The sequence below is a fragment of the Streptacidiphilus sp. ASG 303 genome, from assembly GCF_020991365.1.
GTDB lineage: Bacteria > Actinomycetota > Actinomycetes > Streptomycetales > Streptomycetaceae > Peterkaempfera.
Map to the genome: position 1 here is coordinate 1 of NZ_JAJLRA010000035.1, position 54,228 is coordinate 54,228.

The following is a 54,228-nucleotide window of genomic DNA, read 5'->3' on the forward strand; positions in this document are numbered from 1 at the left end:
CGTCCTGCGAGGGCACCGCCACCCGCACGATCTGGCACCCCGCCGCGGTCAGCTGCGCGATCTGCTGCAGCGTGGCGTTGACGTCGGCCGTCACCGTCGTCGTCATCGACTGCACCGACACCGGCGCATCCCCGCCCACCGGCACACCCCCCACCATGATCTGCCGCGACCGGCGGCGGGTGGCGAGCGGCTGGAGCGGCACGGACGGCATACCGAGCGAGATCGCGGTCATCGGGTCCACCCTCACTGTGGCAGCGGGTCTGGGGCTCAGGACTGGGGCTCAGGACTGGAGGTCGGGGAGCGGGGTCCGGGGACGGGACGGCGGGCCCGGCGTGACGGGCCCGGGGCGGGGGCCGCCGCGAAGGGCGCCGGCCGGGCGGCGGGCGGCGGGTGCGGGGATCCGGTCCCCGCACCCGCGCCGCCGGGTGGGCGCCTCAGTGGCCGCGGTTGGCCATCACGGTCTCCTTGGCCGCCCGGATCGACTCCTTGAGCGACTCCATGGTGGCCAGGACGGCCGTGGGCTCGTAGCCGCAGTGCGCCATGCAGTTCTCGCACCGCGGGTCCCGGCCTCGGCCGTACTTGGACCAGTCGGTCTTCTCCACCAGTTCGCGGTAGGTGGGCACGTACCCGTCGGACATCAGGTAGCAGGGCCGCTGCCACCCGAAGAGCGAGTAGTTGGGGATGCCCCAGGCGGTGCACTCGAAGTCGACCTTGCCCTCCAGGAAGTCCAGGAAGAGCGGGCTCTGGTTGAGCCGCCAGCGGCGGCGGTTGCCGCCGGCGAACGCCTTCCGGAAGAGCTCCCGGGTCTGCTGGACACCGAGGAAGTGCTCCTGGACGGGCGCCTTCTCGTAGGCGTACCCCGGCGAGATCATCATCTCGTCGACCTGGAGCTCGTCGTTGAGGTAGTCCAGCACCTCGATGACGGTCTGCGGGGTGTCGGTGTTGAAGAAGGTGCTGTTGGTGGTGACGCGGAAGCCGCGGGCCTTGGCCTCCTTGATCGCCGCCACCGCCTCGTCGAAGGTGCCCTCCTTCGCGACCGAGGCGTCGTGGCGCTCGCGCAGGCCGTCGATGTGGACGGTGAAGGCGAAGTAGGGCGAGGGCGTGAACCGGTCCAGCTTCTTGCGCATCAGCAGGGCGTTGGTGCAGAGGAAGACGTACTTCCGCTTCTCCACCAGCTGGCGCACGATCTCGTCGATCTGCGGGTGCATCAGCGGCTCGCCGCCGGCGATGGAGACCATCGGCGCACCGGACTCCAGCACCGCGCCGACGGCCTGGGCGACCGGCATCCGCTGCTTGAGGACGCCCGCCGGGTGCTGGATCTTCCCGCACCCCTCGCAGGCGAGGTTGCAGGCGAACAGGGGTTCCAGCTCCACGAGGAGCGGGAACTTCTCGCGGCGCTTGAGGAGTTTCTGCTGGAGGAGGTACGTGCTGATCCGCGCGGTCTGGCGCAGCGGCATGGCCATGGCTAGCTCGCCTCCTGAGGGAGCGTCCGGAGAGGTGGGGTGTCGGTCGGTGCGGTGCGGTGCCAGGCGGTGAGGGCGGGCACGGCGGAGCGGAGCGCCCGCCAGGCGCGGAGGCCCCCGGTGAGCGTGCCCGGCCGCAGGAGCTCGTGCCGGGGCGTGTCGACGACGATGCGGACCGTCGCGTACGGCAGACCCGGCGCCGCCCGGCGGACGGCGTCCAGGACGGCTGCGGTCTCCATGTCGACGGCGGCGGCGCCGGCCTCGTGCAGGGCGCGGCGGGCGGCCGCGCCGTGCACCACGCCGTCGGCGGAGTGCAGCACGCCGGTGCGGACGGTCAGGCCGCGGGCGCGCAGGGCGTCGGCGAGGAGCGCGGAGGACGGGACCTCGATCGCGGTGCCCTCCCCGTCGCGCACCTCCTCCGCGACGAAGGCGTCGCCGGGCCGTGTCCCCGGGGCGGCCGCGGCGCAGAAGCCGGTGGCCACGACGGCGCCGTAGGCCCCGCCGGCCTCCAGCAGGGCGGTGACGACCCGCCGGGCGCGGTCCGGCCCCATGCCGGTGGCGGCGACCACGGCGCCGGGGGCCGGGACGCCGTCCCCGGCAGGGCGGCCGGCGGTCCAGTCCCCGCCGCGCAGCGCCCACCGCTCGGCGCCCAGGGCGCAGACGACGAGCAGCGGGGCGGCCGCGGCGGGACGGGGCACGGCGGGGGGTGCGGCTGCGGCCACGCCGTCGGGGCGGGTGCCGGAGGGGTCGGGTCTCACCGCTCGGTCACCGTCCCCGGGCCGCCCGCCGGCGCGTCGGCGGGCACCCGCGCCGGGCCTCCGGCTCCGCGGAGGGCGTGCCGCGCCGCGTCCGGGAGGGGGACGCCGTGCAGGTAGCGGCCGAGCGCGGTGACCGGGAAGACCAGCCGGTAGAGGTGGTAGTTGATGGAGAAGTCCCACGGGAAGCCGGTGCCCGTGAAGTGCGGCTCGTCCCAGGTGCCGGAGGGGAGCTGGGTGGCGGCCAGCCAGGCGGCGCCGCGGTCGACCGCCTCGCCGCGCTCCCCCGCCGAGAGCAGCGCCATCATCGCCCAGGCGGTCTGGGAGGCGGTGGACTCGCCGCGCCCGGACCAGTTCTCCGGGTCGTGGTAGGAGCGCATGTCCTCGCCCCATCCGCCGTCGGCGTTCTGGTGCTCCGTCAGCCAGCGCACGGCGCGCCGGATCGACGGGTGGGCGGTGGGGATGCCCGCGGCGACCAGCGCGGGGACGACCGATCCGGTCCCGTACACGTAGTTGGTGCCCCAGCGGCCGAACCAGGAGCCGTCGGTCTCCTGCTCGCGCAGCAGCCACTCCACGCCGCGCCGGGTGCGCGGGTCGCGGGCCCGGCCGACGTCGGCCAGCATCTCCACCATGTGGGCGGTGACGTCGGCGGACGGCGGGTCGACGACCTCGCCGAAGTCGCAGAACGGCAGCTTGTTGGGCAGGGTGCTGGTGTTGTCGACGTCGAAGGCGCCCCAGGCGCCGTTCTTCGACTGCATGCCGAGGCTCCAGGCGACGCCCCGGTCGACGGCGGCCCGGACCCGCTCCGGGTCGGGGTGGTCGACGCGGCCCAGCGCGAGCACCACCTCGGCGGTGTCGTCGACGTCGGGGTAGGTGTCGTTGTCGAACTCGAAGGCCCAGCCGCCGGGGGCGAGGCCGGGGCGCTGCACCGCCCAGTCGCCGCGCCGCCGGACCTCCTCGCCGAGCATCCAGTCGGCGGCCCGGACCAGCGCGGGGTGGTCGGCGGGCAGTCCCGCGTCGGCGAGGGCGATGGTGGCCAGGCAGGTGTCCCAGACCGGGGACTGGCATGCCTCCAGCCACCGCATGCCGTCCTCGGTGTGGACGGTGAAGCGGTCGAAGGCGGCGAGGCCGGCCCGCATCACCGGGTGGCCGAGGTCGTAGCCCTCCAGGTGGAGGGCGATCAGCGAGTACACGGCGGGCGGCTGGATGCCTCCCCAGCAGCCGTCGGCCTCCTGGCGCTCCACGATCCAGCGGGCGGCCTGGCCGAGGGCGAGCCGGCGGACCGGGCGGACCGGGCGGCGGTGGTAGGCGTGCAGGAGGCGGTCGAGGCGCTGGAAGAGGCCGTCCCAGGTGGTGGGGGCGGCGAACCGGGACCGGGGGTACGGGTCGCGCGGGTCGGTGTGCAGCTCGTCCAGGGCGAAGGGCGCGGGGCGGACCGGCCGGTGGGCGGAGACCACGGTGAGCGGCACGATGGTCTGCCGCGCCCAGCAGCCGAAGGAGTAGATGTTGAGCGGGACCCACCGGGGCAGGAACATGATCTCGGGGGGCAGCTCGGGCAGCAGGTCCCAGGGCCACCAGCCGAAGAGGGCCAGCCAGATGCGGGTGAAGACCCGGGTGGCGGCGATGCCGCCGTGGTCGCGGACCCAGGCCGAGGCCGCGGCCATGTGGGGGGCGTCGGGGGCGTCCCCGGCCAGGCGCAGGGCGACGTACGCCTCGACGGTGGTGGAGAGCTCGGGCGGTCCGTCGTGGAAGGTCGCCCAGGTGCCGTCCTCGCGCTGGCGGGAGCGGATCCAGGCGGCGGTGGCCCGGGTCTGCTCCTCGGTGCGGATGCCGAGGAACTGCCGGAGCAGCAGGTCCTCGGCGTCCATGGTGACGTTGGTCTCCAGGTCGCCCTTCCACCAGCCCTCCTCGCTCTGGAGTGCGAGGAGGTGGGCGGTGGCGCGCTCCAGCGCGGCGGCGGCCGCGGCGCGGGGGTCCGGGGGCTCCCCGTCCGGGGAATCGCCGTCCGGGGGGTCCCCGTCCGGCTGCTCCGCGCCCGCGCGCCCCCCGGGCCGCCCCTCCTCGGGAAGCGGCCCGTCGGGCCGCTTCCCGTGCCGCCTGCCGGGATCCGGCGGGGCGGTCCTCACCGCGGCCGGCTCGGGATCGTACTCGGGGTCGAGCCGGCCGTCCGCGGTTGTTGTCACCTTGGGTTCACCTCTCCCGTACGACGACGAATTCGGCGAGCGCGACGAAGTGCCCGCGCACCCCGTCCGGCATGGGGACCTCGTCCAGGGCGGCGAGGGCGGCCGCGTGCTGGCGGCGGGCCTCGTCCCGGGTCCAGGCGCGGCCGCCGGCCTCCTCGACCAGGGCGGCGCGGGCGGCGAGCTGCTCCTCGTCCTCGTGGCCGCGGCCCTCGGGGTCGGCGAGCAGCTCGGCGAGGCGGCGGGAGGCGCTGCCGCCCTCCGCGAGGGCCGCCGAGACCGGCAGCGACTTCTTGCGCTGGCGCAGGTCGCCCCAGTGCGGCTTGCCGGTGACCTCGGTGGCGCCCCAGATGCCGAGCAGGTCGTCCACCGCCTGGAAGGCGAGGCCGAGGTGGTGCCCGTACCGCTCCAGGGCGTCGGCGGTGCGGTCGTCGGCCCCGGCGAGGACGGCGCCGACGGAGGAGGCGCAGGCCAGCAGGGCGCCGGTCTTGTTGCCCTCCATCTCCAGGCACTCCTCGACGGTGACCCGGTCGCGGTGCTCGAAGGAGAGGTCCTGGGCCTGCCCGTCGATCAGCCGGCGGGTGGCGGCGGTGATCCGGCGCACCGCGCGGGCCGCGTCGGCGGCCTGCACGGCGGGGACGCCGTCGGCGGCGGGCCGCAGGGGGGCGTCCAGCAGGACCTCGGTGGCGAGGGCGAAGAGGGCGTCGCCCGCCAGGATGGCCTGGGCGGGTCCGAAGACGGTCCAGGCGGTGGCGCGGTGGCGGCGCGTCTCGTCACCGTCCATCAGGTCGTCGTGGAGCAGTGAGAAGTTGTGGACGAGCTCGACGGCGGCGCCGCCCGCGGCGCCGGTGGCGGGGTCGGCGCCGACGGCCTGGGCGGACAGCACGGCGAGCGCGGGCCGCACCGCCTTGCCGCCGTCCCCGGCGGCGGGCCTGCCGTCCCGGTCGATCCAGCCGAAGTGGTAGGCGGCGACGGTGTCCATGGGGGCGGCCAGCCGTGCGACGGCATCGCGCAGCAGCGGGGTGCACAGGGTGCGGCCGCGTTCCAGGAGGTCCGGTACCGACACCGCCGCCTCCGCTGCAGGCGTGTCGAGGCGTGTATCCACGCGCATTCCCTCTCCCTCGGGTGTGTGGTGCGCTGCGTTCGGGGGCGCCGCCTGGGGCGGCGCGGGGGCGGCGGTGCGTGACCGCCCCGGGTGGGGGGCCGGGACCGGCCCGGCCGGGGGCGCGGCGGGCCCGGTCACCGGGGCCACCCCCCTGGGGTGCGGGCCCCCGCGGGGGCGGGACGGGCGCCGAGCGCGGCCAGGGCCCCGTCGGCGGCGGTGTGGCCGCTGCGGACGGCGCCCTCCATGGTCGCGGGCCAGCCGGTGGCGGTCCACGCGCCGGCGAGCAGCAGGCCGGGGGTGCGGGTGCGGGCCTGCGGCCGCAGCCGCCCGCTCCCCGGGGCCGGGTCGAAGGTGGCGGCGCGCTCGCGGGTGACGAAGAAGTCCAGCACCTTCGCGCCGCGGGCCGCGGGCAGCAGCCGCTCCAGCTCGGGCAGGTAGCGGCGGCGCAGCTCGGCGACGGGCAGGTCGATCTCGTCGTGGGCGGCGGACTGCGAGAGCGCGACGTACTGGGCGCGCGGGTCCCGCTCGGCGAGCCCGGAGTGCCGGGTCCGGTCGAACACCCACTGGACGGGGGTCCCGAGCCCGGCGAGGAAGGGCGTCCGCAGCACCCGGCGGTCGTAGACGGCGTGCACGTTGAGGATCGGCGAGGTGCCCAGGCGCCGCAGGCGGTCCTGGTCCTCGACGGTGCCGGGCGGGAGGAGGCCGGCGGCGGCGTCCTGGGGGACGGCGAGGACGACGGCGTCCGCGTGCAGCAGCTCGCCGCCCGCGGGCAGGCCGTGGCCCTCGACCCGGACGGCGTGGCGGTCGTGACCGCGTTCCGTCAAACCGTGCGTGTCCGAACCATGGGGCGCAGGGTGCCCGCCGGCCGCCGCAGCCGCCCGCGGGCGGACCCCCTCCCCGCCGCCGGGCGCCGCGTGCGGCGCGGGACCCTCCGGGGCGGGACCGTCCGCCCCGGGGGCGGAGGACTTGAGGGCCGTCGCCCTGGCGCGGAGCAGGACCCGCACACCGCAGCGCCGCAGCGCGGCGAGGGCCGCGTCGTGGTGGATCTCGCCGAGCGGGACGTCCGCCCAGCCGATGTCGGAGGCGCCGGGCGCGGAGAGCAGGCCGGTTCTGAGGACCATGGCGGCGAGCGCCAGCGAGACCTGGTCGGCGCGGGCGTTGAGGGTCGCGACGCCGATGAGGTCCCAGAGCGCCTCCACGGCGCGCGGGGACTGCCCCTGCCGCCGCAGCCAGTCGCCGAAGGAGTGGGCGTCCAGCGCCGGGTCGGCGGGGTCGAGGCGGGCGAGGGCGAGGGTGGCGCGGACCACCCGCAGCCGCTCGGCGGCACCCAGGTGCGGGTACCGGGCCAGGCTGCCCGCGAGGTGCAGCGGCACCGGCAGCGCCGCCCGGCGGATCCGGCCCGGGCGGAGCGTTTCGCCGCCGCCGTCGCCGCCGCAGTCGAGGACCGGCACGTCCAGCCGCCGCTGGAGGGTGGTCAGGGAGGTCGCGCCGAGGCGGTCGAGCAGGCCGCGGTAGGCCGTGCAGCAGCGCAGGAAGACGTGCTGGCCGTTGTCGACGGTGAGGTCGCCGCGACGGAAGGAGAAGGCGAGGCCGCCGAGGCGCGGCCGCCCCTCGACGAGGGTGACCTCCGCCCCGGCCTCGGCCAGCCGGAGGGCGGCAGTGATGCCGGCCAGGCCGCCGCCGACGACCACCGCGGACGCCCGCCCGGGACGCACGGCTGTGCTCATCGCCCCTCCCCCCGGGTGCGGTCGCGGCCCGGGAGCCCCCGCACCGGTGCTGCTGTGGACGCGCCCGCCCGCCGGTGCGGTTCCGCGGCGGCGGCGGACTGCGTGGTTGCGGTCAAGAGCGGCCTCCGGCCAGGCCGGAGAGCGCCACGTACGCCTTCTCCCAGCCGGGGAGCGACACCCGGCCGCGGAGCACCGACGCCGGGTCCTCGGCGATGCGCCGGAGCAGGCGGTGGTAGATGCCGGCCATGGCGGCCGTGCAGGCGCGGCTGCGGCGGTCGAGCATCGGCAGCAACAGCAGGCCCTCCTCGAAGTACTGCTGGGCGCGGGCGGCCTGGAAGGCGACCAGCCCGGTGAAGTCCGCGCCCGGCGGGGGCTGCTCCGTGCCGAAGCCGTCCTCGCAGCCGAACCGGGCGAGGTCCTCGGCGGGCAGGTAGCTGCGGCCGTCCCCGGCGTCCTCGCGCAGGTCGCGCAGGATGTTGGTGAGCTGGAGGGCCAGGCCCAGGGTGTCGGCGTACTCGGCGCCGAGCTTGGGGTCGGTGCAGCCGAAGACGCCGAGGGACAGGCGCCCGATGGAGCCGGCGACGCAGCGGCAGTAGGTGCGCAGCTCGTCGAAGGTCGCGTAGTGCGTCCCGGCGAGGTCCATCTCCACGCCGTCGATCAGCTCGTCGAAGGCGTCGACCGGGACCGGGAAGCGGTCGGCGGCGTCCGCCAGCGCGACCTTGACCGGGTCGGTGTCGTCCTCGCGGACCTCGCCGGCCCGCACCTCGTCGAGGAGGGCGCGGGTGCGGCCGAGCAGCTCGGTCTTGCGCTCGGACGGGAGGTCGCCGTCGCCGATGTCGTCGACCCGGCGGGCGAGGGCGTAGATCGCGGACATGGCGAGCCGCTTGGGCTCCGGCAGCAGCCGGATGCCGTAGCCGAAGTTGCGCGCCTGCATGCCGGTGACTGCTTCGCAGTACCGGTAGGCCGCCATGACCTGCGCGGACGCCAGTGGTGATGCCGCCACCCGGGGGCTCACCTTCCCTTCACGTATGTGGCCGCCGCTTCCCTGAGGAGGCGGCCCTTGGCGGGTACGGGCGGCTCGGACAGGACGTCGTGCCCGGCGGCGGCGATGGCCCCCAGAGCGGCCCGGCCCCCGGCGGTGAAGCCGGCGAGCAGCAGCCTGAGCCGTCCCCGCACCGTACCTACCAGCGGTGATCCCCGGTCGAGCAGGGTCCCGGCCCGCTCGGCCTCGAAGGCGACCAGGGCGCGCACCCGGCCGCCCGCGGCGGTGGCGGCGAGGTCCTCCTCGGTCACGCCGAACCGGTCCAGGTCCTCCGCGGGCAGGTAGATCCTCCCCCTCGCACGGTCCTCCGCAACGTCCTGCAGGTGCTCGACCACCTGCAGTGCGCTGCAGACCGCGTCCGAGCGCTCCACCCGTTCGGGTGTGGAGACGCCGGCGATGGCCAGCACCAGCCGCCCGACCGGGTTGGCGGACAGCTCGCAGTAGCCCAGCAGGTCCTCGTAGGTGGCGTACCGCGTGGTGTGCTGGTCCACCCGGTTCGCCTGGATCAGGTTACGGAAGGGCTCGGCGCTGAGCCCGTGTTTTTCCACGGTCGGTACGAGCGCGCGCAGCAGCGGGTGGCGGGGCGGCTCCGCCCCGGGGCCGCCGGGCGCGGTGCCGGGGGCTCCGGGGCCGGGGGCCCCGGAGTGGCCGAAGACACGGTCGAGGTCGCGCTCCAGGCCGTCCAGCAGGGCGAGCCGGAAGGCGGTCTCCTCCTCGGTGGGCAGGCCGGAGCCGTCGGGGCGGAACCGGTCCGCGGGCGGCGGCGTGCCGACGCCGAGCACCTCCGCGTGGTGGCCGGGGCGCTCCAGGTCGCCGTCGCCGGCGTCGTCGACCAGCCGGGCGAACCCGTAGACCGCCATCAGGTCGTCCCGCCAGGCGGCGGGCAGGAAGAAGGGGGCGACGGGGAAGTTCTCCCGCGCCGCCTTGCCCAGCACCTCGCCGTCGGCGGGGGCGCCGGAGCCGGGGATGCGTGCGTCCGCGGTCACCGGCGACCGCCCGGTGGGCTCCCGGCACGTCGCGGCACCGGGCCGCGCGCCCTCTCGGAATGGGCCGAAGCCGCCACTGGCGTCACCCCCCCGTTCTACACCGATCTTGACGGCGTGCACACAGCGGACACGCCCTGACCCGGGGAGAGCACCCCCTCCGCCGCTCTTCTCCGGACCCCTCACTCTAGGACGAGGGACGGACAGCGGCACGGTGAGGGGGTGGCGCCGCGCCGGAGGCGGGCGGCCGCGGGGCGCGGGCGGGGAGGCGGGACGGGGGCGCGGACGGCGGCGGGGCCGGTGCCGCACACGCGGCGGGGGCCGGCGCCCGGGAGTGCGTCCCGGGCGCCGGCCCCCGTCGGCGGAAGGCCGTCAGGCGCCCGCGGTCAGCGCTTGTTCTCCTTCTCGTAGGCCTTGATCACCTCGTCGGTGGGCCCGTCCATGATGAGCTCGCCCTTCTCCAGCCAGATCACGCGGTTGCAGGTGTCGCGGATCGACTTGTTGTTGTGGCTCACCAGGAAGACCGTGCCGGCCTCCTTGCGCAGCTCGCGGATGCGCTCCTCGCTGCGGCGCTGGAACCGGGCGTCGCCGGTGGCCAGCGCCTCGTCGATCATCAGCACGTCGTGGCTCTTCGCCGCCGCGATGGAGAACCGCAGGCGGGCGGCCATGCCGGAGGAGTACGTGCGCATCGGCAGCGAGATGAAGTCGCCCTTCTCGTTGATGCCCGAGAAGTCGACGATGCTCTGGTAGCGCTCCCTGATCTCGTCCTGGGACATGCCCATGGCCAGACCGCCCAGGATGACGTTGCGCTCACCCGTGAGGTCGTTCATGAGGGCGGCGTTGACGCCCAGCAGCGAGGGCTGGCCGTGGGTGAAGACGGAGCCGCGCTCGGCGGGCAGCAGGCCGGCGACCGCCTTGAGCAGGGTCGACTTGCCGGAGCCGTTGGAGCCGATCAGGCCGATCGACTCGCCCTTGTAGGCGATGAACGACACGCCGCGCACGGCGTGCACCTCGCGGATCGAGGGCGCGCGGCGCTTGGAGACGATGCGGCTGAGCGCGGAGGTCGCGCTGCCCTTGCCGCTGCCGGCGCCGTGCACGCGGTAGACCACGTGCAGTCCGTCGACCACGACGGTGGGGATGTGCTGCTCGACCAGTCGGTCGGCGTCCGCGGTCCGCGCACCGGCGGTACCGGTCGTTGCCTCAGCCACGGCCGTACTCCTCCTCAGCCTTCCAGAAGTACACGAACCCGCCGAGGCCCACGACGACGGCCCAGCCGACGGCCCAGGCCCAGACGTGGGGCGGCAGGACGTCGCTGTGCACCGAGCCCAGGAGGGCGAAGCGCATCAGGTCGATGTAGACGGCGATGGGGTTGACGTCCAGCAGCGTCTTGGACCAGGCCGGCACGTGGATGTTGGCGATGTTGAACATGACGCCGGAGGCGTACATCCAGGTCCGCAGGATGAACGGCATCAGCTGCGCGGTGTCGGTGACCTTGGCCCCGACCCGGGCGAGCGCCAGCGCCAGGCCCGCGTTGAAGACGAACTGCAGGATCAGGATCGGCAGCACCAGCGCCCAGGAGGCCATCGGCAGGTTCGCGAAGAGCACGATGCCGAGCAGCACGATCATCGAGAAGAGCAGCTGCTGGAGCTGGATGATCGTGAAGGAGATGGGCAGGCAGGCCCGCGGGAAGTGCAGCGCCCGCACCAGGCCGAGGTTGTCCGCGATCGACCGGGTGCCCGCCATCACCGCGTTCTGGGTGAAGGTGAAGATGAACACACCGATGCAGAGGAACTGCACGAAGTGCGGGGTGTGCTTGCCCGTCTGCAGCAGGATGCCGAAGATCAGGTAGTAGACCGCGCAGTTGAGCAGCGGGGTCATCACCTGCCACAGCTGTCCCAGCTTCGCCTTGGTGTACATCGCGGTCAGCCGCGCCGTGGCGTACGCCACGATGAAGTGGCGCCGCGACCAGAGCTGCCGGACGTAGGCCGGCAGGCTCGGACGGGCGCCGCTCACCGAGAGGCCGTACTTGGCGGCGAGCTGCGCAGGGCTCAGCCCCTGGTCGGGGCCTCCCGCCACCGCTGCGGGGCGGATGTGCTCACTCACTGTTGACACTTTCGTCCTATGCGAGATCGGCAGGTCCGGCTTCCGTTCAACGGGCGCTCCCCTGCAGTCGTGCCGTTGCTGCTGCAACGGGGATCTTCGCGGGCCCCGGTCCGCAGGTCAAATGAGGACCGGACGATCAGATCACCGGCGGCCGGCCCAGCCGGGTCAGCCGCCACACCGTACGCCAGCGCATGGGCCTGCGGGGGCCGCAGGGTGTCCGCCACCCCTCCCGGAATCCTCCCACCCACGCCCGCAGCGCCGCGCGGGAGGGGCGGCGCGCCAGGGTGAGCAGGATCCAGGTGCCGAGGTACGCCGGGACCAGCAGGGCGGGGAGGTTCCGGCGGGCCAGCCACACCCGGTTGCGGGCCACCATACGGTGGTACACCGCGTGCCTGCTGGGCAGGGTGAGCGGGTGGTTCAGGACGATGTCCGCCCGGTAGTCGATCGACCAGCCCGCGTCCAGCGCCCGCCAGGCCAGGTCGGTCTCCTCGTGGGCGTAGAAGAACTCGCCGGGGAGCTGCCCCGCCTGCGCGAAGACGGTGCTGCGGACCGCGCAGGCACCGCCCAGGAAGGTGGTGACCCGGGAGGAGCGCAGCGGGTCGGAGGCCCGCAGCCGCGGCACGTGGCGGCGCTGGGTGGTGCCGGTCTCCGGGTCGGCGATCCGGAAGGAGACGATGCCGAGGCCCGGGTCGGCGGTGAACGCCTCGCGGAGCTTCTCGGCGGCGTCGTCGCCGGGCAGCAGGCCGTCGTCGTCGAGGAAGAGCACCGCGTCGACGTCGCGGCCGTCCTTCCCGAACGCCTCGATGCCGACGTTGCGGCCCGCCGGGATGCCGAGGTTCTCGTCCAGCTCGATGCCGCGGACGCCCTGCGGCAGCGGGGGCAGCGGGGCGCCGTTGCCGACGACGACGAGCTCGACGGCGGGGCCGCGCTGCTTGGCCACCGACTCCAGCAGGGCGTTGAGCTCCGCCGGGCGGTTGCCCATGGTGAGCACCACGGCGCCCAGCCGGAAGGAGTCGGGGTCCGCGCCGGACGCGGCCGGCCGGGCGGCGCTCACCGGAGCCTGCTCGACAGGACGATGCTGGCCAGGTGCAGGAGCGTCTGGACCAGGGCGATCGCGGCGAGCACGCCGACCGCGACCCGGGTGAGCAGCAGGTCGCCGTGGACGGCGTCGGCGATCCCGGCGGCCAGGACGACCAGGGACGCCTCCACGCCGCCCACCAGGCGGTGGAACTTCAGCGCGGCGGCCGCCCGGCGGGCCCTGGCCACGCCGGAGGAGCGCGGCACCGAGGCGGCGTCCTGCACGGCGGGCAGGCCGCTGCGGATGCGGGCGACGTCCACCAGGTCCGTCTCGGCCTTGATCAGGATGGCGCCGAGCGCGGCGACGGTCCCGACGAACGCCCACTCCCAGTGGGCGGCGCTCCCGTCCCGGTGGAACAGGTCCGCGGCGCGCAGGCCGGCGCCGGTGAGCAGCGCAGCCTCGGCCAGGTAGTGGCCGACCCGGTCGAGGTAGACGCCGGTGACGGAGGTCTGCCGCCGCCAGCGGGCGACCTCGCCGTCCACGCAGTCCAGGAGCAGGTAGACCTGGATCAGCAGGGCGCCGAGGACCGCGCCGGCGAGGCCGGGGACGACCAGCGCCGCACCGGCGAGGACGCCGGTGAGCATCATCAGGTAGGTCAGGCCGTTCGGGGTGACCCGGCGGACGTTCACCAGCAGGCGGGTGATCCGCAGGGAGATCGACCGCATGTAGATGCGGCCGGCCCAGTGCTCGCCGCTGCGGCGGTCGAGGAGGCCCTCGGGGTGGACGGCCGCGCGGAGCTCCTCGACCGACGGGCGGCCGGCGGGGCGGGCGGGGGCGGGCGTCGGCTCAGCTGTTGACGGCTTGGACATAGTCGGAGTACGCGTCCCGGATGGCAGAAGGGTCGAGGTCGAGGTGCTCGAGGATGGTGAAGCGGCCCGGGCGGGTCTGCGGTGCGTAGTGGACCGCCTCGGTGAACTCCTCCTCGGAGAAGCCGATCTGAGCGGCGGTCACGGGGAGTCCGTGGCGCGCCAGGCTCGCGGCGATCAGTCCGGCGCCCTCGCGGTCGCCGCGCAGGAAGGTCGCGAAGGCCGCGCCGAGGCCGACCTGCTCGCCGTGCTGGGCCGACCGCTTGGGGTACAGGATGTCCAGCGCGTGCGAGATCTCGTGGCAGGCGCCGGAGGACGGCCGGGTGGAGCCCGCGATGTTCATCGCGATGCCGGAGAGCACGAGGGCCTCGGCGAGCGCGGTGAGCAGCGCGTCCTGGTCGAGCGTGCCGGGGTGGCGCAGCAGCGTCTCCCCGGCGGTGCGGGCCATGGCGACGGCCAGGCCGTCCACCGGCTCCCCGGTGACGCGCTGGGACAGCTCCCAGTCGGCGCAGGCGGAGATGTTGGACACCACGTCGCCGATGCCGGCGGCGACGAACCGGCGGGGCGCGTCGCGGACGACGTCGAGGTCGACGACGATGCCGATGGGGTTCGGAACGCCGTACGAGCCGCGGCCGGCGTCGTTGTCGAGGATCGACACCGGCGAGCAGATGCCGTCGTGGGCGAGGTTGGTGGCGACGGCCACCACCGGCAGGCCCACCCGGGCGGCGGCATACTTGGCGGCGTCGATGATCTTCCCGCCGCCGAGGCCGACCACCGCGTCGTAGTGGCCGGACCGCATCGCGTCGGCGAGCAGCACCGCGGAGTCCAGGGTGCCGTCGGCGACGGAGTACCAGTCGGCCCCCGGGAGCTGCGGCTCCAGGCGCTCGCGCAGCGCCGCGCCGGAGCCGCCGCTGACCGCCACCGCTATCCGGCCGGAGGTCGACAGCCGCTGGTCGGCCAGGACGCCCGCGAGGTCGTCCAGGGCGCCCGGGCGGATGTCGACGACGACCGGCGAGGGGATGAGGCGGGTCAGTACCGGCACGCGATCCCCCGGGCCTTGGCGAGGTCGTCGTGGTTGTCGATCTCGACCCAGGAGACCTCGCCGATGGGCTGCACGTCGATGCGCAGGCCGCGGTCGACCATCTCCTGGTAGCCGTCCTCGTAGTAGAGCTGCGGGTCGCGCTCGAAGGTGGCCTGGAGGGCGGAGGCCAGGTCGTCGGCGGCGGAGGGGTTGATCAGGGTGACGCCGATGTACTCGCCGGTGGCGTCGGCGGGGTCCATGAGCTTGGTGATCCGCCGGACGCCCTTCTCGGGGTCGACGACGACCTTCATCTCCTCGTCGGCGAGGTTCTTCACCGTGTCGAGGGCGAGCAGGATGCCGGGGGCGCGGCCCTCGGCGGTGAGGCGCTCGTTGGCCTCCAGCATCGTGCGCTCGACGGAGACGGGGTGCACGGTGTCACCGTTGGCGAGCACGAGGCCCTCGCGGAAGAGGTCGCGGGCGCACCACAGGGAGTAGGCGTTGTTCCACTCCTCGGCCTTGTCGTTGTCGACGAGGGTGAGGCGGACGCCGTACTTCTTCTCCAGGGCGGCCCTGCGGTCGTACACGGCCTCCTTGCGGTAGCCGACGACGACGGCGACGTCCCGCAGGCCCACCTCGGCGAAGTTGCCGAGCGTGAGGTCGAGGACGGTCGTCTCGCCGTCCACCGGCACCAGGGCCTTGGGCAGGGTGTCGGTGTACGGGCGCAGGCGGCGGCCGGCGCCGGCGGCCAGAACGAGGCCGATCATGCGGTGTCTCCTGTTTCGTCGTGGACTGCCGGCGCTTCGCCGCCGAAGACCCAGAAGCGGATGCTCTCGGCCAGGACGACGAGCGCCAGGACGGCGGCCAGTGCCGCCAGGGTGAGCTGCAGGGCGTGGGCTCCGGGGAGCCGGTCGCCCACCGGCCCGTGCGGGCTGCCGCCGTACGCGAACGCGGCGGCTGCGGTGAGCAGCAGGACACGGCCCTCGTGGCCGCCCGCCGCACGCACCAGCCATCGCGGCGGCGCCCCGGTGCCGCCGCGGATGCGGTACACCGTGTCGTAGTGATGGTAGGCGACGGCCGCGACCAGCCCGAAGGCGGCGGGGAGCGCGGCCCCGGACAGGCGGGCGGCCAGGCCGAGGACGGTGAGGTACTCGGCGGCCCGGAAGACGGGCGGGACCAGCCAGTCGAGCGGGCCGCGCAGCGGGCGGGCGACGGCCAGCGAGGAGGTCGCCAGGTAGCCGGCCGCGGCGGCCGCGGCCCACCAGGTTCCGGCGCCGCCGAGCACGCCCGCGAGGAGCAGCGCGGCGCCGAGGACGGCGACGGCGGGGGTCGCGTAGGCGGGCAGGGGGCGTGCGAGCGGACGCAGCAGGCGCGCGCCGACCTCCGCGAGCGGGCCGGAGTCGGCCAGCTCGGCCAGGGCGTCGGCGGCCCGGTCGGTGCGGGCCCGCAGGCGGGTCACCGAGCGCAGCACCCGGCCGGCGGTGGTGTAGCAGGCCGCGAAGGCGCAGCCGACGAGCAGCACGGTGAAGGTGGTCCGCGGGGTCGTGACGGCGGTGAGGACCGCGATCAGCGCCCAGCGCTCGCCGATGGGCAGGACGACGATGCGGCGCGCCCACACGGTCCAGCCGACCCGGTCCAGGCGGGTGGAGAGCTGCGCGGTGGGGCTGGTGTTGGCCGCGGCGTCGTGGTTGGCCTCGGTGAAGGAGAAGTCCACGACGTGGCGGCAGGTCTGCAGGACCATCGCGCCCAGGGCCAGCGCCCACACGTCGTCGCCGCCCACGGTGGCGCCGACGGCGAGGCCCACGTAGTAGGCGTACTCCTTGACCCGGTCGAAGGTGGCGTCCAGCCAGGCGCCCAGCGTGGAGTACTGCAGCGAGTAGCGGGCCAGCTGGCCGTCGGTGCAGTCCAGCACGAAGGAGGCGACCAGCAGCACGCCCGCGGCCGCGAAGCCGGGGCGGGTGCCGGTGGCGGCGCAGGCCGCGGCGAGCAGGGCCACCAGCAGCGAACCGGTGGTGACCTGGTTCGGGGTGAGGCCGCGTCGGGCGCACCAGCGGGCCAGGTACCGGGAGTACGGGCTGACGCAGAAGGTGGTGAAGAAGCCGTCGCGGGACTTCACCGCGCGCTTCAGCCGCACCGCCTCGTCGTCGACGGCCGCGACGGCGCGCTCGGCGTGGTGCAGGTCCAGGTCGTCGGCGGGCACGGTCGCGACCAGCTCGCCCAGCTCCGGGCGGTGGACCTCCGTCCCGGCGGCCTGCAGGGCGGCGGCGAGGGCGTCGGGCAGCACGGCGCCGGCGGTGCGGGCGGCCCGGTCGGCGGCGGCGCTGTCCACCATGACCGTGCGGCCGGGGTCGGCCTCCGGGCCGTCCAGCGCGACGGCGACGGTGGCCGCGGCCGGGTCGGCGCCCGGCTCGCCGCCCAGGTGCAGCATCCGGGTGGCGTCCTCGGCGCCCGAGGCGCGGGCGGCCAGCCGCTCGGCGGCGGCGGCGAGCGCGGCGCGGGCCTGGGGCCCGTCGGCGGTCAGCGCGCCGGGGACGGCGGCCGCGGGGAAGCGCGGGTCCGTGAGGCCGAGCCGCAGGGAGTGCCGGTGGCCGACGAAGCGGCGGTCCACCACGGCGACCCGCTCCCCGGCGGGGGCCTCGGCCAGCAGCCGGGCCAGCTCGGCCGGTCCGGCGGCGTCCAGGACCCGGCGGTAGCCCAGCGCGGCGAGGTCCGCGGACAGCGCCGGCCGCGCCCCGCTCGGGCCACCGCCCGCGGCGGGCGCGCCGCCCGGGGCGGGGCCGGTGAGGATGGCGGTGGACAGCGGAACTCACTCCCTAGGGGGGTGCGGGGGAAGCCGCCTGCCGGACGGACCGCGGGCAGGGCGGGGGCCGGGACGGTCGGCCCGGTGGTCGGTGTGTCGGCAGAGGCTACCGGATGGCCTGGAGGGAAACGGAAGGGGAGCCCTCCGGGTCCGGACGGTGCCGGCCGACCCGTGTCGATCATCTTCGCCGACCGCGGGGGCCGCGGACAAGCCGCAGGACAGGCCGCAGGACAGGACCGGGACGGGGCCGGGCCGGACGGCCCGGCGGAGCCCGCGGGACACGCCCGCCCGGCGCCTCCCGTCCCCCCGCCCCCACGCCCCCACGGGCGCCCGGCGGCCCGGCGGCTGCCGCGGCCCCGCCCGGCGGACCCGCCCCGGGGGCGCGCGGACCGCCCGTACCCCCCTCCCACCGGCGCGGACCGCGTGCGTCGGGCGGACCCCGGCCTCCCCGTACGGCAGACTGGGGCACCGGTGCCGTGGTGCACCCGCCGGGCACCGGCGGGTGCACCACGGCACCGGCCGAACCGCCGGACCGGGCGGCCGGGCCCGGGCACACGGCACGGGCGGCGTCCCGGCCCATGCGCCGAAAGGGGCCACATGCCGACCAGCGGAACGACGAGCCCGGCGACCGTCGACGGGGCTCCGCGCGACGCCCGCGAGGCGCCGGAGATCCTGCTCGAACTCGTCGACGACGAGGGACGCACCACCGGTACCGCGGAGAAGCTCTCCGCCCACCGGCAGCCGGGGCGGCTGCACCGGGCGTTCTCCGTCTTCCTCTTCGACACCGCGGGCCGGATGCTGCTCCAGCGCCGCGCCCTCGGGAAGTACCACTCCCCCGGGGTCTGGTCGAACACCTGCTGCGGCCACCCCTACCCGGGCGAGCAGCCGTTCACGGCCGCCGCCCGCCGCGTCTCCGAGGAGCTGGGAGCCGCCCCGGCCCTGCTCCGCGAGGCGGGGACGGTCCGCTACGACCTGCCCGACGAGGCGTCCGGCCTGATCGAGCGCGAGTGGAACCACCTCTTCGTGGGGCTGGTCACCGCGCCGCTGCGGCCGGACCCGGAGGAGGTCGGGGAGACCGCGTTCGTCACGCCCCAGGAGCTGGCGGCGCTCCGCGCCGAGCGGCCCTTCTCGGTGTGGTTCGGCACCGTCCTCGACGCGGCCCGCCCGGCCGTGCGGGAGGCGACCGGCGTCGACTGGTAGCGCGGGTGGCGGTGCGGGCCGGACGGCCGGGGGCGGAACGCGCCCGACCGTCCGCCCGGCCCGGCCCGCCCGGCCGCCCCGGTCAGCCGCCCTGCGGGGCCTGCCGTCCCGGGAGGCCGGGAAACCCGGGGAAGCCGTGGGGGGAGGACGGGCGGTCCGGCGCGCCCGGACCGGGGACGCCCGGCCGCACCGACGACAGCGGCTGCACGGACGGGGACGGGACGTGCCGGGCGGGGGGCGGGTCCTGCACGGGCCGGTCCGCCGGGATCGGCAGCGACGCCCAGACGACCTTGCCGCCGTTGGCGGTGCGCTCGACGTCGCAGGCGCCGCCCGCCTCCAGCGCGACCGCCTTGACCAGCAGCAGGCCCCGGCCCCCGGTGCGGCCGTGGTCGCTCTGCAGCGCCGTGGGTCGGTACGGGTGGCCGTCCTCCACGGCGATCCGCACCCAGCCGCCGCCGATGACCACCTCCACCACGACGCGGGGGGACAGGACGGCGGCGTGCTTCACGGCATTGGTGACCAGCTCGGAGACGATCAGCAGGAGCCCCTGGACCAGGTCCTCGCAGTGGGGCCGGCCGGCGATGCCCTGCGCCGCGAGCAGGTCCCGGACCGCGTGCCGCGCCTGCGGCACCGAGGAGTCCCGGGACGGGGCGGCGAACCGCCAGACCCCCTCGACCGGCCCGGGTCCGGTGCCGCCGGGGGCGGCCGGTGCGCCCCCGCTGATCTGCATCACGTCAAGCCGCCCTTCACGCCGCGGGCACGCGGTGCCCGGAGACCGCCGTCCGCCGCGGGTGCGACACCCGCGGCGGGCGGCCTCGTCATCCGAGGCTAGAGGGCGGCGGTCGGCGGCGGGCCGGTGACCGGAACTCGACGGATCGGGCCCGGCGGCGGCCCGATGCGACCGTTTCGGCACCTCATCGCAGAGCTTTCCGACCGGCGTGCGGACAGGAGCGGTCAGATGCCCATCGGCGGGGTGGAGGGCCGGTCCGGGCCCCCCGGCTCCGCCCCGGCGGCGTCCCCGCCGCGCCCCCGGTGCCGTCCGGGTGCCTCGGCGGCGCCGACCTCGCCGACGCCGGCCTCCCTGGCGTGCTCCCGCCCGGCCAGGTAGGCGTCCGCCTCGTCGCGGCGCCGCTCCTCGTCGACCCGGGAGAGCACCCGGCGGCCGCCGAGCCCGGTACTGATCAGGCTGAGGCCGTCGAAGAGCAGGGCCAGCGAGAAGAACAGGCCCAGGGTGTAGAGCGAGCTGCTCGGCCACGAGGCCAGGACCAGCGCGCCCAGCAGCAGGTCCAGGACGCCCAGGAAGACCGTCCAGCCCATCTGCGCGCCGCGCACCGCCATGCCGCCGACCACCCGGAAGACGCCGGCGGTGAGGAAGAGCAGGGCCGCGAAGAGCGTGAGGGCCGCGGCGGCGGCCTTCGGGTGGAGCACCATCACCAGGCCCGCCGCCAGGTTGACCGCCGCGACCGCGGCGCCCAGCCAGAAGAAGTTGTCCCGGCGGGACTGGAAGGCGTGGACCAGGCCGACCGTGCCGCCGATCAGCAGCAGGCAGCCGAAGAGCAGCACGGTGGTGAGGGTGGCGACCCAGGTGTAGACCAGGCCGACGACGCCGGCCACCACCAGCAGCGCGCCCAGGAGGACCAGTACTCCGAAACTGCGGTTCAGCCGGGCCTCCGGGGCTGCCCGCTCCTTGTCGTGCCTTCTCCTCACGGCGACCTCCACGGCCTCGGGGGGTGGACTGTCCGGACTGATCAGCCCTTACCCGCTAAGGGGTGGTCCATCCCGTTCCGCCCGGCTCCTGCGGGACGGATACGCAGGTGAGGAGGGGCTCGCGGGCCTGGTATTGTTTTCCCTGTCGCCGCGGGAAACGGAAACGGAACCGCGGACACCCTGTCCGGGTGGCGGAATGGCAGACGCGCTAGCTTGAGGTGCTAGTGCCCTTTATCGGGCGTGGGGGTTCAAGTCCCCCCTCGGACACAGACGGGGCGTTCACGGCAACGCCCCGAGGATTTCCATCGAAGTGGCTCCCCGATCCTGGATCGGGGAGCCACTTCGATGCCGAAGGATGCTTGCAGTCCTGCCCATCCAAGCCTTGGGGCGGTGGTGCGGCGCACGTCCGCTCTCAATGACCCGCCCGGCGTCCACACCGGGGATGCGACACCACGCACGGGCAGGTCCGGTACTCGGACACCCACGGCTGGATCCCCCTGGCCGTGGTCGGCCTCCTGTTCGCCACCCTGACCACTGGCATCGCCGTCCGCGCACCCGTCCTGTGATCTCCTCGGCGCTCGGACAGAACAATCGTTGCCGGATCCGTGGACGCCGCCTTCCGTGGTCTGCGGGCGGCCCTCTCCCCGGATGGCTGCTCCTGGCACGCCTGTCCGCCGGACCGCACCAGCCCGACAGTGAACACTGACTGGTGCCACAGCGAGCGGAGCTGCAGCGTCGCCCGAAGCCGGGAGACCGACGCACATCCGGCCGAGCAGCGTTGAACGGCGCTCTGCCTCCGGAGGCACGGGCCAGTCGAGGAGATGACCGCAGCGGCACACACCACTGCCCGCGAGAAGCGACTCAGCCCAGCGGCTTGAGGACACCGACGCGTTGCAGCTCTCTGATGTGCTCCGCGGCGCGTTGCGGAACACTCCCCCCGCGGACGACCACCCCGGCCTCGATGTTTCGCCGCGCCCCCGCGGACGTGAGATTGGCGCTGCCGAGGAAGAGCACACGCCGGTCGGCCACTGCGACCTTGGCGTGCTGGCGCGCGCCCGGAACCGTCCGCTCCCCCGCCGGCCAGTGCCACAGCTGTACGCCGGGCACCTGGCGGAACGCCTCGGCGGGTTCGGGCCCGTCGAGGAGGCCGGCCGCACCGAGCCGGGTCTCCACCACGATGTCGACCCGTACATCCCGTGCGGTCGCCGCGCGCAGTGCCCGGATCAGCGGGGGGAACGGGCGGGCCGAGTAGGTCATCGCCAGGATCTCCTCCCGGGCGTCGTTCACCACCTGGACGAGCACCTGGGCGGTCGCCCGTACCGGTACGCCCCGGCTGGACGGGCCGCTCCACACGGTGCGGACCTCCACACGGTCGCGCTGCTGGGTCCAGGCAGCCGTGAACCCGCGCAGGTAGGCGGCGGCCTCGTACGAGGTCACGCCGTCGGCGTCGGCCGCGTCCAGGAGCCCGGCGACGGCCGGGAGTGCCGCGGCGACCTGCACGGCGCCGAGCACGGACTCCCGGCTGCGCCCGCGAGCGAGCAGGCCGGCCAGCGACCTGGTCTGGACGGGCCCGAGAGCGGCCGCCGCCGCGGCGGCGGCCGCCTCGAACGCCCGGCGGCTCACGGCGCCAGCGCCTCGGGTGTCAGGACGATCCGGGGATCGGTGCCGAGCGGCACGAGGAAGCGCCGGTCCAGGAAGCGGTTGCCGCGCTCGCAGGTCGTCTCGGAGACGAAGAGGCACACGTGGCAGGCCGCGCCGTGCAGGAAGTCCGCCGGGGCGTGCGGGAGGCGCTCCGCGCACAGCGGGTCGGAGGAGCAGTGCGAGGCGTCGCGCAGCGCACGGCGGACGATCCGCTCGAAGTGCGCCTGCTCGGCCAGGGTCACCAGGCCGCCGAGGGTGCCCTCGGAGTCGGGCACGGCGGTGTAGATGAGGATCCCCGTACGGGGATCCTCATCGGTGCCGGCATAGATCCTCTCGGCGAGGCTGGCGGAGTTGTAGCCGCACTCCAGGGCGATGGTGCGGATGAGCAGGTGGGAGAGGGTGTGCAGGGCCAGGTAGCGCTCCCCGGGCCAGCCGTGCATCGGGTCGAACTCACCGGTGAGCCTGTCCGACCGGCGGTTCTCGCGGAAGCGACGGAAGGCGTCGCGGTGGGCGGCCACCTCGGGGGACTTCTCGACGCGCCCCACCCAGTCGGCCACCAGGTCCTCGCGCAGCCGCAGGAAGATCCCCTCGCCACGCACCTCGCTCGCCGGCACCCAGTTCTGCTGGGTGCGGCTGAGCGGAACGCGGGTGACGAGGCCGGGATCCTCGGCGTCCGGGGCGTCGAGCCGGGTGAAGCCGATGAGCGCCCTCGCCTCGCGCAGCCGCTCGACCTGCCGTACGTCGGCGAACAGACCGGTGAGGGCGGCCGGCACACCCGCGGGGACCACGGCGAAGTCGTCGGTGGGGGCGGGCCCGGGGGTGGCCGAGAGCGCCTCCCACTCCGGGGTGAGCAGGTCGGCCTGGGTGACGGCCGGGGGCGGTGCCTCCCCGCCGGAGAGCAGCGCCTCCCGGGCCTGGACGGCCGCAATGACCTGCTCGGGGTCGTACTGCTTGAGGTAACCGTAGGCGGGTGTCAGGGCGAACGCGTCGTACACCGGGCGGCTGGTCACCGGGGCGAGTTCCGTCCAGCGGTCCTCGACCAGCTTGGCGACGCCGTCGGAGGGCGCCGGGGGCAGGGCCAGCGTGCTGAGGGTGAGCGGGAACCAGTGGTTGGAGGCGCCTGCGACCATCAGCAGCGGCTGCAGGGCACAGCCCTCGGCGGCGAAGGAGTCCGACTGCGGGTGCCGGCCCCGGCACAGCGGCAGGTTCTGCCGACCGCGCACGCCCTGGGCCTCACTGATGTTACGCCTGGCCTTGCAGGCCAGGCAGCTGATGGTCACGTTGGCGGCCTGGTTGCCGCCGTGGTCCTCCATCCGCAGGCGGGGCTGGGGGACCTGCGGACAGTTCCCGCCCCCGTGGACGAACTCGGTGTACGGGAACTCGTCCAGGTGCCCGTCGATGCACACGAGGGTGAAGCGGGCGGCCACGGCGAGCGGCTTCTTCCTGCTGCGCTGGCGCTTGCCGCACTCGGTGTGCTCGAAGCGGGCCTCGTGCGGCGCGCGGGGAACGCTGTTGACGAGGCGGAAGACGCCCGAATCAATCGCGGCCAGGTCGTCGCAGGCGGTGCACCGCAGCCATTGCGGGAAGGGCATCACCGGCACGCCGACCGCCTGGGCCGCCAGGCCTTTGGGGTCGCTGTCCGCGCCCTCCAGCCAGGGGGCGGAGCGCAGTTCGGTCACCTTGGACGGGCCGTGCAGCTGGAGGGCGCGGTTGACGGCGCTGCGCAGCCGGGGCTCGTCCACCAGGTAGTCGTGGACGTTGTTGTAGACCCATGACTCCAGGCCCTTGACGAGCACGGAGAAGTAGGGGAGGTCGATCAGGGAGCCGACGCCCCCGGTGAACATGAGGTGACTGGGGCGGGCGGCGCCGACCCTGCGGTTGTAGCCGGTGCTCATCAGTCCTGTCCCTTTCGGTCGGTGCCGTCTGCCGCGGCCCCCTCACCCTCGGGGGGTGCGAACCGCCAGCCGGGTCCGGGGGGACCGGAGAGTGCGCCGCCGCCCGGCAGGAGGAGGTTGATCTCGTTCTCCGTCTCACGCATGGAGTTCGCGACGGTGAGCGGACCCCAGGGGCCGCCGTCGGCGCGGTCGAGGAGACCGACGAGCAGCCGGTCCTTGCGCTTCTCGCCGGTGTAGCCGAGGGCGGCGGTGTTCTCCCGCTTCTCGTCCCAGCGGTCCTTGAGGGCGTCGATGCGCTCCTGCAGATAGTCGCGGGCACGCTCGCCCCCGACCGCCTCGGCCCGCTGCAGCATGCGCTGCTCGACCCGGCGGGCGAGCGGGCCGTCCAGGTCCAGTGGGCCGGCGTCGGCATTGCGGGAGTGCTCGGCGTGGACGTGCCGCAGGGCGGCCACGTAGGTCGAGGCGGTGCCGCGGTCAAGGGCCCGGCGGGTGTACGGAGTGACGGACAGCGCCTCGACCTGCCGGTAGAAGGTGGCGTGGTAGTGCTCGAAGTCCTCGAAGTGGGCGAGGTCGCGGGGCCGCGACCAGTTGTAGAGGGTCACCACGAGGCCGGGCCGGGCGGCGTCGCGGCCCACGCGGGAGGAGGCCTGAATGTACTCAGCGGTGTTCTTGGGCTGGCCCACGACGAGCATCAGGCCGAAACGGGAGACGTCCACGCCGACCTGGAGCATGGAGGTGGCGAGCACCACGTCGACGGCCCGGCGCCAGTCGGGGGTCGCCTCGGCACGGGGCCTGCGCGGCGGCTTGCTGCCGAGCGCGTCGCGGTACTCCTCCATGAATGCCCTGCGGCGCACCGTGGTCTCGCGTTCCTGGTCGAACCCGGCCTCCAGCCGCTTGAGCGCCAGGCTGATGTCGCCCGAGGAGACCCGGGAGGTGAGCTCCTGGACGGTGAGCATCCCCGAGGAGGAGAGGATGCGCGGGGCGATCTCCTTGTAACGGCCCTTCCTGACCCGGACCCGGGTGGTGACGTCGTCGTCCAGGTAGCGCCGCATGCCGGCGAGTTCGCGGGTGGCGTTGAAGTAGCCGACCAGGGTCATGTACGGGTCGGCGGGCCGACCGTACTGGTCGAACAGCTCCTGACCGGCGCGGAGCAGGATCTCGGCGAGGCGGATCTCGGCCGCCTTGAGCCGGACGCCGTGTGCGCAGACGCCGAGGTAGCGCCGACCGGGGGCCTCCTTGCTCAGCGGTACCTGGCGGGAGAAGAAGGTGTCGCCGGCGTCGACCACCTGGGGCGGGAAGACGGCGACCTTGCGGCCGAAGACGCCGAGGACCTGCTCGCCGGCCCGCTTGGTGGTCGCCGTGGAGGCCACGATCTTGGGGCCGACACTGCGCCGCATGCCGTCCGGACCGGTGAACTCCCAGCTGCACAGTTGATCAACGGCGGACTCGAAGAGGCCGACGGTGGTGCCGAGCGCGCCGGAGATCAGGTGCAGCTCGTCCTGGATGATCAGGTCCGGCGGGCGCAGCCGGGTGACGGGGCGGGAGGTGACCGCGTCCAGGCCACCCCTGGCGCTGCCGCCGCCCCTGGCCTGGTGGCGGCCACCGCAACCGACCTCACTGTCGAGGTCGGCGTGCCGGTAGCCGTGGCGCGGGCACAGTTCGGTGACCCGACCGAACAACAGGCCCGCGTAACCGCGCCAGGGCAGTTGGGCGAGCTTGTCGACAGTGGCGATCAGCAGGCTGGGCGCCAGGCGGTAGATCTCCTCGTCGACGGTGAGGATGGGCAGGCCCTCGCCCGGGCTGCTGCGGCGCGAGAAGGGGCAGGGGTCCTCGCCCTCGCCGCGCGGGCAGTAGAGCAGGATGCGGCGGCGCCCGTCATCGGCGGCCAGGTCGCGGTGGGCGCGCAGGCCCTCGCCGCACCAGGGGCAACCGAGCACCTGCAGGACGTTGGCGCGCTTGCCGTCGCCGGCCTCCCTGGCCTCGGCGATCTGCTCGGCGGCGGGGGTGTACCAGTTGGGCGAGACGGCATTGCCCACCCACAGGCCGATCCGGAACGGGGTGTCGCCCCAGCGGCGGTCGCCGGCCTTCCATGCCTGCCGGCGCAGCACCTCGGTCGCGCACACCAGTGCGGCGGCGCGCTGGAACTGCTGGGCGGTCAGCAGGCGCAGGGTGTAGCGCATGAGGACGGCGACGCCCGCCTCCCCGCTGCGGGCCTCTGATCCGCTGCCGACCACCCCCTGCAGGCGGCGCAGCGCGAAGGCGTACGCGGCGAGGCCGAGATAGGCCTCGGTCTTGCCGCCGCCGGTGGGGAAGAAGAGAAGGTCGACAAGGGCCTCGCGGCCGGTGCCGCGGTGCGGGTGACCGGGCTCGGTGAGGGAGGCGAGGTTGAGCAGGACGAAGGCGAGCTGGAAGGGGCGCCAACTGGCTGCGGCGGCACCGCGCGCGCGAACGGTGGCCGCGGCATCGGCGTAGGGGGTGATGCTGCCGTCGGCGGCGGTGCGCTCGGCGGCGACGGCGGTGTTGCGGCGCTGCAGGGCCATCGCCAGGTTGGCGAAGCGGAAGGCCTCCAGGGCGACGGGGTCGGCTCCGAGCGTGTCGATACCGAGAGCGATGCGGTGGCAGACGTCCTCCGCCTCGGTGATGGCCGCCTCGGCGGAGGCACGCAGGTCGTCCGGCAGAGCGGCGGCACGCTCGCGCTGCTGCCCGAGCCACTCGAAGTAGCCGTCGGACAGCGGCTGGAGGACCGCGGCCAGCTCCTTGCGCCGCTCGGGGACGGCAAGTCCGGCGAGGGCGTCCATCGACAGTTCGAGGCCGGCGAGCAGCGGCTGGTCCGCAAGGGAGGGGGCCGTGGTGGCGGGCACGTCGTACTCGGGCAGCCAGGTGGTGGCCAGCGCATAGGCGTTGCGCTCGCCCTTGCGGACCTCGGCGTGGACGGCGACGTTGCGGCCGATCGCGTGGCGCAGCTGGTCGCGGTGGAGCAGCCGCAGCCGGCGCTCCTCCGGGTCCTCCGGGTGGCTGTCGGGACCACCGGGGGTGAGCGGGTCGTCGATCGGCAGGAAGACGGCGGCAGCGCCGTCGGGGAAACCGCAGACCTCCAGGCGGGTCTGGAAGAGCCAGTTGGCGTCGCGCAGCCGGGGGGAATCGTCCAGGGCGTTGACCAGGGCGACCTCGACGACGCGCAGGTCCTCGCCGTCCGGCCCGTGCGTACGGCGACGCACCTTGACCTCGAGCCGGACGTGCGGCCCCTCGATGCCGTCGCCCTCGAGCAGCTGGGGGGACTGGTCCCCGAGGTCGGCCACGCTGACGTCGCACTGGTGGGAGACCGGGCGGCGCGACCACGCGCGGCCGGTGCGGCCGTCCTCGGTGAGCGATTCGCTCTGGCTGTAGCGGCCCCAGGAGGCGGTCACGCTGACGACGCCGACGAAGGCGGGGACGACGAAGGACAGCCCCATGGAGGAGGCCCAGATGCGACCTGCGGCCTGAGGGGTCAGCCGCTCGGGGAGTTCGGCGTCCCGGGCGTCGCCGTCGTTGCCGGGTTCGGCCTCGGTGGACTGGGCGGCCTCCTGGGCCGCCGCCTCCCGCCCGAGCGGGGCGGGCTTGGGGCCGAGCATGCCGACCAGGTACTCGTCGCGGGGGCCGCGCGAGGTGCGGGGCAGCTCCTCGAGGTCCCCGCCCCAGGGGCCGAGGAGATCGCGGGAGATGTAGTCGCCCAGCCTGTCGCGGACGTCGTACGAGCCGCCGGGCAGGAAGGTCTGCGGCACGTCGTCGACGGGGTGCGGTACAGCGGAGGCGGCACCCTCCTGCAGGTCGGTCGGGGTGCGACCGTCACCGGCGCTGTCGGCGGGGAGCTGCTCCGGCATGGGCGGGCCCTCTCGGTGGGTGGTCCGGGCAGGTGAGGATACCGACCGGCACGCACCCGCACGGGACGGATCACCGATCACACGGCCAGCATTCCACAAGTTGACTCAGTTCACAACTTAAACTGCCCTTTCGGCCGGTCCGCAAGCACCTCGCGGACCATCGGACACCGCACCTGTCGGAGGCGGCCCCTACACTGCTCCCCCTCGGATCAGTCCTCGCATTCTTCACGACGGAGGGTCAGAGCGCAGTGCGCGCACAGGAGATAGCCTTCTTCAAACTCGTCCAGGGCGACAAGCAGTTCCAGGTCCCGCTCTACCAGCGCACCTACAGCTGGGGCCGCGAACAGTTGGAGCGGCTGTGGGACGACGTCTCGGAGCTGGTCGAGCAGCAGTTGGACGGCGGCGAGCCCTCCGCGCACTTCCTGGGGTCGGTGGTGCTCGCCCCCGGGCAGATCCAGGCCGGTGGAGTGCAGCGCTGGCTTGTGGTCGACGGCCAGCAGCGGCTGACCACCCTCATGCTCGCCTTCACCGCGCTGCGCGACCATTTCAGGGCCACCGGGGCCGAGCGGGCGGCGGACCGGGTGGACAGGCAGGTCCTGGTCAACGAGTTCCACGAGGGCCGCGACCACTACCGGCTGCTGCCGACCCAGGCCGACCGCGACGCCTACACCGCCTGCGTGGAGTCCACCCCTCGGGCGGGCGGCGGCGACAACATCGGCGCCGCCTACCGGTTCTTCCGCGGCGTCCTGGCCCAGGGCGAGGAGGCAGGCGGCGAGAAGTGGGCGGCCGCGGTGGAGACGGCACTGAAGGACCTGCTGTCGATCGTCGAGATCACCGCCGAGCGGGGCGACAACGTCTACCGCATCTTCGAGTCCATCAACAACACCGGCGTCGGCCTCAGTCAGAGCGACCTCCTGCGCAACTACGTCTTCATGTTGCTCCCCCGGACCGGCGAGCGCGTCTACCAGGAGCTGTGGCTGCCGATGCAGCAGCAGTTGGGCCCCAGGAACCTCGAGCTGCTGGTCTGGCTGGACCTGGTGGTGCGCGGACACAGCAAGGCCAAGCAGAGCGAGATCTACCGGGAACAGCAGAAGCGTCTGGAGCCGCTGGCCGGGGACGAGGAGGCGCTGCGGGAGGAGGTCGCCCACCTCGCCGAGCGGGGCGGCAGGCTGCTGCGCATCCTGGAGCCGCACCGCGAGCCCTCGCCCTCCCTGCGGCGGGCGCTGGAGCAGCTGGAGGCCTGGGGCGGCCAGATCCACTACCCGCTCGCCCTGCACCTGCTCGGCCTGGTCGACACCGACCGCGCCACTGCGGAGGAGGCCGCACAGGCACTGCGCTACGTCGAGTCGTACCTGGTACGGCGGATGATCTGCCAGATCCCGACCAACAACCTCAACCGGATCTTCATGGAGGCACCCAGGGAACTGGAGGAGGACCGCTCCCCGGCCGAGGCCGTGCGCCGCCTGCTGTCGGGTCGGCGCCGCAGGTGGCCCACCGATGAGGAGCTGCGACAGGCGGTGCGTACCAAGCCCTTCTACTGGGGTGGCCGGCCGACGCAGCGCATGCACGTGCTGCGCAGCCTGGAGGCGAGCCACGGTGCGAGCGAGCCGGTGGACTTCGACAAGGCGGCGCTGACCATCGAGCACGTGCTGCCCCAACGCCCTCAGCAGGCCTGGTTCGACCTGCTCGCGGAGGAGACCGAGGACGGCCAGACCCCGCAGGAGCTGCACGACCTGCTGGTGCACACGCTCGGCAACCTGACACTGTCGGGAGAGAACTCCAAGCTCTCCAACCACCCCTTCCGGCGCAAGCAGGAGATCCTCGACTCCAGCGCCCTGCGGATGAACCAGGAGATCGCCGCGGCGGAGCGCTGGGGCCGCGCCGAGATCCTGGAGCGGGCCGACCGGCTGGCGCAGCGGGCGATCACGCTGTGGCCGGGGCCGATCGGTGCGGTGCGGACGGCGGACGAGGAGTGGGCCGGCTGGGCGACCCTGCGTGCGGCGCTGGTCGCGATGCCGAGCGGCACCTGGACGACGTACGGGGACGTGGCGGAGCTGGTCGGCAGCCATCCGGTGCCGGTGGGCAACTACCTGGCGAGCAAGTCGGGGATCATCGGCGCCTATCGGGTGCTCACCTCGGACGGCCGGGTCTCGGCCGCCTTCCGGTGGCCCGAGGGCCGCGGTGAGGGGACGCCGCAGGAGCTGCTGGAGCATGAGGGCGTGCCGTTCGACGGTTCGGGCCGGGCGCACCGGTCGCGACGACTGGCCGCCGCCGAGCTGGCCACCCTGCTCGGCCGTGAGGTGCCGCAGGAGGGCCTGTCCGACCCGCTTCCGGATGCGGAGAACGCAGCAGCGGCCAGACGCTTCGAGGGCCAGCTGCGGGAGAACCAGCCGGAGGCGGCCGAGGGGGTGCTGGAGGCGCTGCGCTTCTGGGAGCAGCAGGGCGGCTATCGCGACTACGGCCGCACCGCGGAGACGAGCTGCTTCCCGATGCTGGACGCCGGCACCGCCACGCAGCAGCACCTCCTGTGGCCGCTGGCCCTGTACCCGGTCACCGGGACCGCGGAGGTCGTCTTCCAGTACCTGAAGAACATCAGCCCGTTCGACGACACGGCACTGCGACGCGAGCTGCTGGAACGGTTCAACCAGATCGACGGCATCGAACTGGCCGAGGCCAAGCTGGAACTGCGGCCGTCCTTTCCGCTGCAGGTTTTCGCAGAGCACAGCGGGGAGATCTGCGCGGTCCTGGAATGGTTCGTCCACACCGCGGCCCTGGACCTTGCCCTCCGGAAGTGACGCAGTCTGTCCCGGGTCGGCCGAGTGTCCGGCCGACCCGGAGCGGGTGGCACGTGCAAGGCCGGGAGTGCGGGCGCCCAGCCGACGAGCAGCTGGACCGCGTGGATCATCCGGCGGAAGGAGCGGCTGCGTTCCGCGGCCGCGGAGAGTTCCATAACTGCGGAGAACATGGCCTGGTGCAGGGTCTCCTTGCAGTGACCCCTGTGCCGGCACAGGGGTCACCGACGGACCGCAGGGGGCGGCACAGCTGCCCGCATGGCTCACCGTCCCTTGATCACGGCCTCGAGCAGATGGACGCGAACCGGGTTCACCAGCCAGGGCGTGCGGAGCCGGTAGCCGAGCAGCCGCCCCACAATGGCCTCCGTGTCAGGGGCCGGGTCGGATGCGGAAGCCGGGGAGGCGGCTTCGAGGGTGTCCGCGGTGTCGGCAGGACTCGCGGGCGGCGGGCGCATTCACCACGCTGCTGAGCGGCAGAGGCGGGCCGGCCGAGGAGGATCCCCGACCGGGCGGGTCCGCCGGGCGCGGGCTCGCAGCGGCCCTTCAGCCGTGTGCGCGGCGGTTCATCGGGCCGGCCTGCGCGCCGTCCTGACGGCGTTCTCCAGCGCCGCTCTGATACGCGGACCCATCCGGCTGAAACCCAGTTCCTGCATGGCCTCGCGGACCAGCTCCTCCTCGGTGCGCAGAAGCGTGTCGCTCTCGATCCAGCGGATCAGACCTACCAGCTGGCGCTCCGAGTAGGCCGTGATCGGCTGACCTCGGACGAGGGCCGGACGCCTGCCTCTGGCCGGCCCGGCCTCCGCCGGCGCGCCCACGGGCACATCCGTGCCCATCCGACGGGTGGGCCCGGTGGGGACTCCTGCGCCGGAACGCTGGGCCGGCAGGGAGACGGACTCGGCGGGCCCCGGGGACGGCGACGCCCCGTCGGCGGTCGCGACCGCCCTGTCATAGGCATCCCTCGCCCTGCGCACTTCACGCTCGGGGTCGCGGAACCAGGCGGTGGACCAGATCCGGTGGAACGTCCAGCCCAGTCGCTCCAGCTGTTCCTGCCGGAGACGGTCCCGATCCCGGGCGGTGGCGGAGGAATGATAGGTGGCTCCGTCGGCCTCGATGGCCAGGACCATGCGGCCGCGGTCCCGAGGATGCCGGGCGGCGAAGTCCAGCCAGTACCCGGCGACGCCCCACTGGGCGACGAGCGGGATCCCCTCGGCGGTGAGCCGGTCGCGGACGTCGATCTCGAAGGGGTTCAGGGCGGGCTTCTCGCGGGCGACCGTGCCGAGGTCGTTGCCGCCGGAGGCGGCGAACTCGATGTAGGAACGCAGCAGCTTGGCGCCCTGCGCCTTGAGCCGGTCCGGGTCCATGTCGTGGGCACCGAAGGAGCTGACGACGGTCATGCGGTGCCGGGCGCGGGTGACGGCGACGTTGAGCCGACGTTCACCACCGGTGTTGTTCAGCGGGCCGAAGCGGTAGAGCATCCGGCCGTCGGTGCTCTTGCCGTATCCGACGGAGAGGATGATCGCGTCCCGCTCGTCGCCCTGCACGCGCTCCAGGTTCTTGACGAAGAAGCGCTCCTCGCGATCCTCCCGGAAGAAGTCGTGCAGGTCGTCGCGCCCGTCGGTGGCGGCGCGGATCGCGGCTTCGATCCGGTTGGCGTGCTCGATGCCCATGGTGATCACACCGAGCGACTCGGTGGGGCGCTGCTCGGCGTGCTCGATCACCAACCGGACGACGCGGTCGACCTCGGCGCTGCCGCTCCTCTCCTGCCCGGGGACGGCCGGCCCCTGGTCCACCAGGACGTGGGACAGGGCGCCGTCCGGGGAGACGCCAGGGAAGGTGGTGAGCGAGGAGTCGTAGATCCAGGCGTTGGAGAAGGCGATGAGCCGCTCGTCGCGGCTGCGGTAGTGCCAGGTGAGGCTGCGCACCTGGAGCATGGCGCCGAGCACGTCGAGCACCGACTCGTACCCGGTGGTGTACGAGACGGCCGGCCGGCCGTCCAGGCTGTCGTCGGACACCTCCGGCTCCTCCTCGGAGGCACCGGAGAAGAAGGAGGTGGGCGGCAGCTGGCGCCGGTCGCCGGCCACGACGACCTGCCCGGCACGCATGATCGCGGGGATCGCCTCGGCCGGCACCACCTGGCTGGCCTCGTCGAAGATGACCACGTCGAAGAGCTGCCGGGCCGGCAGCACCTCGCTGACCACCAGCGGGCTCATGGCCCAGCACGGCTTGAGCCTCGTGAGCACCTCCGGCGCCCGGTCGAGCAGGTCGCGCAGCGACAGGAGCCCGCGCTTGCGGTTCGCCTGGGCCCGGACCAGGTCGGACTGCTCCGGGTGCTGCTGGAGGGCCTGGTGGATGCGCTCGGCCACGGCCCGCCTCACCCGGGGCGCCCCGGCACGGATGTGCTCGGTGTCGGCCTGGCGGAACCTGCCGACGGTGCCGTCCATCTCGACCGGGTCGAAGGCACCGTAGGCCGCATCGTCGAAGCCGGCCTGCTGCAGGAGTGAGGCGTGCCAGCAGTGGTCGTAGACGGCCGCCGCGGTGTCCTCGTCCACGCGGCGCCGGACCAGCTCGTCCAGCAGCGGCTGCAGGCCGAGGGCCGCGAGCCGTGTGCTCAGCCCGTGCAGCTCGGGGAGCCGGTGGAGTGTCGCCTCGTCGGCGGCCAGGGCGTCCAGCAGACGGCCGAGCCCGTCGAAGGGCAGAGTGTCGAGGCTGCGGCCGGGCAGTAGGGCGGCGAGGGCCGTCAGGCCCTGGTCGAGGGCGGTGAGCGCGGCGGTGGTGGCGGCGAGCAGCTCGGCATAGGAGTCGCGGTCGGGGGCGGCGCCCTCCGCGCCGAGGGCCTTCCACTGCTCGAGCTGGGCGGACGCGTCGGAGAGTGCCGTGTGCAGCTCGCGTCGGCGCGGCGGGGCCTGCAGCGTGAGGGCCCTGGCCTGCTTGCGGAGCGCACGGCGCCGGCCCCAGGCCATCTGCACGCCGTGCTCCTTGCGCCAGCTGCCGGTGGCGGTGGCGGCGGTCAGTGCATCCAGCTCCCCCGCGAACGCCTCATGGCGCAGGACGGCGAGGCTCTGCTGCACCCGTTCCAGCAGTCCGGCTGCTGCACGCAGCTCCTGTGCCGTGCCGGGTACCCGCAGGGAGGTGCCGACGGCGAGGTCCTCCGCGGCGCGACGGGCCGCGGGCAGGAGGGTGCCGCGGAGCTCCGCCAGCGCGGTCGACGCCCTCCTGGCGGCGTCCCGGTCGGTCACGGTCCGCCGGGCCGGGTACCAGGGTGAGCTGTCGGCGGACAGCGTGGTGCCGCCCAGGGCCGCGAACCGGGCCAGGTCGTCGCGCGCGCCGAGGTGGGTCTCACCATGGAGGCGGGAGAGCACCGGGCCGCTCAGCCGCTGGTCGGTGGCCGCGTACGACCGGGTCCCCAGGCAGCGGTTCTGCGCGTCGGCCAGGGTGGTGCCCCAGGGGCTGCGGGGTCGGTGCATCAGGGCGTCGTGGTGGGTGAGGCGGGTGCGGCGCTGCGTCAGGGTCCGGTGGAGCTCGGTGTTGTCGGGCAGCGGCGTGCGTCCGGCCCGGGTGAGGGCGGTGGACAGGTCCTGCAGGATGCGGCGGCGGTCGCCCGCACCGCCGTGGAGGTCCATGACGAGGTCGTCGAGGCCGACCTTGTCGAGCCGGCCGAGAACGGCGTCGATCGCGGCCCGCTTCTCGGCCACGAACAGGACCTTGCGGCCCCGGGCGGTCAGTGCGGCGATGAGGTTCGCGATGGTCTGGCTCTTGCCGGTGCCGGGCGGCCCCTCGATGACGAGGTTGTGTCCGGCGAGCACCGCGTTGACGGCGTGGCTCTGCGAGGAGTCCGCGTCGAGGACGAGGAACTCGTCGGAGGGGGCGGTGGTGTCGGGGAGGTCGAGCTGTACGTCGCCCATGTCCCGGCGGACGGCGCGCGCGGCCTCCTGGTCGCCGGCGAGGGCGGCGACGACGTCGTTGCCGGCCAGGAGGGCGGTGGCGTTCTCCAGGTCGTGCACCATCGGCAGCTTCGCATAGGTGAAGTTCCCGACGACGGTGCGGCCCATGACGCGCAGTCCGGGGACGGCCCGCGCCGCGGACCGCAGGTGGTCGACCGCCCGAGCGGAGTCGGCTGCCGATTCGGCCAGGTCGACCAGCCTGTCCGGGTCCACCTCCACACCGAAGCGGCGCTTGAGGAGGTGGAGCAGCGGCAGGTTGGGCTGGGCCTCGTCGGCCACGGTGAGGGTGAGGTCGCCCTGGCCGAGGCCGGACTGCTCGATCCGCACGGGCCACAGCAGCGCGGGGGCCGCGGGCGGGCGCGCCGCCTCGGCGTCGTCCCAGGTGACGAGCGCAGGGACCAGGTAGGCGGTGAGGATGCCGCGTTCCTCCAGGAGCTCCTGGGCCCTGCGGTGGACGGTGCGGGCCCGCTTGAGGGCGTCCGGCTGCTGGTCCTCGTCGAACAGCTGGGAGATCCGCTGGGTGCGGCCCTGCAGGAGCGAGGCCAGGGCGCCGGGGCGCGCCCGGCCGAGGTCCAGCGTGCCCGCGGTCAGGTCACGGTAGAAGAGCAGCGGGTTGCGGGCGCTGGGATCGACGAGGGTGTTCGTCCAGGTCTTGACGGCCTGGCGGACCAGGCGGGTCCGGGCGTCGGACGGCCCCGCCGAGGCAGGCCGGCCGGGATGCTTGTGCTGGGTCATGGGCGTCTGTCCCGGGGAGGCGGTAGGGAAGGTGTCGGCAGCGAGTGGCCGTGGGCTCGCGCCGCCTGGCATGCCCGGCCCGTCCGGACAAACGACTTGCGTTGACCGCGTTCACATCATATCGCCGACCCGTACCCCCCTCCAGGGGTCGGCGGGGTCCCGGCGTCGACGGCATCCCGCCGGTGGCGGGACTGCGCGGGATCGGGCGCCGTCGGCGGGCCGCACCGCCGGCGCCCGGCTCCCGGCCTCGCTACTTCTCGTGCGGACGGAGCGGGTGGTCGCGCAGGGGGCTGCTGCTCGGTGGGACCAGGGCGCGGACCGGCGCGGCCGGCACGGCCTGCACGATCCGGTGGGACGGCCTTGCTGCGGACTCGCCGGGCGCGAGGAACACGGCCCTGGTCGAGCCGCCGCCCCGGGACGGGGCCGCCGTCTGCGCCGCGCGCGACCGGCGGAGGTGGCTGGGGATCTGTCCGGCACGGATGGCGGCGGCGCGCTCGTTCGCCGCCCGCTTCGCGGCCGCCTTGCGCTTCCGCTTTGCTTCACGGGTCTCGTTGGCCATGGTGGGAGCCCTGCCTGTCGGTCGAGGAGGTCCGGGACTGCCGAGCACCGCGTCCGGGGTGGGCGAGGAACCTCGCCCACCCCGGACGGACACTGACACCATGTCACGCGTTGACTGAGCTCACAATGGAAACGTCGAAAGTGGGTAGGTCGACTCCGGATCTGTGGGGTCGCGACGGCCGGCCGGCTGCACGGGAACGGCGGGAACCGCCCGCCCGATCCGGCAGGCGGGCAGGCGAGCAGCCGGACAGGCAGGACAGCCGCAAGGGCGGGGGGCGCCCCCGCACCCACCGCCGTCGACGTCACCGTCCGGCGCGGTGGCCGGCGGGCTCCGGCAGGCCGAGCGCGGCCAGACGGGCCAGGGCGTGCTCCTCCCACTGCTCGCACAGCTCCGGGGGCAGGGGGACACGCACGGTGCGCAGGACCCGGAAGGAGTGCGGGCCGGCCGGGTACAGGAAGTCCAGGCGGGCATGGCCGAGGCGGGCGAGCAGCAGGAGCTGCCCCATGTCGGAGCGGCTGGACGGCCGGTAGCGGAACGGCAGCCGCAGCAGGCGGGCGGCGGGTTCGCGGCGGGGCGGCCCGACCTCCAGGTCGCCGGGGTCGTCGGCGTCGAGGGCGAACTCGGTGAGGCCGTCGCGCTGGAAGTCCAGCGCCGCCCGGATCCGCGCCTCGCCGTCCACCACGGTGAACCACCACGGCACCGAGCCGAGCACGCCCTTCCAGGTGGGGTCGATCAGGCCGCGACGCTCGGCGGCCGCCTCGCGCAGCCACCCCTCGACCTGCACGCCGGGGCCCCGGGGCGCGGCCTCGCCCAGGTAGTCGTCCTCGCCGGCCAGCGGCGCCGGGTACGGGTCGGGGAAGGCCGGTCCCCGCTCCTGCATCAGCCGGACGAGGGCCTCCTCGCCGTGGTCGCGGCCCGTGCGGAGACCGAGAGGGGCGCGTTCCATCGGCGAGAGCAGCCCGACGACGGCCCCGACCACGTCCTTCTGGTAGGTGCGGGCGAGTGCGGCGGTCCGGTGGAGGAGGTCGGGGCCGAGCCGGGTGCGGCGGTTGCGTTCGCAGAGCTGCCCCGCGGCGACGGCCAGCTCGCTCTCCCCCCACAGCGTGGCGAGGTGGGGCAGGTCGTTCAGTTCGTCGGGCCAGGCGGCCATGCGGGCGCGCTGGGCGGCGAGGACCTCCGGCGCGGCGACGAGCTGCCGGACGAGCCCGGCGACGTCCGGGTCGGCGGTGCGCCCGGCGTACTCGGCCAGCGACGCGCACGGCCCGGCGGGGTCCGGCGGGCCGTCGCAGAACCCCTCGAAGCGGGTGCCCCCCGGGATCCGCCAGCGGTCGGCCAGCTCGCGGACGGTCCGGTTCCAGCCGGTCTCGGCGGTGCGGCGGCGGGCCCACTCGACGAGCAGGGCGTCGTACAGGCCGGGCAGGCGCCAGGACCAAAGAGCGGGCTTTCCGGCCTCGCGCAGACGGATGAACGCGACACCCAGGGCCTGCCAGAGGTTCCGCTCGTCGTCGGGGCCGGTGCCCAGGAGGGCGGCGGCGTCGGGAAGGAAGGGCGGCACCGAGCGCGCGGTGGACTCGGCGAGGGCGACCCGGACGAGGACGGCAGCCGCGACGAGGTCGCGGCCGCCCAGGTCCCGCGGGACGCGGACGGAGAGCTGGGGCGAGATCTCGCCCAGCGTGGCGGCCAGGTCCCGGACCAGCCGGTCGAACCACCCCGCCCGACGGCGGGCGAACCCCTCCCCCAGGGTCTCGGTCGGTGCGCTTCTGATGCTGTCGTACACGGTGCTCTCCCCTGGCACTGGACCGACGACGGGCGCCGCTCCGCACGACGGATCTGCCGGCGGAGCGGGTGGAGCGTACTGGGTGTGCGGACGACCCGTTCGGAGCCCGCCGCGGTCGAGGGTGCGGACGGGACGGAGCCCGGATCCGCCGCCCCGGCGGGCAGCGGTCCGCCGCCGGCGCGTTCACGGCGGCGCCTCAGCCCTCGGCGTCGTGCTCCCCGCCGCCCCCGCGCCGGCGGAGCACCCGCCCGGCGACGCCGTCGGAGAGCCTGCCCGTCACCGACCTGGCCCGGTCGAAGGTCTCGTTGCCGAGGCGCTTGGCCGCGTTGACGCCCTCCACCCCCGTCTCGAGCACCTTGTCACGGGTCTCCACGGCTGCGTCCACCCACCGGCGCCCGTCCAGGGACTGCCGGCCGCTCTCGATGCCGAGCCGGCCGTGGAAGTCGACGACGGCGGTCTCGACCTGCCTGCCCGACTGGACGACGGCCGGGGATGCGTTCGGGTGCAGCAGCACCTTCGCGTTGGCCGTGCCGACGGCCGCGTCCACCCGGGCCAGCAGGCGCCCGGTGCTCTGCGCGATGAGTTCCCGGCGGTTCTGCCGGGCAGCCCTGAGCGCCAGGCGGTGCTGGTCCAGCTCGAGCGGGGAGACCTCCAGCACGCGGTCGAGCTCGAGCACTGCGGACGTGTCGTACAGCTGGAAGCAGCGCGCCAGGACGGCCAGCCACTGCCCGGCGGCGGACTCCACCTCCTTGGACACCTTGACGAGATCGCCGACGGCGGTCCTGCGCTCCATGCTCTCGGCGAGCGCGTCGAGTTGGAGCAGCGCGTAAGCCTGGGTCCGGGCAATCGTCATCGGCGCGGCCTGCACCCTCGACCATGTGATCTCGGAGACCCGGCCCACCTGCTCCCGGACGATCATGGCCTCGTCGAGGACGAGGCCCGCCCCGATCATGTCCGCCAGCACCGCGTCCTTCTGGGCGCGCAGCACGTCCTCGACCTTCTGGTCGATCACGGCGAGGTAGGCGGCGATCTCCTCCATCCGCTGCTGCGAGGCGAGCTGCGCCATGAGCCCGGCGGCACCGGACAGGATCGCCGGGTTGGCGAGGAACGAGCCGGGGGTCCCCGCGAACTGGACGATCTCCTTGATTCTGCCGTTCTTCGCCATCACGACGGCGCGGCTGACGCCGTCGTGCGGGCCCTTCATCAGCTTGTACTTCTTCATGGCCTGCGCGGACTGCTCGGTCAGTTTCACCCAGCGACCCGAGTTGGCCGCGATCTCGGAGGCCGCGTGCGCGGCTCCGGACAGGGAGCCCAGCATGGGGCCGAGCCTCGGCAGCCCGAGGTCCTTCGACGGCAGCTTCTCGGCGGCGAGGAAGCGTTCGACGGCCTCCGGGCGTCCGATGACCGCCAGGCCGTCGTCGTCCTTGAACAGGTGGATCTGATTGTCCATCACGGGCTCCTGGAGTGGGTCTGCGCAGGGGAGGGCGCGGGCGGGCAGTCCACCCGCCCACGCCGGGACGGGACACGGATCAGAACAGGGCGCCCTCGGGCGGGAACAGACCGTTGTCCTCGAACGAGCCGCTCGACGCCCTGCCGGTCCGGCTCCGGCCGGACAGCCCCTGCGCCTTGCGGCGCCGCGCCTCCGCGGAGGGCGGGGGCATGTCGGGGTGGATCCTGGGCTTCCTGTGCTTGTCGAGGAAAACCTCGTCCGCGTAGGCCTGGTGGTTCAACTGGCGCAGCCGATCGATGATCTCGGTCCGGGCAAGCAGACCGATGGTGTAGCGGGGGCCTTGGTCGGTGTCGTGGAACCCGTGGTCCAGCGGCACGGCGACGTGCGTTGGGTCGGCCGGCGGGGTGGCGCCGGTCGGGTCGAGCAGGTCGTGCCACCCGTACGCGGCGACGGTCGCCCGGTCGATCTCCACGTGGATGGCACGGAGCTCGGCGATGTCATCGTCGGTGCAGGAGGCGTCGTGGACCAGGTTGTAGGTGGCGGTGAGGCCGATGTTGCGACGCAGCATCAGCTCCCGGCGGAAGGTGTCGAGACGGGTACCGGCGGCACGGAGATCCTCGGTGAGCGGCGGGCGGACGAGGGTCTCAAAAACGTCCGTGGGTGTGTAGCGAAGGTCACCCTTGAGGGTTCCAGCTCGGTCGAGAGCCCACCAGTAATGCGGAGCACTGCTGAGCATGCCGAGCAGCGCAAAGTCATCAGAAGCAAACACACCAAGCATGTGCGAAAAGACCTGACCGGTCGGCACCATGACCGGCATCACGACCTTGCTCACGAGGGTGATGACGATGCACCGCTCCAACGGCGCGATGGCCTTCACCATGGCGGGCCGCTTTTCGGCGTAGTGCCACCAATAGTCCCGATAGACCTTGCGATTGTTGATTTCCCGTTCCGGCTTGACCTGGTGGAGAAGCTGCTCGTATGCCTTCGGGAAATCCTTCGCCCGCCCTTCGGACCAGTCGTGGAAGTTGATGACCCAGCGCTCGCTGCCGTGCACCGGGCTGGTGTTGACGTCCTGGCCGATGAGATACGGGAACAGCACTTCGCGGTACCGCTCGTCCTCGGCGATCCAGGCACGGGCCTCGGTCTCCGGCAGCGTGAAACCAAGGCCAAGGACAATCGACCCCTGGAAGGACTTGCCTTCGTTGCCCTCCAGCCGCTCGGCCCAAAAGGCCTCCCGTGTAGTCGGGTTGAGCGACGTGGAGATGCCCCGCGGGACGGGCGTTCCGCCCAGTACCCGCACGGCACCATCGGCGACCGCCGCCCGGCTCGTCCACACGGCGCAGTACTCCAGCACTGCCGAAGACGACGGCCAGGGAGCGCTCTTGACCGCACGGCGGATCTCCACACCGCTCCTGGCGAGCTGGTCGAGCCCGACCTCACGGGTGTCCCCCTGAGCCAGGGTGTTGGTGGCGATCAACCCCGTCTGGCCGCCCCGGTTGAGCATGTCGTGCGCCCGCAGTTCGAAGTAAGCGACGAGGTCGGCGCTCCCCCGCACCCCGTTCGCCACGTGGTCGACCAGGTACTCCCGGTACGCCTCGCCCATCGTCCCCGTGAGCTTCTGCCCGCCCAGGAACGGCGGGTTGCCGATGACGGCGTCGAAGCCGCCACGGTCGGTGAAGACCTCCGGGAACACCAGCGGCCAGTGGACGGGCACGCGCTCCAGGCCGCCCTCCGGCTGCTCGCTGGCGAGCCAGCGGCGGGCGAGGTCGCGGGCTTCATCAACCTTGGCCGCATCGTCGGCGAACTCGCCGTCCGGGCCGATGGCCTGGGCCGTGTCGGCGGCCATGGGAAAGAGGTTCCTGACCCGCTCGCCGCCCTCGTACCAGGGCTCGCGGCCGGCCGCGCAGGTGGCCAGGGCAGCGCCGACGACGAGGTCGCCGATCAGGCGCAGCCGCTCGGTGTGCTGCTCGACCAGGGCGAGCCGGTGGCGCTTGTCGGTGAGGGCGGCCAGGCCGTCGCCGTCGATGCCGGTGATGGCGCGGCGCTCCTCGGCGATGGCCGCGACCAGGGCGTCCGTGCCGGCCATGGCGGCGACGAGGTCGCGCTTCTCCACGTCCAGGTGGACGGCCTTGAGCTGCTCCAGCGAGGTGACGCCCAGCAGGGCGTCGCCCGCGACGAGGCGGTCGTCGAGGAAGGTGAAGGGGCGGTCCGGGTCCATGGAGACCAGCCACAGGGACAGCTTGGCCATCTCGACGGCCATGGGGTTGATGTCCGCCCCGTACAGGCAGTGCTCGATGACCTCGCGGCGGGCCTCGATGACGGCGCGGTCGTGCCCGCCGTCCAGCGAGGGAGCGGCGGACGTGCCCGGCCCGTCCGGGGAATCGCCTGCGCCCTCCGGCCCGTCCGAACCGGCGCCGGAGACCGGGGCACCCCCGTCCTCCTGCGCGCGGGCCTCGATGAGCCGGTCGGCGAGGTAGCGGCAGGCGGCGACGAGGAACGCACCGGAGCCCATGGCGATGTCGGCGACCTTGAGCGCGAGGATCTCCTCGGGCGACTTCAGCCGCCACGCCCCGCGGTCGGCGGTCTGCAGCGGGCCGGGCTCGTGGACGAGCGGCTCCAGGGCGTGCTCGACGACCTCCTCGGCGAGGAAGCGGGGCGTGTAGTGGGTGCCGGTGTTGCCGCGCAGCGAGGACTCGGTGACGTACAGCCCGCCGGGGTTGATGACGACCGGCAGGCCGCGCAGGTCGCGGCGGATGATGCCGTGGAACGGCAGCAGGCGCTCCGCCGTGTCCCGGTCGCGGCAGGCCGCGTACAGCTGCTTGCCGGCCTCGGTCCGCTCCTCGCCGGACAGCGGGGCGAGGAGCCGCTCCAGCGCGGCGGGGGTGCCGATGCCGGGCTTGGGCTCCTTGTACGCGTCGGAGATCTTCTTGGCGAGGGTCTTCAGGCTGCCCCTGCTCGCGGCGGCCATGGCCTCCAGATCGTGCAGGCGGACCTCGTGCTCCTTGCCCGCAGGCCCGATCAGGCCCACGACGGTGTCCACGGCGCGCTGCCCGTCGTAGGAGAGCAGGCCCTCGTAGACGTAGCCGATCTGCTCGACGTCCAGGGCGCGGAAGGTGAGGCGGCGGCGCTCGCGGGTCCTCCCCTTGCCGATCTCGACGTACTGCACGGCGCGCAGCATGTGCAGCACGGTGCGGTCGTCGACCGGCAGCAGCGGGGAGGCGCCCTCCAGCCAGGCGTAGCGCTGCGGGTCGAAGATCGAGCCGTCGTAGGCGGGCAGGTGCAGCTCGGGGTGGTCCACTCCCCCGTGCACGGCGTGGAAGAGGGCGATGAGGCGGTGCCAGGCGGCGGTGGTGTGCTCCAGGGTGGCCTCGCCCTCGGCCTGGGCGCGCTCCTCCAGGTCGGCGCAGAGCCGCCCGGCGGAGTACGAGGCGGCGTACACCTCGTTGTCAGCGGGCAGCAGGCCGCGCTCCTCGGCGAAGAGCAGGAAGACCAGGCGCATCATGACCGCGACGGCGCCGCGGTAGACCTCCTGGGCGGAGACCTGGGCGGCGTGCAGGCCAGGTGCGCCGCGCTCCATGGCGCGGGCGTCGGCGCGGCCGATGGCGTCGACGAGGAGTTCGACGGCCTGGCGGACCTGGACGCCGAGCGCGTCGGTGACCTCCTCCTGGTTGTCCAGGCTCCTGCGCAGCAGCGGCAGGAGGGTCTGCTCCTCGGGGACGCCGAAGAACCGGGAGCGGCGCAGCAGGGAGATCATGGCGCGGACGACGTCGCGCTCGGCCTTCTCGTTCCAGCCGACGGTGTCGAACAGGGCGGTGGTGGTGACGCCGCCGACCGGCGCCCACACCAGGCACCACCAGCGGCCGTCGGTGACCAGGCCGAGCCCGGTGCGGTGGTGGCGCAGCAGGTGGGCCATCCGGTCGGCGGGGGTGGCGGACCAGGCGGAGCCCCGCAGGCGGGCGGTGGGGGAGGTGCCGGCGGGCAGGACCATGCCGAGGAGCGGGATGCGCTTGGCGGCGGCCTCGGGGCCGGCCTCGGCGGCCGGGTCGGCGCCGGGCTCGACGAGGGCGAAGTCGGGGCGCAGCACGGTGTCGTGCTCGCGCACCGGGACGGCGAGCAGGTCGAGCAGCGGGTCGGCGGGCGCGGCTGCGTCCGCGGCGCTGTCCCCCGGGCCGTCCGCGCGGCCGTCGCTGCCGGTGCCGGTGCCGGGGCGCAGGTGCAGGGCGTCGCCCCACTCCAGCAGCTCGCGCAGCACGTAGGCGATCCACTCGTCGCGCCCGGCCGCGGGGTCGGCCTGCCACAGGGCGTGCTGCAGGCGGAGCCGGCGGCGCTGGGGCTTGTCGACGGCGTCGAGCTGGGGCCAGGTGTCCAGCAGGACGGGGAGGGTGAGGAAGGGGCCGGAGACCTCGACGAGGTTGAGCCAGTCGAGGTGCTGGCGCCGGCCGTCGGCGGCGTGGGCGACGGCGGCCGCGCGGCCGGCGGTGCGTCGGCCGCGTCCGGCTGCGGCGGCGGGGCGGGGGGCGATGCTGCTCATCGGACGGCCTCCCGGCGGGGGATCACGAAGACGACGGCGACGGGGAACAGGTGCGACCGCAGGTCGCGGTAGCGGGCGGCGACGGCGGCGAGTTCGCGCTCGCGCTCGGCGGACAGGCCCTGCAGGCGGTGCTGCCAGCGCTCGCGGTCCGCGGCGTACTGGCGCTGTTCGGGGCCGGTGAGCTCGCGGGCGCCGAACAGGGCCATCTGGCCGCCGTCCTCGCCCTCCTCGCGGAGCTTGGCGCGCAGCATGCCCTCGAAGCGGTCGAGGGTGGCGTGCACGCGGCGCTCCTCCTCCTCGCGGCGCTGGCGCAGGGCGTTGACGAGGGAGTCGCCGCGCTCCTTGGCGCGGGCCTCCAGGGAGGCGTGCAGGCGCTGCCGGACGCGGGGCCAGCCGGCGCCGAGGCGGGCGCGCAGGTGCTCGGCGGCGGGCTTGCCGTCGGTGAGGGCGCGCTGCAGGACCTCGCGCTGGGTGTTGACGCTGTCCCAGCGGCGGATCCAGCCGTCGGGGCCGACCCAGCCGCCGGCGTGCAGCACCTCCTCATGGAGGCGGACGCCGTCGGCGCCGACCATGACGTAGCGGGCGTAGGCGCCGGCGAGGACGGTCTCCAGCGCCGGGTCGTCGCTGACGACGGCGGTGACGCGGTGCAGGCCGACGCTGTCGGCGTTCCACACGGCGGCGCGCAGCAGGCGGGTGGACATGTCCACCAGCGGGTGCTTGAGGTGGGCGAGGACGACGTCGTCGCGGCCCTGCGCGGCGACGCGCGCGTCGAAGGTGACCGGCCGCTGCTCCTCGGGGCGCAGGCGGTGGGCGAGGCCGCGGGTGGCGCGCTCCCAGGAGCCGGTGAGCGGGGGCACCTCGAACAGGGAGCCGGCGGGATCGGTGCCGCCGGTGCCGCGGGTGTCCTCGGGCCCGGGGTCCGCGTGCCCGGGGTCCTCGGACTCGTCGAGGAGCAGGTCGAGGCGGTCGTCGACGACGGGGCGCAGCGGCTGCTGGCGGTCGAGCTCGAGCGCGGTGTCGACGACGCGGCGGATGTTCCCGGGGGTGATGCCGAGTTCCCCCACGGTGCGGTCGTACTGGGCGGTGAGGCGCCTGACCTGCTCGGTGACGTTCTGCTCGGCGGGGACGTTGCCGCCGGTGGCGCGGCCCTTGATCTCCTTGGCGCGGGCGTTCTCGATGTCGACGGGGCGCAGGTCGCCGGTCATGCGGCGCTGCACCGCGTCGGCGATGACGGCGTTGACCGAGCCGAGGTCCGCCTCCATGCGGGCGACCTTCCTGGCGACCCGGGAGAGGAACTCCAGGTCCGCCTCGTACGAGCCGGCTTCGGCGTGCTGCCAGTCGGCGCCGATGAAGTGGCGGATCTCGGGGTCGGTCCGCTGGCCCCAGCGGTCGATGCGGCCGATGCGCTGTTCGAGCTTGTTGGGGTTGAAGGGGATGTCGTAGTTGACCAGCCGGTGGCAGTGCCTCTGCAGGTCGATGCCCTCGGAGGCGGCGTCGGTGGCGATGAGGATGCGCACCCGGCCCTCCCCGTCGGCCGGGTCGGCCTGGAAGCCGAGGCGGACCTCCTCGCGCTCCTCGACGCCCAGTCCGCCGTGGAGCAGCGCGACGCGCCCCTCGTCGGCGAGGCCCTCCTGGCGGAGCAGGCCGTGCAGCCAGGTCTGGGTGTCGCGGTACTCGGTGAAGACGACGACCCGCTCGTTGGTCCAGTGCCTCCCGTCGGGGCGGCAGACGGCCCTGAGGTAGTCGATCAGGGCGTGGGCCTTGGAGTCGGCGGCGGCCTCGTGGGTGAGGGCCCAGCGCTCCATCTCGCGCAGCAGACCGGTCTCCTCGTCGTCGGAGCCGGGGGTGAGGCGGGTGGTGCGGCCGAGGGCGTCGTCCTCGGCGTCGGCGAGGGCGTCGTCGTCGAGGCCGCCGACGAAGTCCGCGAAGTCCTCCAGCCACTCGGGGACGTCGGCGGCCGCGGCGCGGCCCGCAGCGGAGCCTGCCGCGTCCAGGCCGGCCAGGTAGACCTGCACGGTGCGGGCGAAGGCGGCCGGGGAGGAGAAGAGGCGCTTCTTGAGCAGCAGGGTGACCAGGTCGGCGGCCCTGCGGCCGCCGCGGGCCTGCGGGGACATGCGCCGCCGGCGCAGCTCTGCGTACGCGCCGAGCAGCTGGTGGACGCGCCGCTCGGCGTCGGTGTAGTCGACCACGATCTCGGCCGTGCGGCGGGTGCGGAAGCGCGCGCTGCCGTCGGCGTTGGTGACGGCGCTCTTCAGCCGCCGCACGACGGTGTCGTCCAGGGCCGCCCGGTCGGGCTCGACGCCGCGGGCGAAGCGCTGGTCGTCGATGAGCTCCAGCAGGGCGGTGTAGGACTCCTGGTAGCCGTTGTGCGGGGTGGCGGAGAGGAACAGCCGGTGCTCGAAGTGCGGAACGAGGCGGCGGATGAGCCTGGTCTGCTGGGAGTCGACGGCGTAGACCTGCTTGGGGGCGGCCGGGGCGACGTGGTGGGCCTCGTCGAGGATCAGCAGGTCGAAGAAACGGCGCTCGGCCCCGTCCTGTCCGCCCTCGGCTTCACGGCCCGGGCCGCCGGCGGGCAGGACCTCGTCCAGCAGCCGCTGGGCCTTGGCGCTGCGCAGCCAGGGCAGCGAGACGACGGTCAGCGGGTGGACCCGGAAGGGGTTGGCGGCGGTGCCGTGGGTGCGGCGCAGCTCGGCGCAGAGCGCGGAGTCGACGACGGTGAAGTCGAGGCCGAACTTCTCGGCGAGCTCGTCGCGCCACTTGAGGGTGAGGCCGGCCGGGCAGACGACCATGATGCGGCGGGCCCGGCCGCGCAGCAGCAGCTCCTGGGCGACCAGGCCGGCCTCGACGGTCTTGCCGAGGCCGACGTCGTCGGCGAGCAGCAGGTTGACGCGGGGTGCGCCGACGGCGCGGGAGACCGGCTCCAGCTGGTAGGGCTCGACGGCGACGCCGGAGCGGAACGGGGCCTGGAGGGTGCGGGCGTCGGCGGAGGTGACGGCGGACCAGCGGACGGCGTCGAGGAAGGCGGCGAGGCGCTCCGGCGGGTCGTACCGGCCGAGGGAGACGTCGGGCAGGGAACCGGCGGGCAGGACGCGGCGGCCGGGCTCGACCTCCCAGATCACCGACAGGGTCTCGCCGTAGCGGCCGTCGGCGACGGACTGGAGCTGGACGAGCGTGGCCGCGGGGGAGGCGGTCCCGGAGCTGTCGGCCGGGCTGCCGCCGGGGGCGGAGCGGCCGGGGGCCGGTTCGACGCGGGAGACGACCCAGCTCTGGCCCCGCACCTCGACGAGGGCGCCCTCCTCGGGAAGCGGCTCGGACACCGTGCCACCGCCCCTGGTCGTCGTCTCCCCTGCCACGTCCACACCCTTCGCCGCGTGTCCTCGTGCCGCCCGGCCCGCGCCTTCGTGTGCGGGCGTGCGGCGGCGCCGCCCCGACTGTACGCGCCCGAACGGGCGAGTCGGAGCTGACGTGACATTAGCAGAAACGGCTTTTCGTTGACACAGTTCACATGAGAAAGGTGGGGCCGATCGGGCCAGGGACCGGGGACCGGGGATCGGGAACCAGACCGCGCCCCTCAGGAACGCGGCCGGACGACGCGGACGAGCCGCTCGACCCGGTCGAGCAGCGCCGCCACCTCCCGGTGGGCCGGATCGCCGGGCGGCAGCAGACGGTCCTGGTCGTCACGCAGAGCGGCCAGTTCGCTCCGGGCACCGTCCAGGTCGCCCGTGCCAGCCAGCAGGCGGGCGATCTCACGCCGGGTGCCGAGCACGTCCGGCGACCCGGTCCCCAGGGCGCTGCGCTGCTGCGGCAGCAACGCGCGGAACTCCGCCAACGCCTCGGCCGAACGCCCCAGACCGGCCAGACAGCGCGCCGCACCGGCCCGGCAGGCCAGCAGGTCGGCACCGGCGGCCGTCCCCGCGGCGGCACCGGACGCGAGCAGCCGGTCCCCCAGCTCCCGGTAGCCGTCGTGGGCCTGCTGGAGCTCCCCCGACTCTACGAGCAGCCCCAACAGGGCGAGGCGCCGGGCGACCGTCTCCGGGCGGGTGTCGGCACGGCCACCGAGGCTCTGCTGCAGCAGAGCCGCCGCCTGGGAGTAGCGCCCCTCCCGGGCGAGCCGCCGGGTACGGGCGAGCAGCTCGGTGCTGCGCTTGGGATCGGGGGCGGGCCCGGGCACAGCAGCAGCACTGCGGACGGTCTGCGGTGCGGGGACGGCCGGCGGGACGGGCGGCCGCGCCGACGGCCCCCCCGCGTCACGCGCCGCCTTCACCGCCTGCGGTCCGTCCCCCTCGGCGGTCCAGGACTCCGCCAGTGCGCGGACCTCCGCCGCGGAGGCGGGCCGCGCGTCCGGGTCCTTCGCCATCAGGCGGGCGACCAGGTCGGCGAGGCCCTCCGGCAGGTCCGGGCGGTGCTCGCGCAGCGGGCGGGGCTCCTCGTTCGCGTGCCGGTAGACCAGTGCCATGGGGAGAGGGGCGGTGAACGGCGGCTCGCCTGCCAGCGCCTCGTACAGGACGCAGCCCAGGGCGTAGAGGTCACTGCGCGGCGTCGCCCGCTGCCCGAGGGCCTGCTCGGGCGAGATGAAGCCCGGCGTGCCGGGGGTGGCCCGGTCGGCGGTCAGCGGCGGCAGGCCGGGGTCCGGCTCCAGGGCGGCAGCGATGCCGAAGTCGAGCACCTTGACCGCACCGTCGGGGGCGACCATGAGGTTGCCCGGCTTGAGGTCCCGGTGCACCACGCCGTGCGCATGCGCGTGGGCGAGCACCCCGGCGATCTGCACGGCCAGGCGGGCCGCCCGGTCCGCCGACAGCCGGCCCTCCGCGGCAAGCAGCTGGGCGAGCGTCCGGCCGCGGATCAGCTGCATGACGAGGAACAGCCGGCGGTCGGGGAGCGTGCCCACGTCGTGGATCACGGGGACGCCCGGGTGCTCCAGCCTGGCGGTCAACCGCGCCTCGCGGACGAACCTCGGCTCCGCCGTGCGGTCGCCGGGGCGCGGGATCATCAGCTTGACGGCGACCGGCCGGTCGAGGCGCTTGTCGTAGCCGCTCCAGACCTCGCCCATGCCGCCCCTGCCGAGCAGTGCGGTCAGCTCGTAGCGGCCCTCGATCTCCACCATCACCCCGGCATCGTAGGAGACGGGGCCGGCGGGGCGCGGACGGACCGGGTCAGTCGCGGTGGGGCGCCATGGGGTGCCGGAAGGGGTGGCGGGGGTCGCACGGCGGCGCGGGCCGCAGAAGCAGTTCGGCGGGCAGCGGGGCGGGCAGGAACGCGGCCAGGCGGGTGTAGACGGCGGCCGCGTCGGCGGGCCGGTCGGCGGGCTCCTTGGCCAGCAGGGCCAGCACGAGGGCCTCGATCTGCTCGGGCACGTCCTCGCGGAGCTCGCGCAACGGCACGGGGGCCTCGTACAGGTGGCGGCCGGCCACCAGGGCGTGCCGGTCGTCCTCCAGGAACAGCGGAGTGCCGACGAGCATGTGGTGGAGCAGGCAGCCGAGGGCGTACAGGTCGCTGCGGTGGTCCAGTTCGCGGCTGCCGCCGAGCAGTTCGGGCGAGGCGTAGAGCTGGTTGCCGACGCTGTCGGCGGTCGCGGTCAGCGGGGTGACGCCGTCGCCGAGCAGCTTGACCAGGCCGAAGTCGAGGATCGCGAGCACGCCGTTGCGCCGGACCATCACGTTGTCCGGCTTGAGGTCGCGGTGGACGAGGCCCCGGGCGTGGGCGGCCGTGAGCCCGGCGCACAGCTGGGCGCCGACCGCGGCGGCCGTGTCCACGTCGAGCCGCTCCTGCTCCGCGAGGAGGTCGCCGAGCGGCATCCCGTCGAGCAACTGCATCACCAGGTAGCAGACACCGTCCTGCTCCCCCGCGTCGTGCACCGCCGCCACGTTGGGGTGGTCGAGGCAGGCGGCGGCCTTCGCCTCGCGCTCGAACCTGCGCAGCACCAGTCCGCGGTCGCAGCCCTGGGCGAGGACCTCGGCAGCGATGGTCTTGACCGCCACCGTGCGTTCCAGGTGGCGGTCCCGGGCCCGCCACACCTGGCCCATGGCGCCGCGGCTGACCGGGGCGAGCAGCTCGTAGCGCCGGCCGTGGCCGAGCGTGTCCCCGACGCGGGGCAGGGGGACCTGCACACTGACCTCCGTACGACGGATGCGGTGGAAGGCCCGCACCTCGTGCGGCGGGGCGGCTGCGATTGTGCCACGGCCCCGCCGGGCCGCGGCCCGGCGCTCGGAGGCGAGGCGGACGGCGGCGCGCCCGGAGGCCCGGGCGGTACCGACGGCTGCCGTCGGGGACACGGGGCACCCCGACCGGTGGGGAGCGGTCCGCCGTGAGTACGCCCAGCCGCGCATCGGGCCTCGGCCGGGCCCGCACAGTTCCTTCCGGGTCCGGGTCCGGGTCCGGGTCCGAGTCCGGGGACATGGGCGGTGGATGCGGGCGCCACAGGCGGAGTGGTCCGAAATCAACCGGTACATGCCGCGACTACGGGCACCGCTGCTCCGATAGGGACATCTGTGATCACGGTCGACGGCTCCATGCCGCTACGGTGCCGTCACCGGGTCACGCGGCCGCACGGCACCGGGGACCGCACGGCACTCGCGAAGGAGGGGCTCGTATGCCGACGTTGGGGATCCACAAGGACTTCATGAAGGAGTTCGCGCTGCTGGAGAGGCCCGTGCAGAAGCGGGTCGCCGAGGCGTTCGAGAAGTTCGAGCACTCCTCGTTCGCGGGGCAGCACCTGGAGAAGCTGGAACGGGCCCGCGACCCGCGCATCCGCACCATCAGGATCACACAGTTCCATCGCGGTGTGGTGCTCGCTCCGGAGAGCGGCGACTGCTACCTGCTGTTGCGGGTCATGCCGCACGACGACGCCATCGCCTGGGCGCTCAAGCAGCGGGCCTCGGTCAACACGGCCACCTCGGGCATCGAGATACGCGACGACGTCGCCCTGGAGCGCGCGGCCACCGGACTGGCCGCAGTGGCAGGCGACGGCGGGCAGCCGCCGCTGTTCGCCGGCGTCTCCGACGCCGATCTGCGGCGCCTGGGCATCGACGACACCATCCTCCCGCTCGCCCGGCACATCACCTCCGTGGACCTGCTGGACTCCCTCCAGAACGTCCTGCCCGAGCACCAGTACGACGTGCTCATGGGTCTGGCCACCGGCATGACCCCGGAGGAGGTGTACCGGGAGACGGTGCAGAACAGACCGACCACCGGGCCCGACACGACCGCAGCGACCGCCGGCGTCCCTGTCGGCCGGCCGGCCGACGCCTTTGCGACCGCGATGGCCCGTTCGCAGGACCGCATCGCCCTGGTCTCCGGCCCCGCCGAGCTCATGGATCTGCTCGAGCGGCCCTTCGACGCCTGGCGCGTCTTCCTCCACCCGAGCCAGCACCGGATCGCCCACCGCCCCTCCTACAACGGACCCGCACGCGTCACCGGCGGACCGGGCACCGGCAAGACCGTGGTCGCCCTCCACCGCGCCGCCGGCCTCGCCGCCCGGCTTCCCGAGGACACCCCCGACGGTGCCGTCCTGCTCACCACCTTCACCCGCGACCTGGCCGCCGAACTGGAACGCAGCCTGGACCTGCTGGTCACCGACCCCGCGCAGCGGCGCCTCATCCGGGTGGCCAACGTCGACGCCCTGGCCAACCAGGTGGTGCGCGAGCACCGCGGCACCGCCCGGCTCGGCGTCCTGACCGACCACCGCGAGATCACCACCCGCTGGGGACGGGTGACCCGACGTCTGGACCTGGACCTCACCGACGTCTTCCTGGACCAGGAGTGGCGCCACGTCGTCCTCGCCCAGGACCTCACCTCGGCCGAGGAGTACCTGCGGGCCCCGCGACCCGGCCGGGGCCGGGCCCTGGGGCCGCTCAAGCGAGCCCAGGTGTGGCGGGCGGTGGCCTCCTTCACCGAGGAGCTGCGCCGCGAGGGGCTGTGGACCTTCCTGCAGATCTGCGCCGAGGCCGCCCGCATTCTCGACGAACGCGCTGCCGGCGGTACCGGACGCCCCTTCCGGCACGTCGTGGTCGACGAGGCCCAGGACCTCCATCCGGCCCAGTGGCGGCTGCTGCGTGCAGCCGTCGCCCCGGGCCCCGACGACCTGTTCATCGCCGGCGACACCCACCAGCGCATCTACGGCAACAAGGTCTCCCTGCGCAGCCTGGGCATCACCGTCACCGGGCGCTCGTCCCGCCTGCGCATCAACTACCGCACCACTCAGGAGATCCTGCGCTGGTCGACGGCGCTGCTGACCGGTACCCGCGTGGACGACATGGACGACGGCCAGGAGCACCTGACCGGCTACCGCTCGGTCTTCCACGGCGAGGGGCCCGAGGTGGCGGGATTCGCCACGAAGGCCGCCGAGATCGAGGCCCTGGTGGCCCGCATCGCCGCCTGGCGGAAGGCGGGCGTCGCCCCGGAGGAGATCGGCGTCTGCGCCCGGTTCGTCCAGCTGGGCCGGGACGCCGCCGAAGCCCTGCGCCGCGCGGGCATCCCCGCAGTGGTACTGGGCGCCGAGGCGGCCGGCCCCGACCGCGAGGGCGTGCGGATCGGCACCATGCACCGGATGAAGGGCCTGGAGTTCCGCTGCACGGCCGTGCTGGGCGTCGGCGAGGGAACCGTGCCGATGCGCAACGCCCTCACCCCGGTGGAGGTCGACCCCCTGCAGCACCAGGAGGACCTGCTGGGCGAACTCAGCCTGCTCTTCGTCGCCTGCACCCGGGCGCGTGAGGCCCTGTCGGTGACCTGGCACGGCAACCCCAGCCCGTTCCTGGCACCCGCCCTCGAACCCGCCCAGGCGGCCCGCGGGTAGTCGGCACGCCCACGGCCCCGCCCCCGTCCGGGACGGGGTCGCCGAGAATCAGGACGCGCCCGCCACCGTGCCGGCTCCCGTGTCCCGCAACCGGCGCACCCCCGCCCGGTCCACGTGCAGGGACAGCACATCCGACGCCCACTCGACGACTGCCCCGTGTCCACGTCCCCCATCGGGCACAGAAGGAGGAGGCCCCGGCCGCGGAAGCGGCCTCCTCCTTCATCCCGCCCCTGCCCCGGTCGGCCCGCCGTGGTGGCACCTGGACGTCCGGCCGGGGACGCGACGGCCAGGGGGCCCGGCGGTCAGGGGGCGCAGCGGGCGAAGCCCTCGGGCGAGTAGCAGGGCAGGTCGCGGTGGGCGGCCAGCACCTCCTGGCCCCGGCCCCTCGCCGCGAAGTCGAGGAAGCTCGCGGCCAGGGAGCCGCCGGCCGGGTCGCCGTAGGTGTAGGCGTACTCGACCTCGGTGAACGGGTAGCTCCCGTCGCGGATCGCCCCCGGGGACGGCGCACGGCCGTCGATGCCGAGGACGTGCAGGCCCCTGGTGCGGGCGGCGGCCTGGAGCTCGCCGTAGCCGACCGCGCCCGGCACGGCGGCCACCTCCTGCAGCACCTCCTCCGTGGAGCCCCGTTCGCAGCGGACGCCCCGAAACCGCCCGTTCGGGTACTCGGGGGTCGTGCAGTCCGTCGAGGTGCGCGGCGGCTCGGCGGTCCGGTCCAGGACCAGCCGCTCGAAGAGGGAGCGGGTCCCGGAGCCGTCCCTGCGGCTCACGAGCCGCACGGGGAGGCGGGGCCCGCCGACCTGTGACCAGTCCAGGACGCTCCCGTCGTACAGGGCCCGGATCCGGTCGCCGGAGAGGCTGCGGACCGGCACCCGGTCGTTCACCACGACGGCGAAGGCGGAGACCGCCACCCGCGTCGCCGCCAGCCGCGGCGCGCCCTCCCGCGCGGGGCCGTCGGAGAAGGCGACCACGGCGGGGGCACCGCCCCCCGCCTCCTCGCCCCTGCGCACCAGCTCCCGCACGCCCTCGTCGCTGCCGCGCAGGTCGAGGGCGATCCCGGAGCCCGGGCAGTCCCGCGCGTACTCCCGGGCGAGGCCCTCCAGGACCGGGCGGAAGGCGGTGGCGCCGAGGAGGGTCAGACGTCCGGTGGCGCAGCCCCGGGGCGGCCCGTCGCCGGAGGCCACGATGACGCCGGCCAGGACGAGGACCCCGGCCGTGAGGAGGGCGACGATGCCCCGCGCCGGACCGCTCAGCGCGGGCGGCCTGTCGTCGACCGTGGTGCTCCGGTTCGGCACCACCGCCCCGTCCCGGAGGCCGCCGTCGACCCGGACGGCGCAGCCGACGCCGCCCCCGGTGAGCAGGACCAGCAGCTTGTAGTGCTCGCCGCGGTTGAGCGGGACGCGGGGCAGGTGGAGCGCGTTCCCGGTGTGCCGCATGGCCCCGGGCGCGGCGAGGTGCCCCATGAGGTGGGCGGCGCCGAGCTGGGTGACGGCCGCACCGCGCACCACGCGGTCGGTGAAGACGGCGGTCAGGCCGTGCAGGGGGTCGGGCCCGGTGTAGTCGGCCTCGGCGACGGCCTCCGCGCCGTCGTTCTCGATGCGGAGGAGGACGAGGGTGGCGTCGGACATGTCCGGGAGGTCGTTGAAGAGGCCGAGGCGGACGTTCGGCTGCCCGTGGCCGCCCCGGTGGTCGCTGCCGATGGGCGTGTCCATCTGGACGCGGTAGCCGATGCGGCGGCCGCGCTGCACCCCGCGCCGGTACACGGCGGTGACGGCCGGGGGCGCCACCGTGCTGAGCAGTGCGGTGAGGACGGCGACGACGTTGTCCGGGCTGAGCCAGTCCACCCCTCTCCCTCCCCCCTCTCCCCGCGCCACGCCCCGCACCCCGCGCCGGGTGCGCCGGTGCCGTGCGGGCGCCGGCGGCCGGTGCGACGGCTCGGCCACCGTACGGACCGGGCGGCGGGGGCGGGCAGCTTTGGCCGACCGGCCGCCGGATGTTCGCCGGCCGTTCGCCGGCGGGGTGCGGCGGGCCTCGCCGGGGACGCCGCGGGGACGCCGCGGGGACGCCGCGGGGACGCCGCGGGGACGCCGACGGCGCGGGCCCCGGTCGGGTGCGACCGGGGCCCGCGCCGTCGTGCGGGCGCTGCCGTCCTGCTCTGCTGCTGGTGCTGGTGCTGGTGGCTCAGTACCAGTGGTGGGTCTGCCAGAAGGCCCAGGCGGCGTTGGGGCTGCCGTAGCGGGAGTTCATGTAGTCCAGGGCCCAGCGGATCTGGGTGGCGGGGTTGGTGCGCCA

Annotated in this window: 31 protein-coding genes, 1 tRNA gene and 2 pseudogenes; 4 read left to right on the forward strand and 30 right to left on the reverse strand. The window is 74.5% G+C overall.

The window, feature by feature from the left end:
* From LO771_RS27165 to LO771_RS27235, 15 genes are all read right to left on the reverse strand, one after another.
* Positions 1-232 (reverse strand): flavodoxin-dependent (E)-4-hydroxy-3-methylbut-2-enyl-diphosphate synthase (locus tag LO771_RS27165; RefSeq protein WP_230747390.1); only part of this gene is annotated, 232 nt, incomplete at its 3' end.
* Between the two features lie 202 nt (positions 233-434).
* On the reverse strand, positions 435-1,463 hold the full coding sequence (hpnH, locus tag LO771_RS27170; RefSeq protein ID WP_230747391.1) for an adenosyl-hopene transferase HpnH: 1,029 nt from the start codon (positions 1,461-1,463) through the stop codon (positions 435-437).
* Between the two features lie 2 nt (positions 1,464-1,465).
* Positions 1,466-2,221 carry a 1-hydroxy-2-methyl-2-butenyl 4-diphosphate reductase gene (locus tag LO771_RS27175; protein WP_230747392.1) on the reverse strand — a complete coding sequence of 252 codons (756 nt, stop codon included), beginning with the start codon at positions 2,219-2,221 and terminating at the stop codon, positions 1,466-1,468.
* Entirely contained in the window at positions 2,218-4,401 is a 2,184-nt protein-coding gene (shc, locus tag LO771_RS27180) for a squalene--hopene cyclase (protein WP_230747393.1), read from the reverse strand. Before shc ends, LO771_RS27175 begins: the two co-directional genes overlap by 4 nt.
* A gap of 7 nt (positions 4,402-4,408) precedes the next feature.
* Positions 4,409-5,509 (reverse strand): polyprenyl synthetase family protein, encoded by a 1,101-nt coding sequence (locus LO771_RS27185; RefSeq protein WP_230747395.1) that lies wholly within the window; start codon positions 5,507-5,509, stop codon positions 4,409-4,411.
* A gap of 128 nt (positions 5,510-5,637) precedes the next feature.
* Positions 5,638-7,230 carry an FAD-dependent oxidoreductase gene (locus LO771_RS27190; RefSeq protein ID WP_230747396.1) on the reverse strand — a complete coding sequence of 531 codons (1,593 nt, stop codon included), beginning with the start codon at positions 7,228-7,230 and terminating at the stop codon, positions 5,638-5,640.
* Between the two features lie 112 nt (positions 7,231-7,342).
* On the reverse strand, positions 7,343-8,200 hold the full coding sequence (gene hpnD / locus LO771_RS27195; protein WP_230747428.1) for a presqualene diphosphate synthase HpnD: 858 nt from the start codon (positions 8,198-8,200) through the stop codon (positions 7,343-7,345).
* A gap of 41 nt (positions 8,201-8,241) precedes the next feature.
* On the reverse strand, positions 8,242-9,258 hold the full coding sequence (hpnC, locus tag LO771_RS27200) for a squalene synthase HpnC (protein WP_230747397.1): 1,017 nt from the start codon (positions 9,256-9,258) through the stop codon (positions 8,242-8,244).
* A gap of 383 nt (positions 9,259-9,641) precedes the next feature.
* Complete coding sequence (locus LO771_RS27205) at positions 9,642-10,463, reverse strand: ABC transporter ATP-binding protein (protein ID WP_374228262.1); 822 nt, start codon at positions 10,461-10,463, stop codon at positions 9,642-9,644.
* A complete protein-coding gene (locus tag LO771_RS27210; protein WP_230747398.1) occupies positions 10,456-11,358 on the reverse strand; it encodes an ABC transporter permease in 903 nt (300 codons plus the stop codon). Before LO771_RS27210 ends, LO771_RS27205 begins: the two co-directional genes overlap by 8 nt.
* 136 nt (positions 11,359-11,494) lie before the next feature.
* Positions 11,495-12,340, reverse strand: a complete 846-nt coding sequence (locus tag LO771_RS27215; protein WP_230747432.1) for a glycosyltransferase family 2 protein — start codon at positions 12,338-12,340, stop codon at positions 11,495-11,497.
* Positions 12,341-12,408: 68 nt separating this feature from the next.
* On the reverse strand, positions 12,409-13,245 hold the full coding sequence (locus LO771_RS27220; protein ID WP_230747399.1) for a CDP-alcohol phosphatidyltransferase family protein: 837 nt from the start codon (positions 13,243-13,245) through the stop codon (positions 12,409-12,411).
* Entirely contained in the window at positions 13,223-14,284 is a 1,062-nt protein-coding gene (locus LO771_RS27225) for an iron-containing alcohol dehydrogenase family protein (RefSeq protein ID WP_230747401.1), read from the reverse strand. The genes LO771_RS27220 and LO771_RS27225 overlap by 23 nt, the downstream gene beginning before the upstream one ends.
* Positions 14,272-15,027, reverse strand: coding sequence for a sugar phosphate nucleotidyltransferase (locus LO771_RS27230; protein ID WP_230747403.1), 756 nt, complete (start codon positions 15,025-15,027; stop codon positions 14,272-14,274). Before LO771_RS27230 ends, LO771_RS27225 begins: the two co-directional genes overlap by 13 nt.
* Positions 15,024-16,979, reverse strand: a complete 1,956-nt coding sequence (locus LO771_RS27235) for a DUF5941 domain-containing protein (protein ID WP_374228263.1) — start codon at positions 16,977-16,979, stop codon at positions 15,024-15,026. The genes LO771_RS27230 and LO771_RS27235 overlap by 4 nt, the downstream gene beginning before the upstream one ends.
* A 678-nt stretch (positions 16,980-17,657) precedes the next feature.
* Here LO771_RS27235 and idi point away from each other — a divergent pair.
* Positions 17,658-18,260 (forward strand): isopentenyl-diphosphate Delta-isomerase, encoded by a 603-nt coding sequence (idi, locus tag LO771_RS27240; RefSeq protein ID WP_230747405.1) that lies wholly within the window; start codon positions 17,658-17,660, stop codon positions 18,258-18,260.
* 265 nt (positions 18,261-18,525) lie between these two features.
* Here the strand turns inward: idi and LO771_RS27245 are convergent.
* Both LO771_RS27245 and LO771_RS27250 read right to left on the reverse strand, forming a co-directional pair.
* Positions 18,526-18,990, reverse strand: a pseudogene (locus tag LO771_RS27245) (ATP-binding protein); the annotation flags it as partial.
* Between the two features lie 224 nt (positions 18,991-19,214).
* Positions 19,215-19,967: an HdeD family acid-resistance protein gene (locus LO771_RS27250; RefSeq protein ID WP_230747406.1), complete on the reverse strand. Its 753-nt coding sequence runs from the start codon at positions 19,965-19,967 to the stop codon at positions 19,215-19,217.
* A 182-nt stretch (positions 19,968-20,149) separates the two neighbouring features.
* Here LO771_RS27250 and LO771_RS27255 point away from each other — a divergent pair.
* Positions 20,150-20,234: transfer RNA gene (locus tag LO771_RS27255), tRNA-Leu, on the forward strand.
* 594 nt (positions 20,235-20,828) lie between these two features.
* On the opposite strand, the gene drmC is transcribed toward LO771_RS27255, so the two are convergent.
* Genes drmC through drmA form a run of 3 tightly spaced genes read right to left on the reverse strand, consistent with a single transcriptional unit; the run spans position 20,829 to position 27,363 of the window.
* The gene (gene drmC, locus LO771_RS27260) at positions 20,829-21,590 is read right to left on the reverse strand and encodes a DISARM system phospholipase D-like protein DrmC (protein ID WP_230747407.1); all 762 of its coding nucleotides are present in this window, start codon (positions 21,588-21,590) and stop codon (positions 20,829-20,831) included.
* Entirely contained in the window at positions 21,587-23,503 is a 1,917-nt protein-coding gene (drmB, locus tag LO771_RS27265; RefSeq protein WP_230747408.1) for a DUF1998 domain-containing protein, read from the reverse strand. The genes drmC and drmB overlap by 4 nt, the downstream gene beginning before the upstream one ends.
* A complete protein-coding gene (gene drmA, locus LO771_RS27270) occupies positions 23,503-27,363 on the reverse strand; it encodes a DISARM system helicase DrmA (protein ID WP_230747409.1) in 3,861 nt (1,286 codons plus the stop codon). The genes drmB and drmA overlap by 1 nt, the downstream gene beginning before the upstream one ends.
* A 248-nt stretch (positions 27,364-27,611) precedes the next feature.
* Between drmA and LO771_RS27275 the strand changes: the two genes are divergently transcribed.
* Positions 27,612-30,158: a DUF262 domain-containing protein gene (locus tag LO771_RS27275; protein ID WP_230747410.1), complete on the forward strand. Its 2,547-nt coding sequence runs from the start codon at positions 27,612-27,614 to the stop codon at positions 30,156-30,158.
* Positions 30,159-30,718: 560 nt separating this feature from the next.
* Here the strand turns inward: LO771_RS27275 and LO771_RS31170 are convergent.
* From LO771_RS31170 to LO771_RS27320, 8 genes are all read right to left on the reverse strand, one after another.
* Positions 30,719-34,831, reverse strand: a complete 4,113-nt coding sequence (locus LO771_RS31170) for an AAA domain-containing protein (RefSeq protein ID WP_304944873.1) — start codon at positions 34,829-34,831, stop codon at positions 30,719-30,721.
* Between the two features lie 250 nt (positions 34,832-35,081).
* Complete coding sequence (locus tag LO771_RS27290) at positions 35,082-35,390, reverse strand: hypothetical protein (RefSeq protein WP_230747411.1); 309 nt, start codon at positions 35,388-35,390, stop codon at positions 35,082-35,084.
* A 301-nt stretch (positions 35,391-35,691) separates the two neighbouring features.
* On the reverse strand, positions 35,692-37,167 hold the full coding sequence (locus LO771_RS27295) for a hypothetical protein (RefSeq protein ID WP_230747412.1): 1,476 nt from the start codon (positions 37,165-37,167) through the stop codon (positions 35,692-35,694).
* A gap of 196 nt (positions 37,168-37,363) precedes the next feature.
* Positions 37,364-38,617 (reverse strand): hypothetical protein, encoded by a 1,254-nt coding sequence (locus LO771_RS27300; protein WP_230747413.1) that lies wholly within the window; start codon positions 38,615-38,617, stop codon positions 37,364-37,366.
* 79 nt (positions 38,618-38,696) lie between these two features.
* A complete protein-coding gene (locus tag LO771_RS27305; RefSeq protein ID WP_230747415.1) occupies positions 38,697-43,148 on the reverse strand; it encodes an Eco57I restriction-modification methylase domain-containing protein in 4,452 nt (1,483 codons plus the stop codon).
* On the reverse strand, positions 43,145-46,501 hold the full coding sequence (gene drmD / locus LO771_RS27310) for a DISARM system SNF2-like helicase DrmD (RefSeq protein WP_230747417.1): 3,357 nt from the start codon (positions 46,499-46,501) through the stop codon (positions 43,145-43,147). The genes LO771_RS27305 and drmD overlap by 4 nt, the downstream gene beginning before the upstream one ends.
* Positions 46,502-46,719: 218 nt before the next feature.
* Complete coding sequence (locus LO771_RS27315) at positions 46,720-48,252, reverse strand: serine/threonine-protein kinase (protein WP_230747420.1); 1,533 nt, start codon at positions 48,250-48,252, stop codon at positions 46,720-46,722.
* A gap of 49 nt (positions 48,253-48,301) precedes the next feature.
* A complete protein-coding gene (locus LO771_RS27320; RefSeq protein WP_308189017.1) occupies positions 48,302-49,597 on the reverse strand; it encodes a serine/threonine-protein kinase in 1,296 nt (431 codons plus the stop codon).
* A 140-nt stretch (positions 49,598-49,737) separates the two neighbouring features.
* On the opposite strand from LO771_RS27320, the gene LO771_RS27325 reads away from it, so the two are divergent.
* The gene (locus LO771_RS27325) at positions 49,738-51,939 is read left to right on the forward strand and encodes a UvrD-helicase domain-containing protein (RefSeq protein WP_230747424.1); all 2,202 of its coding nucleotides are present in this window, start codon (positions 49,738-49,740) and stop codon (positions 51,937-51,939) included.
* 302 nt (positions 51,940-52,241) lie between these two features.
* Here LO771_RS27325 and LO771_RS27330 read toward each other — a convergent pair whose 3' ends face one another.
* Both LO771_RS27330 and LO771_RS27335 read right to left on the reverse strand, forming a co-directional pair.
* Positions 52,242-53,780: a PstS family phosphate ABC transporter substrate-binding protein gene (locus LO771_RS27330; protein ID WP_230747426.1), complete on the reverse strand. Its 1,539-nt coding sequence runs from the start codon at positions 53,778-53,780 to the stop codon at positions 52,242-52,244.
* 337 nt (positions 53,781-54,117) lie between these two features.
* A pseudogene (locus LO771_RS27335) lies at positions 54,118-54,228 on the reverse strand (lytic transglycosylase domain-containing protein); the annotation flags it as partial.

Bases quoted from the DNA above. Each gene is read 5' to 3' on its own strand.
- hpnH (WP_230747391.1), bottom strand. From the start codon at position 1,463: ATGGCCATGCCGCTGCGCCAGACCGCGCGGATCAGCACGTACCTCCTC.
- LO771_RS27185 (WP_230747395.1), bottom strand. From the start codon at position 5,509: ATGCGCGTGGATACACGCCTCGACACGCCTGCAGCGGAGGCGGCGGTG.
- LO771_RS27190 (WP_230747396.1), bottom strand. From the start codon at position 7,230: ATGAGCACAGCCGTGCGTCCCGGGCGGGCGTCCGCGGTGGTCGTCGGC.
- hpnD (WP_230747428.1), bottom strand. From the start codon at position 8,200: ATGGCGGCCTACCGGTACTGCGAAGCAGTCACCGGCATGCAGGCGCGC.
- LO771_RS27215 (WP_230747432.1), bottom strand. From the start codon at position 12,340: ATGGGCAACCGCCCGGCGGAGCTCAACGCCCTGCTGGAGTCGGTGGCC.
- LO771_RS27220 (WP_230747399.1), bottom strand. From the start codon at position 13,245: ATGTCCAAGCCGTCAACAGCTGAGCCGACGCCCGCCCCCGCCCGCCCC.
- LO771_RS27230 (WP_230747403.1), bottom strand. From the start codon at position 15,027: ATGATCGGCCTCGTTCTGGCCGCCGGCGCCGGCCGCCGCCTGCGCCCG.
- idi (WP_230747405.1), top strand. From the start codon at position 17,658: ATGCCGACCAGCGGAACGACGAGCCCGGCGACCGTCGACGGGGCTCCG.
- drmB (WP_230747408.1), bottom strand. From the start codon at position 23,503: ATGAGCACCGGCTACAACCGCAGGGTCGGCGCCGCCCGCCCCAGTCAC.
- drmA (WP_230747409.1), bottom strand. From the start codon at position 27,363: ATGCCGGAGCAGCTCCCCGCCGACAGCGCCGGTGACGGTCGCACCCCG.
- LO771_RS31170 (WP_304944873.1), bottom strand. From the start codon at position 34,831: ATGACCCAGCACAAGCATCCCGGCCGGCCTGCCTCGGCGGGGCCGTCC.
- LO771_RS27290 (WP_230747411.1), bottom strand. From the start codon at position 35,390: ATGGCCAACGAGACCCGTGAAGCAAAGCGGAAGCGCAAGGCGGCCGCG.
- LO771_RS27300 (WP_230747413.1), bottom strand. From the start codon at position 38,617: ATGGACAATCAGATCCACCTGTTCAAGGACGACGACGGCCTGGCGGTC.
- LO771_RS27305 (WP_230747415.1), bottom strand. From the start codon at position 43,148: ATGAGCAGCATCGCCCCCCGCCCCGCCGCCGCAGCCGGACGCGGCCGA.
- LO771_RS27315 (WP_230747420.1), bottom strand. From the start codon at position 48,252: ATGGTGGAGATCGAGGGCCGCTACGAGCTGACCGCACTGCTCGGCAGG.
- LO771_RS27320 (WP_308189017.1), bottom strand. From the start codon at position 49,597: ATGTACCGGTTGATTTCGGACCACTCCGCCTGTGGCGCCCGCATCCAC.
- LO771_RS27325 (WP_230747424.1), top strand. From the start codon at position 49,738: ATGCCGACGTTGGGGATCCACAAGGACTTCATGAAGGAGTTCGCGCTG.